Annotated in this window: 48 protein-coding genes and 1 pseudogene (1 of these 49 running past the window's edge); 28 read left to right on the forward strand and 21 right to left on the reverse strand. The window is 37.4% G+C overall.

The window, feature by feature from the left end:
• Window positions 1-354 precede the first annotated feature (354 nt).
• A complete protein-coding gene (locus FPG59_RS00005) occupies window positions 355-681 on the reverse strand; it encodes a helix-turn-helix transcriptional regulator (RefSeq protein ID WP_086452575.1) in 327 nt (108 codons plus the stop codon).
• Window positions 682-1,534: 853 nt separating this feature from the next.
• Between FPG59_RS00005 and FPG59_RS00010 the strand changes: the two genes are divergently transcribed.
• From FPG59_RS00010 to FPG59_RS00020, 3 genes are all read left to right on the forward strand, one after another.
• Complete coding sequence (locus FPG59_RS00010) at window positions 1,535-4,528, forward strand: SusC/RagA family TonB-linked outer membrane protein (RefSeq protein WP_086452576.1); 2,994 nt, start codon at window positions 1,535-1,537, stop codon at window positions 4,526-4,528.
• Between the two features lie 19 nt (window positions 4,529-4,547).
• Window positions 4,548-5,957, forward strand: coding sequence for a RagB/SusD family nutrient uptake outer membrane protein (locus FPG59_RS00015; RefSeq protein ID WP_086452577.1), 1,410 nt, complete (start codon window positions 4,548-4,550; stop codon window positions 5,955-5,957).
• A gap of 64 nt (window positions 5,958-6,021) precedes the next feature.
• Window positions 6,022-8,544: a prolyl oligopeptidase family serine peptidase gene (locus FPG59_RS00020; RefSeq protein WP_165425750.1), complete on the forward strand. Its 2,523-nt coding sequence runs from the start codon at window positions 6,022-6,024 to the stop codon at window positions 8,542-8,544.
• Between the two features lie 43 nt (window positions 8,545-8,587).
• On the opposite strand, the gene FPG59_RS00025 is transcribed toward FPG59_RS00020, so the two are convergent.
• The 4 genes from FPG59_RS00025 to FPG59_RS00040 all read right to left on the reverse strand — a co-directional run bounded on the left by FPG59_RS00025 (window position 8,588) and on the right by FPG59_RS00040 (window position 11,869).
• Window positions 8,588-8,866, reverse strand: a complete 279-nt coding sequence (locus FPG59_RS00025; protein ID WP_086452579.1) for a DUF6520 family protein — start codon at window positions 8,864-8,866, stop codon at window positions 8,588-8,590.
• Window positions 8,867-8,955: 89 nt separating this feature from the next.
• The gene (locus tag FPG59_RS00030) at window positions 8,956-10,440 is read right to left on the reverse strand and encodes a MauE/DoxX family redox-associated membrane protein (protein WP_086452580.1); all 1,485 of its coding nucleotides are present in this window, start codon (window positions 10,438-10,440) and stop codon (window positions 8,956-8,958) included.
• Between the two features lie 87 nt (window positions 10,441-10,527).
• Entirely contained in the window at window positions 10,528-11,448 is a 921-nt protein-coding gene (locus FPG59_RS00035; protein ID WP_086452581.1) for an AraC family transcriptional regulator, read from the reverse strand.
• Window positions 11,449-11,485: 37 nt separating this feature from the next.
• Window positions 11,486-11,869, reverse strand: a complete 384-nt coding sequence (locus FPG59_RS00040; protein ID WP_086452582.1) for a hypothetical protein — start codon at window positions 11,867-11,869, stop codon at window positions 11,486-11,488.
• Window positions 11,870-12,091: 222 nt separating this feature from the next.
• On the opposite strand from FPG59_RS00040, the gene FPG59_RS00045 reads away from it, so the two are divergent.
• The 8 genes from FPG59_RS00045 (at window position 12,092) to FPG59_RS00085 (ending at window position 26,027) form a co-directional block, all read left to right on the forward strand.
• On the forward strand, window positions 12,092-14,521 hold the full coding sequence (locus FPG59_RS00045) for a bifunctional aminotransferase class I/II-fold pyridoxal phosphate-dependent enzyme/GNAT family N-acetyltransferase (protein WP_086452583.1): 2,430 nt from the start codon (window positions 12,092-12,094) through the stop codon (window positions 14,519-14,521).
• A gap of 31 nt (window positions 14,522-14,552) precedes the next feature.
• Complete coding sequence (locus tag FPG59_RS00050) at window positions 14,553-15,386, forward strand: RteC domain-containing protein (protein WP_086452584.1); 834 nt, start codon at window positions 14,553-14,555, stop codon at window positions 15,384-15,386.
• 483 nt (window positions 15,387-15,869) lie between these two features.
• The gene (locus tag FPG59_RS00055) at window positions 15,870-16,178 is read left to right on the forward strand and encodes a helix-turn-helix domain-containing protein (protein ID WP_086452585.1); all 309 of its coding nucleotides are present in this window, start codon (window positions 15,870-15,872) and stop codon (window positions 16,176-16,178) included.
• Window positions 16,179-16,261: 83 nt separating this feature from the next.
• The gene (locus tag FPG59_RS00060; protein ID WP_086452586.1) at window positions 16,262-17,716 is read left to right on the forward strand and encodes a DUF3945 domain-containing protein; all 1,455 of its coding nucleotides are present in this window, start codon (window positions 16,262-16,264) and stop codon (window positions 17,714-17,716) included.
• A 21-nt stretch (window positions 17,717-17,737) separates the two neighbouring features.
• A complete protein-coding gene (locus FPG59_RS00065) occupies window positions 17,738-19,828 on the forward strand; it encodes a type IA DNA topoisomerase (protein ID WP_086452587.1) in 2,091 nt (696 codons plus the stop codon).
• Window positions 19,770-20,048 (forward strand): ORF6N domain-containing protein, encoded by a 279-nt coding sequence (locus FPG59_RS00070; protein ID WP_086452588.1) that lies wholly within the window; start codon window positions 19,770-19,772, stop codon window positions 20,046-20,048. Before FPG59_RS00065 ends, FPG59_RS00070 begins: the two co-directional genes overlap by 59 nt.
• Before the next feature lie 161 nt (window positions 20,049-20,209).
• The gene (locus tag FPG59_RS00080) at window positions 20,210-20,647 is read left to right on the forward strand and encodes a DUF1896 domain-containing protein (RefSeq protein WP_086452589.1); all 438 of its coding nucleotides are present in this window, start codon (window positions 20,210-20,212) and stop codon (window positions 20,645-20,647) included.
• Window positions 20,634-26,027, forward strand: a complete 5,394-nt coding sequence (locus FPG59_RS00085; RefSeq protein ID WP_086452590.1) for an N-6 DNA methylase — start codon at window positions 20,634-20,636, stop codon at window positions 26,025-26,027. Before FPG59_RS00080 ends, FPG59_RS00085 begins: the two co-directional genes overlap by 14 nt.
• A 26-nt stretch (window positions 26,028-26,053) precedes the next feature.
• On the opposite strand, the gene mobC is transcribed toward FPG59_RS00085, so the two are convergent.
• Window positions 26,054-28,075, reverse strand: coding sequence for a conjugal transfer protein MobC (mobC, locus tag FPG59_RS00090; RefSeq protein ID WP_086452591.1), 2,022 nt, complete (start codon window positions 28,073-28,075; stop codon window positions 26,054-26,056).
• A gap of 210 nt (window positions 28,076-28,285) precedes the next feature.
• Between mobC and FPG59_RS00095 the strand changes: the two genes are divergently transcribed.
• Window positions 28,286-28,843, forward strand: a complete 558-nt coding sequence (locus tag FPG59_RS00095) for a hypothetical protein (protein ID WP_086452592.1) — start codon at window positions 28,286-28,288, stop codon at window positions 28,841-28,843.
• Between the two features lie 27 nt (window positions 28,844-28,870).
• On the opposite strand, the gene mobB is transcribed toward FPG59_RS00095, so the two are convergent.
• On the reverse strand, window positions 28,871-30,172 hold the full coding sequence (gene mobB / locus FPG59_RS00100) for a conjugal transfer protein MobB (protein WP_086452593.1): 1,302 nt from the start codon (window positions 30,170-30,172) through the stop codon (window positions 28,871-28,873).
• 7 nt (window positions 30,173-30,179) lie between these two features.
• The gene (mobA, locus tag FPG59_RS00105; RefSeq protein WP_086452594.1) at window positions 30,180-30,611 is read right to left on the reverse strand and encodes a conjugal transfer protein MobA; all 432 of its coding nucleotides are present in this window, start codon (window positions 30,609-30,611) and stop codon (window positions 30,180-30,182) included.
• Window positions 30,612-31,334: 723 nt separating this feature from the next.
• On the opposite strand from mobA, the gene FPG59_RS00110 reads away from it, so the two are divergent.
• From FPG59_RS00110 to FPG59_RS00120, 3 genes are read left to right on the forward strand one after another with little or no spacing between them, the layout of a single operon-like run.
• Window positions 31,335-32,102 carry a ParA family protein gene (locus FPG59_RS00110; RefSeq protein WP_086452595.1) on the forward strand — a complete coding sequence of 256 codons (768 nt, stop codon included), beginning with the start codon at window positions 31,335-31,337 and terminating at the stop codon, window positions 32,100-32,102.
• Between the two features lie 4 nt (window positions 32,103-32,106).
• Complete coding sequence (locus FPG59_RS00115) at window positions 32,107-32,523, forward strand: DUF3408 domain-containing protein (RefSeq protein WP_086452596.1); 417 nt, start codon at window positions 32,107-32,109, stop codon at window positions 32,521-32,523.
• Between the two features lie 2 nt (window positions 32,524-32,525).
• Complete coding sequence (locus FPG59_RS00120) at window positions 32,526-33,158, forward strand: conjugal transfer protein TraD (protein WP_086452597.1); 633 nt, start codon at window positions 32,526-32,528, stop codon at window positions 33,156-33,158.
• A gap of 67 nt (window positions 33,159-33,225) precedes the next feature.
• Here FPG59_RS00120 and FPG59_RS00125 read toward each other — a convergent pair whose 3' ends face one another.
• Both FPG59_RS00125 and FPG59_RS00130 read right to left on the reverse strand, forming a co-directional pair.
• Window positions 33,226-36,933, reverse strand: a complete 3,708-nt coding sequence (locus tag FPG59_RS00125; protein WP_086452598.1) for a restriction endonuclease subunit S — start codon at window positions 36,931-36,933, stop codon at window positions 33,226-33,228.
• Between the two features lie 5 nt (window positions 36,934-36,938).
• Window positions 36,939-37,262, reverse strand: a complete 324-nt coding sequence (locus FPG59_RS00130; RefSeq protein WP_086452599.1) for a helix-turn-helix domain-containing protein — start codon at window positions 37,260-37,262, stop codon at window positions 36,939-36,941.
• A 312-nt stretch (window positions 37,263-37,574) separates the two neighbouring features.
• Between FPG59_RS00130 and FPG59_RS00135 the strand changes: the two genes are divergently transcribed.
• From FPG59_RS00135 to FPG59_RS00195, 13 genes and pseudogenes are all read left to right on the forward strand, one after another.
• The gene (locus FPG59_RS00135) at window positions 37,575-37,880 is read left to right on the forward strand and encodes a DUF4134 domain-containing protein (protein ID WP_086452600.1); all 306 of its coding nucleotides are present in this window, start codon (window positions 37,575-37,577) and stop codon (window positions 37,878-37,880) included.
• An 11-nt stretch (window positions 37,881-37,891) separates the two neighbouring features.
• Window positions 37,892-38,221 carry a DUF4133 domain-containing protein gene (locus tag FPG59_RS00140; RefSeq protein WP_086452601.1) on the forward strand — a complete coding sequence of 110 codons (330 nt, stop codon included), beginning with the start codon at window positions 37,892-37,894 and terminating at the stop codon, window positions 38,219-38,221.
• Window positions 38,218-40,713 carry a TraG family conjugative transposon ATPase gene (locus FPG59_RS00145; protein ID WP_086452602.1) on the forward strand — a complete coding sequence of 832 codons (2,496 nt, stop codon included), beginning with the start codon at window positions 38,218-38,220 and terminating at the stop codon, window positions 40,711-40,713. The genes FPG59_RS00140 and FPG59_RS00145 overlap by 4 nt, the downstream gene beginning before the upstream one ends.
• A 35-nt stretch (window positions 40,714-40,748) precedes the next feature.
• Complete coding sequence (locus FPG59_RS00150; RefSeq protein WP_086452603.1) at window positions 40,749-41,381, forward strand: DUF4141 domain-containing protein; 633 nt, start codon at window positions 40,749-40,751, stop codon at window positions 41,379-41,381.
• Window positions 41,382-41,384: 3 nt separating this feature from the next.
• On the forward strand, window positions 41,385-42,377 hold the full coding sequence (gene traJ, locus FPG59_RS00155) for a conjugative transposon protein TraJ (protein ID WP_086452604.1): 993 nt from the start codon (window positions 41,385-41,387) through the stop codon (window positions 42,375-42,377).
• A gap of 24 nt (window positions 42,378-42,401) precedes the next feature.
• A complete protein-coding gene (gene traK, locus FPG59_RS00160) occupies window positions 42,402-43,025 on the forward strand; it encodes a conjugative transposon protein TraK (RefSeq protein WP_086452605.1) in 624 nt (207 codons plus the stop codon).
• A gap of 11 nt (window positions 43,026-43,036) precedes the next feature.
• Window positions 43,037-43,324, forward strand: a pseudogene (locus FPG59_RS00165) (nitrogen regulatory IIA protein).
• Entirely contained in the window at window positions 43,311-44,639 is a 1,329-nt protein-coding gene (traM, locus tag FPG59_RS00170; protein WP_086452606.1) for a conjugative transposon protein TraM, read from the forward strand. Before FPG59_RS00165 ends, traM begins: the two are co-directional and overlap by 14 nt.
• A gap of 25 nt (window positions 44,640-44,664) precedes the next feature.
• The gene (traN, locus tag FPG59_RS00175) at window positions 44,665-45,558 is read left to right on the forward strand and encodes a conjugative transposon protein TraN (RefSeq protein WP_086452607.1); all 894 of its coding nucleotides are present in this window, start codon (window positions 44,665-44,667) and stop codon (window positions 45,556-45,558) included.
• Between the two features lie 27 nt (window positions 45,559-45,585).
• Entirely contained in the window at window positions 45,586-46,146 is a 561-nt protein-coding gene (locus tag FPG59_RS00180; protein ID WP_086452608.1) for a conjugal transfer protein TraO, read from the forward strand.
• Window positions 46,147-46,157: 11 nt separating this feature from the next.
• Entirely contained in the window at window positions 46,158-46,598 is a 441-nt protein-coding gene (locus FPG59_RS00185; protein WP_086452609.1) for a DUF3872 domain-containing protein, read from the forward strand.
• 202 nt (window positions 46,599-46,800) lie between these two features.
• Entirely contained in the window at window positions 46,801-47,373 is a 573-nt protein-coding gene (locus tag FPG59_RS00190; protein ID WP_086452610.1) for a sigma factor-like helix-turn-helix DNA-binding protein, read from the forward strand.
• Window positions 47,374-47,754: 381 nt separating this feature from the next.
• Window positions 47,755-48,795 (forward strand): IS110 family transposase, encoded by a 1,041-nt coding sequence (locus tag FPG59_RS00195; RefSeq protein ID WP_045752355.1) that lies wholly within the window; start codon window positions 47,755-47,757, stop codon window positions 48,793-48,795.
• 129 nt (window positions 48,796-48,924) lie between these two features.
• On the opposite strand, the gene FPG59_RS00200 is transcribed toward FPG59_RS00195, so the two are convergent.
• The 11 genes from FPG59_RS00200 to FPG59_RS00250 form a co-directional block, all read right to left on the reverse strand.
• The gene (locus FPG59_RS00200) at window positions 48,925-49,719 is read right to left on the reverse strand and encodes a cation transporter (protein WP_045752356.1); all 795 of its coding nucleotides are present in this window, start codon (window positions 49,717-49,719) and stop codon (window positions 48,925-48,927) included.
• Between the two features lie 5 nt (window positions 49,720-49,724).
• Window positions 49,725-51,896, reverse strand: coding sequence for a TonB-dependent receptor (locus FPG59_RS00205; RefSeq protein ID WP_086452611.1), 2,172 nt, complete (start codon window positions 51,894-51,896; stop codon window positions 49,725-49,727).
• Window positions 51,897-51,983: 87 nt separating this feature from the next.
• Window positions 51,984-52,295: a hypothetical protein gene (locus FPG59_RS00210; protein ID WP_045752358.1), complete on the reverse strand. Its 312-nt coding sequence runs from the start codon at window positions 52,293-52,295 to the stop codon at window positions 51,984-51,986.
• 373 nt (window positions 52,296-52,668) lie between these two features.
• Window positions 52,669-53,475 carry a PRTRC system ThiF family protein gene (locus tag FPG59_RS00215; RefSeq protein ID WP_086452612.1) on the reverse strand — a complete coding sequence of 269 codons (807 nt, stop codon included), beginning with the start codon at window positions 53,473-53,475 and terminating at the stop codon, window positions 52,669-52,671.
• Window positions 53,475-54,197, reverse strand: coding sequence for a PRTRC system protein B (locus FPG59_RS00220; protein WP_086452613.1), 723 nt, complete (start codon window positions 54,195-54,197; stop codon window positions 53,475-53,477). Before FPG59_RS00220 ends, FPG59_RS00215 begins: the two co-directional genes overlap by 1 nt.
• Complete coding sequence (locus FPG59_RS00225; protein WP_369596799.1) at window positions 54,194-55,273, reverse strand: hypothetical protein; 1,080 nt, start codon at window positions 55,271-55,273, stop codon at window positions 54,194-54,196. The genes FPG59_RS00220 and FPG59_RS00225 overlap by 4 nt, the downstream gene beginning before the upstream one ends.
• Window positions 55,274-55,386: 113 nt before the next feature.
• The gene (locus FPG59_RS00230) at window positions 55,387-55,605 is read right to left on the reverse strand and encodes a PRTRC system protein C (protein ID WP_086452615.1); all 219 of its coding nucleotides are present in this window, start codon (window positions 55,603-55,605) and stop codon (window positions 55,387-55,389) included.
• Between the two features lie 17 nt (window positions 55,606-55,622).
• The gene (locus tag FPG59_RS00235; RefSeq protein WP_086452616.1) at window positions 55,623-56,159 is read right to left on the reverse strand and encodes a PRTRC system protein E; all 537 of its coding nucleotides are present in this window, start codon (window positions 56,157-56,159) and stop codon (window positions 55,623-55,625) included.
• Window positions 56,160-56,171: 12 nt separating this feature from the next.
• Window positions 56,172-56,366, reverse strand: a complete 195-nt coding sequence (locus tag FPG59_RS00240; RefSeq protein ID WP_086452617.1) for a hypothetical protein — start codon at window positions 56,364-56,366, stop codon at window positions 56,172-56,174.
• Window positions 56,367-56,423: 57 nt separating this feature from the next.
• Window positions 56,424-57,497 carry a DUF932 domain-containing protein gene (locus FPG59_RS00245; protein WP_086452618.1) on the reverse strand — a complete coding sequence of 358 codons (1,074 nt, stop codon included), beginning with the start codon at window positions 57,495-57,497 and terminating at the stop codon, window positions 56,424-56,426.
• A gap of 45 nt (window positions 57,498-57,542) precedes the next feature.
• Window positions 57,543-57,671: the final stretch of a single-stranded DNA-binding protein gene (locus tag FPG59_RS00250; RefSeq protein WP_086452619.1), read on the reverse strand. 249 nt of this gene lie beyond the right edge of the window; 129 of the gene's 378 nt are visible here — the last part of the coding sequence; the start codon falls outside the window, past its right edge — the gene reads right to left on this strand; its stop codon occupies window positions 57,543-57,545.

Genomic DNA, 57,671 nt, shown 5'->3' on the forward strand with positions numbered 1-57,671 from the left:
CAGTAAAGGAGGTAGAGGAGAGAGAGAATTCTATTCACGATGAGAAATAAAATCGATTTATTCAATTTTTTTTTTAACCGTTAGACTGAAATGAGTTAAAGGATATTTTGCGGTTTTACCATTCTTGCCCATATTCATAAAAATTTACTTTTCATTTATAGGCTGAAATCTAATAACTTTTTGTAATTTGTAGTACTTTTACTTTCTTTAGGAAGTTTTGCAAATTAATATTTTAAAGCTTACAATATGTTTAGAGAGTTACACTTATAGCATGAAATCAATTCTTCAGTTTCTGATAAGTTTAAATGCCAAATTGATAAGTTTTTCATACCGCCATAAAACAGAAAAAGATGCTTAAGCATCTTTTTTTGTGTTCGTTTTTAAAACAAAATCGTCATTAATCTTAGAACCATATTGTTTTTCAATCAATTTGAAAAATTCAGATAATTCAATTTTTTTGTAAAAGCAGATAATTGCCAGTGTTGATAAAGGTATTCGGTAGCCATCATCATTTTTAATCTTAGTTAGAACATGAGGATGTATTCCGAGTTCTTGACTTTGAGATAGATTTGATTTTTCATCTGAAATCCATTCTTTTTTAATGTAGTTACAAACAAATCTATCGAGCAAAAATATTTTTGCTTCATTACTTTTGTTGCTATTACTTTTATTATTAACCATTACGGCAAAAGAAAATATTTTTCATGAATTTTATTGGCACGATAGTGCTAGTTTTGAATAACTTTGTTATATTTGTAACATAATTAATATATTTGCGATTCTTCATATAAAATATTTGAAGCATTCGCTTAGAATCTCGTATCAGAAAATTGGCGTTTTATAACCACGAGATGATAAGTAAGATGCTCACGTCCCATGGCGTGGGCTCACTTATTTGTGGTTAAGGTATGCCAATGCCTCTGATGCAATAAGCTGAGTTCCATGCCATTTTTTATGCGCAAAAGTTACTCCCTTTTATTCTTAGCTAATCTTCTTTTTTACAGTATCGTAAATCAATCAATTAATTGAATTAGTTTGTTTGGAAACGCACTGCCTGCGTTGGGCTGCAACTGGCAACGGCAGTGTACTTTCCTAAATAAACAATATAAATTCAAAAGCCTTTGCATCCAAAAAAGAGTGCTCTCAAGATCTGTGGTAATAGCAATAGTGCAAATCGAAATAATAAATTGAAAAACAGCAAACAACAACGAAAAGATGAAATACTATAAAACTATAAAAGTTACTTTAATTCTAGCTTTCATTACGCTGATAATTTGTTGGCTTTATGGTTCCGATGCTTTTATATAAATAGCAATAACTAAGAAAAATAACTATTTATTTTCACATCACACAGCGTGCTTAGATGTAATAACACCTAATAATATTCAGATAACGCCTATGACTTAAAAAATAAAAATCTATGCCTTAGCGCTTTCGAGGCTAATCACAAAAAAAGGCCCTCTAACTCTTCTTGGCGGACGAATAGAGGACCAAAGCAAACTAAACCGAAGTCTCATTTAACCAATTCAAAAGTATGAAAAAAAAATCATTTTTGAAGTTTTGGACAACAACACAACTGTCCAAACTGTACTGCATCCTTTTCCTGTGCTTCTTTGCAGGATTAAATGCTCAAACACGATCTATTAAAGGCAAAATCACCGATGATACCAGCACAGTTCCTGGCGTAACCATAAAGGTTAACAATAAGCCAACAACAGCATTTTCTGATGAAAATGGAAATTACACAATACTAGCAGCTGAGAATGATGTTTTGGTTTTTTCCTATCTAGGCTATAAAACGATTCAAATTGTAGTTGCAAATCAAGCAACTATTAATGTAAAATTGACTGAAGATGCAACGACTTTAAAAGAAATCGTAATAAATGCTGGATATTATTCTATTAAAGAAAAAGAGCAAACCGGTAGCATTGCAAGAATGACTGCGAAAGACATCGACAAGCAACCTGTCACAAATGTATTAGCCGCAATGCAAGGAAGAATGGCAGGTGTCAATATCATTCAAGATGGGGGAACTCCCGGCGGTGGTTTCCAAATTAAAATTAGAGGTCGTAACAGTATTCGCCTTGATGGAAATGAACCATTATACATTATTGATGGAGTTCCCTATTCAAACGAGTCCATAGGAAGTGCGAACACATCAACGGCATTACCAAGCCAAGCCAGCCCGCTCAACAGTATTAATCCCAATGATATAGAAAATATCGAAGTATTAAAAGATGCCGATGCGACTGCAATTTACGGCTCAAGGGGAGCAAACGGTGTGGTCTTAATTACTCGAAAAAAAGGAAAGTCAGGTAAAACAAACATTTCAGTAACTGCCTCAACAGCCGTTGGTACAGCGACTAAATTTGTAGATCTGATGAATACGGAGCAGTATCTGTCGATGCGTAAACAAGCATTTATCAATGATGGAATTCCAATATCGGATACTGATTATGATGTAAATGGAGCTTGGGATCAAACTCGATATACCAATTGGCAAAAGGAATTATTAGGCGGTTCAGCAACAATTAATGACTTTAGAACCAGTATCTCTGGTGGTAGTGAAACAACACAATTCTTGATGAGTGGGAACTACAGAACCGAGGGAACAGTCCTTCCGGGAGATTTCAGGTACATTAAAGGAGGGATTCTTAGCTCAATAAACCACACTTCTTTAGATAAGAAATTCAAAATCTCTTTTTCGGGAAATTACACGGCACAAGACAATCTACAAGCAGCGACAGATTTGACATTAACAGCGCGTTATTTGGCACCAAACGCTCCCGCACTCTACGATTCAAATGGAAATTTAAACTGGGAAAATGATACCTTCGAAAATCCTTTGGCACCTCTAAAAAGCACCTACCGTGCGAACACCAATGACTTGGTGGCCAACAGTGTGTTGTCATATGAACTAATTCCAGGTTTAGAAATAAAATCAAACTTTGGTTTTACCGATTTAAAAACCAAAGAAGTGCGAACGATACCATCCACCATTTACAATCCCGTTTACGAAGTTGGGAGTGACAATTCCTTAATGTACTTAAACCTTACCAGCAGACAATCATGGATTATAGAGCCACAACTAAGAGGTTTCAAAAATTTTGGAAACCACAAATTTGATGTGCTACTGGGGATGACTAGCCAACAGCAACGTACAGAACGCCTATTTCAATCGGGTATTGGTTTTGCAAACAACAATCTGATTAACAACTTAGCTTCTGCAATTACAAAAAACACAACCAATAGCGATACTTTTTTATACCGTTATCAAGCTTTTTTTGGTCGCATCAATTACAGTTACGACGAAAAATACTTTTTAAACTTTACAGGTCGTCGGGATGGCTCCAGCCGATTTGGGCCAGGCAAACAATATGCTAATTTTGGTGCTATTGGTGCTGCATGGATTTTTAGCAAAGAAAAATTCAATCCAGAAAACAGTAAAATGAGTTTTGGAAAACTCCGTTTTAGTTATGGAACTACGGGCAATGATCAAATTGGAGATTATCAGTTTTATGATACCTACGGTACAACTGGTGCTAATTATCAGGGCATAATTGGGTTACAACCTACACGACTTTATAATGCCGATTTTGGATGGGAAACCAATCGTAAACTAGAATTAGCTTTAGAAACTGGTTTTTTTAAAGACAGAATTTTTAGCACGCTAGCGTTGTATAGGAATCGCTCGTCGGATCAATTGGTGGGTATTCCTATGCCAGCTACAACAGGTTTCTTGTCATTGAATGCGAATCTTGATGCTACCGTTGAAAATTCAGGTTTTGAATTTTCCGTAAGAACCCTAAATATTGATTCAAACTCTTTTAAATGGTCAACGAACTTCAATGTGGCCGTTGCAAAAAATAAACTACTTTCTTTCCCGAATCTTTCAGGTTCCACTTTTGCAAATCGGTATGTGATTGGACAATCAATTGATATTGTAAAATTATACCAAAGCAAAGGTGTTAATCCACAAACAGGATTATACGATTTTGAAGATTTAAATGGGGATGGAAGCATAACAGCAGGAGACAAGCAAATTATCAAGGACTTATCTCCTAAATATTTTGGAGGCATCCAAAACCAATTGGACTATAAAAATTGGCAATTGGATTTTTTATTGCAGTTCGTAAAAAGAGACAATTACGATTACATATCAAATGTTCCGGGCGGTGGTCAAGTAAACCAAAGTAACAATAGTGGTGATGCTTGGCAGCAAATTGGAGATCAAAGCAGTTCGCAACTGCACACTACAGGACTAAATGGTGCAGCGGTAAGCACCTATTATAGGTACATAGAAAGCGATGCTGTAATTACAGACGGCTCTTTTATCAGACTAAAAAATATTTCACTTTCCTATGATATTCCGTTACAAGCGACCACTAATGTAAAATGCAAACTTTTTATTCAAGGTCAAAACCTACTGACATTTACATCTTACAAAGCAGGTGATCCCGAGTTTAAGTTCTCAGGATTCCTCCCTCCGCTAAAAGTGATCAGTGGTGGAATGACTTTAAACTTTTAATCCTCAAAAAAATAGTAATATGAAAAATTTACAATTTATAACGGTACAAACAAAGCCATTTCAGGTGTATCGCATTCTTTTGGTTTTGGCACTGATACTGTCTTCAAGTTCTTGTAGCGATTTTGTCGAGGTTCCATTACCTAATTCTCAGCTTACAGGAACTACAGTTTTTGAAAGTGAATTGACAGCAAATGCAGCAATGGCACAAATCTATGCACAACTTCGTGACGGCGGCATCCTATCTGGATTACCTACTGGTGCATCTGTTAGAATGGGATTGTACGCTGATGAATTACAAGATTATACCAACTCTACAATTGCCCTACCTATTTACAACAATGCGCTTACGGCTGACAATGCTACAGTGGCATCACTTTGGACTTCAAGCTATAGTCAAATATATAACGCAAATTCGGTTATTCACGGTGTTGAAAATTCGACTAGGTTACCTATTGCGGTTAAAAACAGAGTGTCGGGCGAAGCACTATTCGTTCGTGCTCTAGTGCATTTTTATCTGTTGCAAATTTATGGTAGCATCCCCTATATTACAGGAACCAATTATGAAATTAATAGAAAAGTTACTCGCAGTTCTGCTGATGAAGTATATACAGAAATCGCGAAGGATTTGGAAAGTGCCAGTACTAGATTGCCTGAAAACTATAGTTCTTCGGATCGTGCCAAACCCAATAAAATGGTGGCCAAAGCTATGTTGGCCAGAGTATATTTATACATGAATAAAAATACAGAAGCAGCAAATGAAGCAACTACTGTTATTAATAGTCCGCTTTATGCTTGGGAAACGGATTTAAACAAAATTTTTCTAAGAAATAGTAAAACTACTATTTGGCAATTAGCATCAGCAACAGCGGTACGAAATAGTAATGAAGGTACAACTTTTATTTTCGTATCTGGACCTCCACCAGTTTGTGCGCTTCGTGCCGATTTTATGAATGCATTTGAAACAGGCGACCAACGCAAAGTGAATTGGACAAAGTCAGTTACCACCGGACTAAATACTTGGAATCATCCCAATAAATACAAACTACGTACCGCAACAACAAGTTCGCAGGAATATTCTATTGTGTTGCGTTTAGCAGAACAATATTTAATTAGAGCCGAGGCAAGAGCAAAACTAGGCGATTTAGCGGGTGCAAAAGAAGATTTAAATAAGATAAGAACAACCGCAGGCTTACCAATAATTACCTCAACTATTGCAACTGAAATTTTAACTGAAATTCAAAAACAACGAAGATTTGAGTTTTTTACTGAACACGGCCATCGCTTTTTTGATTTAAAGCGCAGTGGAACAGCCGATGGAATACTATCTGTTTCAAAACCAGGCTGGAACAGTTCAGATGTTTTGTGGCCTATTCCAGAGCTAGAATTGAATGCAAATCCAAATTTACAACCACAAAATACAGGTTATTAAAGTTATGAAGCTATTAAAAAACCATAGTAATCACAATTTAGGTTATTCTTGTAAAAAAACAATTTTGAAATTTTGGATAGTAATATCCTGCTCTATTTACGGGCAGGATAATTCCAAAAGGAATATTGCTGAATCAGAGTATGAAAGGTGGGGCAAATTAGAAAACAGAGCTATTTCCCAAAAGGGAAACTGGATATCATTTGATATGCAGTACAGCAATGGTTCAGATACATTATTTGTAAAACATACGCAGAAAAATATTGGATTTAGTTTTCCACTAGGAACACAGGGCAAATTTGGCGGTGAAATTGCATTTGGTGCCTTTCAAGGAGATAAAGTAATAGTAACCAATTTAGAAAATAGTGAAAGTACTGTTATATCGAATAGTGCTGCTTTTGAATTTGCCAACAGCGGAAAAATTATTGTGAGCTATTCCAATGATGGGGAATTAATACTAAGGAATATCAAAAATGAAGAAATCATTCAACTTCCAAATGTAACGGAATACCAATTGGACCAGCCTAATAATATCCTGTTTTATCTCACTAGCCATGAAGGGAAAAGTAGTTTCGGAACAATAAATCTTGGGACAAACCAAAAAACAGAATATTACACAACGCAAAACAAATTATCTGGTCTAACATTAGCAGAATATGGCAAAGGTGTTTTTTGGCTGGAAGAGGGCATCAACGGGAAATACACAAAACTGAATTTCTACAAAACCCAAGATAAAAGTATTCAAACCTTTGAACCAAAATCATTCTTAAATTTTCCAGAAAAGCATGAAATTGTTACCACAAAATCTTTCAAAATTTCAAGTGATGGTAAAAGAGTGTTTTTTGGAATCGCGAAAGTCAAAGAAGAGGCAACACCAAAAAAAGACGATGTCGAGGTTTGGGATACAGAAGATTTATGGATTTATCCAAAAGCAAGCAGAGAAAATCTTGAGGGGTACGCCACTTTATCGGTTTGGTTTATTGAAGAAAAGCGGTGGAATACGATTACAAATAAAGAACTTCCTTTTGTACAGCTTAACGGCAGTAAATCAGTTGCAATACTTTACAATCCAACTGCATATGCACCTCATTTTAAGCGCTATGGAGAGGTTGACTATTTCTTGTACAATCTGGCTGATGGCACCAAAAAGTTATTTTTAGAAAAGCAACCTGGTGAAAATTACTTATTGTCTTTTTCTCCAAATGGAGCATACATATGCTATTTTAAAGATAAAAATTGGTGGCTGTACAATATAAAAACACAATCTACGGTGTCAATTGTTCCACCTGCAGGTTCCGAATGGGTTTCAAATGATTTAAAGTACATAACAAGACCACATGTTTTTGGAATGAAAGGATGGAGTGATAATGGAGAATACCTTTTGCTACAAGACGAATTCGACGTCTATCAATTTAACATCAAAACAAATAAACTAAAACGCATTACTAATGGACGAGAAAGCGGTACCTACTTCACTGTAGATGGTTCAAATATCAAGCAAATAGGAAATGACAATTACAATGGTTGGGCTCTTACTGAAATTAATTCAGCTAATAATTTAATCGTTTCATCAAGAAATGCGGCCACCAAGTCACAACAATTTAAATTAGTTTCTACATCCAACACTTTAATTCCAGTAGCAAATAATGCTACAAAATCAGATGAACTGCGTAGAGCCAATAATGAAGTCTATGTCTATCGAGAACAATCACATAATGAGTCTCCCAGAATTGTATCTTTTAAAAACGGTGTAAATAAGGTTCTGTTTGAAAGCAATAATCATGATAAAAACTTTAATCAAGGAAAGGTAGAACTAATTTCATTTTCGAATTCAAAAGGAGACAAACTGCAAGGATTATTATATTATCCGGTAAATTATGAAGTAGGCAAAAAATATCCGATGATAACCAATGTGTATTCGCAAATTACAAACTCATTGCACGAATATAGCATTCCGACTTTATACAACGATACCGGTTTTAATGTAAAGCATTTTGTGCAACAAAATTATTTTGTATTATTACCAGATGTGAAATATTATGAAGGAGAAACCGGAAATAGTGCACTGGATTGTGTTGTTGCTGCAAACAATGCCGTTGTAAAAACAGGAATGATTGACTTAAAGCATATTGGCTTAATAGGGCATTCTTTCGGAGGTTATGAAACAAATTACATTATTACAAAATCGAATATTTTTGCAGCGGCAGTATCGGGTGCAGCAATTTCTGATATGGTAAGTTGGTATTTTAGTAACTCAAAAAGTCTCAATATCCCAGAATTATGGCGAAGTGAATCGCAACAATGGAGAATAGGAAAATCTATTTTTGAAGACAAAGAGTTGTACCTAAAAAATTCACCAATACTTTATGCAGATAATATTACTACACCATTACTGTCTTGGGTGGGTAAAATGGAGACTAATTTACCCTACGAACAGAGTTTACTTTTTTATAATGCATTGAGAAGAGCCAAGAAGAAGAATGTTTTATTGGTATATCCAAAAGACCAGCATGTAATTGTAATCAAGGAGAATAAAATGGACCTTACAAAACGAATTACCGATTGGTTTGACCGATATTTAAAGGAATAAAATAAATAAGTGCAGTTTGAAAAAACTGCACTTATTCGTTAATCTACGGATTAACAGTTCTAAAAAGCGGCGTAGAACAGGTCGTTTCACTATCTTTATCGAATACTTGTGAAGAACCACTCATACAAAAAGCATTTCCAGTAACATCGCAATCTACGTTTACCAGTTTACAACTGGAAGGGAGTGGTGAATGGATATAACCATTAATAATTGCAGTAGCCGTTTGGCTTTCTTTAGCCGTACTAGTGGTTACAGCAGCAGCACTAGCCAATGAGAATGCTACCATTGGAAGCACCATCAATTTTAAAAAATCTGTTTTCATAATAAAAAAATTAATAATTATTATTTCGATCTACTCTTTTCTACAGGTTTTCGATCTTACCCCTGATACCGGCCAGTATATCTTTCATTTTATTTTTTTAGTTGCGTTAACATTGGGGTCCCAAAAGTATATTTTACAATTTGATGTCCTACTATTGCATACAAGGCCTTTTCAGTTATCAATAAATCACTCATTTTCATTTTATTTTCGTGGTAGATGTAGAAACTGAATAAATAGATTTTATTCGTAATATCATAAACATCAATTATAGAAGCATGGTCCCAGTTTTTTTTACTTTCGTAACGACCACGAAGCCCTGATTGATTAAACAAAAGTTCATTAAAGGCAGCACTTCTTAAATTAACAGTATAAGGCGGAGCTGCAAGTTTACTATCCCCTGATTTTTTGACTCTGACTACTTTTAATTTAGCTCTGGTAGTGGTATCTATAGTCGTAACGTGATGGACAAGTTGCAAAGCTGTATCGGCTACAATAAATTGATTCCGATAGAAATACGTATAAACGATTTTCTTTAAACCCTCACTGTAAGTCAGGGTTCCGTCCGTGTCAAAAATACCGTCTATTTGTTTTTGTAATAAGTGCTTTTGCTTTCTAATTTTTAAAGAATCATCTAAAGCTATTGTACCCAATATATTTTCGTAAGTACCTAATTGTTGCCCTCTAAATACACAAAGAGTAGAATCAATTGGCTGTAATGTAGTAAAGTAAGGTTTTTTGGTAACCCAAATGGTAGCTTTCCAATCAGAAACTAAACCCCGATAAATGATAGGAATAGAACCATCATAAAGAAAAAAATGAGCACCCAAAATTTTTGTTTTAACGGCTCTAAAAGGTAAAGTATCCGGAGTAAGTTGAATAGAATATTGTTTTTTATGTTGCAATGTGCTGTCAAACTCAATGATAGTTAAAGGAGAAATGGTATTTCCTAAATAGATATTTCCTTTAGAGTGGCCGGCAAAGTAAAATCCATAATTATTTAAGTTTTTTGTTAAAGTCCTTGATGCAACGTTAGGAGTAAATCGACGAATAAATGGATTTTGCTTCTTCATAGTATCCTCTGATGATAGAAATAAAAAAACAACGAAAAGCACACTTGATACTACTATTAATAACAGTGAGATAATCCCTTTTTTATCATATTGATGAAGCAACAGACTACAACTACCTATGAAAATGAAAAAAAGGTTGAAAATCAAGTGTTCATTCCATCCTAACTTTTCTAAAATTCCACCACAAGAGCATGGAATAAACGAACTAAAATTCAAAATCAAAATAATATATGTAGTAAAAACAGTCATTAAGCCCACTGATAAATAAAGGGCCTTTATTCGACTTACTCGCAGAGATAAAGCAACTACTAGTCCCAATTCCGCAAAAATTACAAGAAACGAGATAGAAGCAGCATAAGCACTTAAAAGTGGAGACTGGCCTAATTGTGTTTGAAAGTTTTCAAAATCAATTAGTTTACTGATTGCAGCATACGTAAACAAAATGATATACAGGAAGCAGACCATCTCTAAAAATACATTTTGTAATTTAATATTCAGTTTCATAGTACTTTTTATTTAAAGCAAAATTCTGAATTATAAAATGACTATAGTTGTCTTTTTGGGAGTAAGAGATGACTAAAACGGATAACTTTAATCCTCAACTGACGAAATAAAACCAACTTCATTTCGCTTTAATTCGTTGGGAGAAAAACCAAATTGTTTTTTAAATGATTTTGAAAAATTTGGATAATTATTAAAACCATTCATGACAGAAATATTTTTTAACGGTATTCCAGTATGTTCAATCATAAAGAAAGCTCTTTTGAGACGCTCTTGATTATAAAACTGATAAATACTAGTCTTAAAAAAATGGCGAAAACCATCTTTTAATTTATGTTCATTAGTACCAAATTTAGAAGAAAGCACCTTTAAGGAGAGAAGGGGTTCTTCAAGGTGTGCTAAAATATAATCATAAAGTTTTTGAATCAATAACGCATCTGCCTTTCGAGTTTTATTATGTTTCTCGTTTTCATTCCCATACAGTAAAGGACTATAAGTATCTTGACGTGCAGGAGTAACCAGATTTATTATAATTTCCGAACCATTAACCAACCTTACAATGTTACTGGCAACCGAAATAGGTAAATGTTCTTTAGGTGTAAAATCTAATGTAATAGTTGTAGGCAAAGTACTATTTGCATCAACTACTTCTTGAAGTTGTTCAAAAGAAGCTGTAGTAATAATGTCCGCCAAAGATAGGTTGATCAACTCAGATTCGGAATGACCCAAAAAGGAAGTAACTTCAGGAGTAAAGCTCTTGATTAAAAAAGACGAATCTAAAACAAATGTGCTTAGAGCTGTAACTTGAAGGGTCTTATGTGTATTAATGTAACCAATTTGAAAAACCGACTCCTGCATTTCTTCCGCTACCATATTAATTAAAACAACTAGCGTTTCCAATTGTTCATCATTTGAACTTAAAGGAATGCGCGTGTTGAAATTGCCACGTGCCATCTCAAATAACATTTGATGAATTGTAACAATACGCTCTTCGTTGTATGTTTTATTCATAAGATTCAACTTTTAATTTTTTATCTTATAGTAAACGCTAAACAAACCCTTTTAGATAAATTAAAGCGTCATCTTCTTTCGTGAAAATTTGAGTAGGTACAGAGGGCTTACTAATCTCTACATAAAAAGTACTAATAATCAAGGAAAGTTTTTCATTTACAATAAGTGCTACTGCTTGCGTCAAAATAGAGCCCGACTGTGCTAAATGATCTCTTCCAGCTTTCTCAGTAGCAACAACACCCCTAATATCACATAAAATAGGATAAGTACATTCGTTTTGAAAATGAATTCTATCGGTTACAACGCACTGGGCTACCCTTAAATCAATAGTAGTATTAGGCTTGTATTCAAAAAAGAGAATGCCCCCAGAGATCCAAAACCTGGCAAAATCATTCTCATAAAAATCATGTGCTGCAATCATGTTTTACGAATTTAATTTTTCTAATTTAACAAAAATATAAACATCTATTAATAAGACACTTGCCAATTTGGGATTATTTGTTGCAATTTGGAAGTTTTAGTTGTCAATTCGGGACTTTGACTTGTTATATCGGGAGTATTGAGGTATTGGATGAAATAACTTTCAATTTTTATGATGAATTTTAGATATCTAAATTTTTAAAACAACTTAAACAATTTAAAAATGGCAAAAATTAAGCACAATAATTTCATAGACACAGTTGATGAGGTTTTATCAGGAGCAAAAAAAGAAGGATTACTACATCTATATGCAGAAGACAAAAAATTGACAGGTAGGACAATCCAAGTTAAGGGAAAGGAAATGTTTCATTTTGGTACAACAGGTTACTTGGGACTCGAACAAGACATTCGGTTGAAAGAGGCTGCAATAGCAGCCATAAACAATTATGGTACACAATTCCCACTTTCAAAGTCATATATTTCGCATCCGCTTTACAGTGAACTAGAGCAAAAAATTGAATTAATGTATGGTATACCACCCATTATAACAAAGAACAGTACATTAGGACATTTAGCTGTTATCCCGACATTGATAAGAGATGAAGATGCCGTAATAATGGATCATCAAGTACATTGGAGTGTACAAAATGCGTGTCAGCTTTTAAAGCTACGGGGAATTCCAGTGGAGATGATCAGACATAGTAATTTGGAAATGTTAGAAGATAAAATCAAACAATTAACTACCAAATGCAATAAAATCTGGTATATGGCTGATGGTGTATATTCCATGTTTGGTGATTATGCACCTATCCCAGAATTATTGGCTTTGACTCAAAAATATTCTCAGCTTAATCTCTATTTTGACGATGTTCATGGTATGAGTTGGCGAGGTAAAAATGGAACTGGTTTTATTTTTGATATGATAGAAGAACTTCCAGAAAATTGTATTGTGGTGAGTACATTAAGCAAAACCTTTGGAGCCAGTGGTGCGACGGTATTTTGCAGGAATCAGAAACTAAGAGATAAAATCAAAAATTTCGGCGGTCCATTAACTTTTTCCGCTCAGTTAGAACCTGCATCTGTAGCAGCAGCAATCGCTTCGGCAGACATTCATTTATCTCCTGAAATAGAATTGAAACAAAAAGTGCTAGCGGATAAAATCGATTATTTTAACCAGTTATTATCAAACGGAAACCTCCCCATAATTTCAAAAAATGATTCGCCAGTGTTCTTTTTGGGTATGGGTACGCCTGCAACAGCTTATAAGTTTGTGCATCGCCTATTTGAAGAAGGATTTTTTCTGAACTTGGGAATTTATCCAGCAGTTCCAATAAAGAATACAGGAATCAGAATAACATTATCGAGCCACAATAAGCTAGAAGATATTACAGCCTTAGCTGATGCAATGGAATACCATTTTCCCAAAGCTTTGGAAGAAACAAATAGTAGTGAAATCAAAATCAGACGGGCTTTTGGAATGGACAATAAAAAAGCAGAAAATATTTCACAATCAAAAGAGCAGGAGCTTTTTATCGAAGAAAAAAATACCATTCAAGATATTGAAAAATCAGCATGGAATCAATACATGGGAAAACAAAATATTTTCGATTGGGATGGTATTGTTTATTTAGAAAAAACATTTAGTCAGCATCCAGACCCGACTAACCAATGGGATTTTTACTATTATATCATTAAAGACAACAAAGGTATCATAGTATTAATGACCTTTGTTACCTACGGTCTTTGGAAAGACGACATGCTGGCTACTGAGTCGGTTTCTATCCATTTGGAAGAAATAAGAAAGACTAATCCTTTATACCTCACCTCAAGAGTATTGGGTATGGGCTCTCTATTTACCGAAGGAGAACACTGCTTTATCAATCAGGAACATCCTTTGGCAGAAAAAGCATTGAAACTATTATTGGATAAGCTAGAAGAAAAATTCAATGACTTAAATGCAGACATGTTAGTTTTAAGAGATTTCGAAAAAGACAACAGCTACAACAAAATAATAGTAGATCAAGGTTATTTCAAAATAGACATGCCGGAATCCTGTGTAATTGAAAATCAAGTTTGGCATTCACACGAAGAGTTTACAAAAACATTATCGTTGCGTTCCCGTAAACATTTCAATAAAGAGATAGAACCTTATGAGAAGTACTATGATGTTGTAATAAAAGATAAATTGAGCAAATCAGAAATAGGAAGAGCATATCAACTCTACAACAATGTAAAAGACAATAATTACGCTATCAATACATTCCGATATACCCAAAAAATTTTCGAAAACATGAATGAAAGTCCCAACTGGGAATTTATAGTATTAGCCCTGAAAGTAGAGCCTGAAAATCCATTTGTAGGAGTTATGTTTTGCTACAAAAATGACAATCATACCTATGTACCGGAATTAATAGGTATGGATTATAAATGGGCGAAAGAATACCAACTGTACAGGCAATTGTTATTTCAAACCATAAAAAGAGCTAATGAGTTGCAACTTCAAAAGATAGATTTTGGAGTGTCAGCCTCATTTGAAAAAAGAAAATTAGGAGCTAGGATAATTCCAAAAGTAGCCTATGTTCAGGCAAGAGACAATTACGCAATGGAACTTATGAATACTTTGCAAAATGATTACAAATCAATTGCAAAATGACGAAAGATATTGACAACTAATATTTAAAAAGATGTTTGAAAAAGCGATTGAATCATTTAATGCTGTCTGCAATGAAATTTTAGAGGCAAACGATACAATGCAAAATAAGGCTTGCAATGGAATTGTATTGTGTAATAAAACATTAACGAACTTAAAAGAGATAGTTGATAAAAATGATTTCAACACCGTTCCGGAGGAGATCGATTTTTTCAAAAATATCAAACCCGTTCCTATGAGTTTATTGATCTATTTTACAGAAGTGCGTTCCTGCGAGCTAAGAATGCCAAAAGCGGGAAACACTTATAAAGTCGAATTCCTCCAAAAAGAATTGCGGAAAATTAATAAGTTCTTTTACAGAAATGCCGATTTTGTGCATTATATGGAACAAGGATACAGTTATCTGGATCATCAATTCTTTACCAGAAACCATCGGGATAATTTTCCTTTTACACCTATGACTGATTATTACCAATTTCCGGAATTTTCAACATCGCAAGACATGCTTTGGGCAAAAGTAAAAGCGATGTATCGATTTATTCATTACATCCGACAAGCACTAAAAAGACTAAAAGTGGATGATTCTGATATTTTTGAAGATAAAAAGCACAAAGTATTGGTATGGACAGGGCCAAAAACAGCTTTGACAGAATTGATCTACGCCTTGTTTTCCAATGGAACAATCAATCATGGTGCGGCAGACATTAATACGATAACAGCATCTTTTGAAGATTTTTTCAACATCAAACTAGATAACATCTATAAAACCTACAGCGAAATCAAAGCCCGTAAAAGCAGTAAGACAAAATTTCTGGAAGAACTAACGCTAAACCTACAGCAAAAAATGTACAGAGAAGACCAAGAATAAAGCCTTAACCACCATGCCCACAAGCAGTAAATCCTGATTTAAAAGGATATACTGCTTTTTTTTATGTTTGAATCAATCAAAGAACAATTTCCAATAAAATTAAGGCTTTTGCTTTTTTCGTACTACGAAAGCCATTGGGATAAAATCCAATAAAAGCTGCTGTATTGTATAAAAACAGGCTAAACAAGTCCTCTTCTAAAACAGAATTCATGGTTGCACTCATTTTTCATGAGAAGATCACTCAAATAATTGGAGTCTAAAAAGAGAATATTTTAAATCGAATAAGAAATCATCATTTTATAGAGAATTATTTTCCAGTAAAACCAAGGCTTTAAGAATTTTAAATGTTAAAGTTTTTCAGTATTACGAAAGCCATTGGGATAAAATCTAACAAAAGCAACTGAATTTTGTAAAAGCATTTTAAACAGTACCTCTATCTGGAAGAATTGCTACATACTGCGTATTGAACCTAAATTTTTGATTATGAATATCGACAGAATAGAATTTATGGCTTGGATGGAGCGAATAATGGAGCGATTTGACATCCTTATGGAATTGGCAAGTGGGACTAAAAATCAACATGCGATTATTGATGGAGAAGAGCTGTTGGACAATCAGGATATTTTACAAATACTGAAGATAAGCCCACGATCCTTGCAGCGTTACCGCTCTTCCGGTAAGTTACCCTATTATACTATTAGTGGAAAAATTTATTATAAGCTCTCAGATGTGCACCAGTTCATCAGAGAAAGCTTTACCTCTCCCTTGTCCAAAGCAAAAGTCAACGGCTGACAAATGATGTCAATTAAAGCCAACCAAAGAGAAACAGTGGCAGCTTCTTTACTTTCGGCATAGAAATAGAAAATATTCAGATTATGAGCGAACAAACTTTAGATACACCAAAATCTCCCGAACAATTATCTGAGATATTATTGGTACTGGATAAAGAGAAAAAGAAAATTCAGGCTGTAAAGGGCATTGATAAAAATGGCAAGCTGGAAACCGTTGAACCTATAAAGAAAAACCAGAACCAGTTTATGCGGGTGGATAAGAATGGCGATTTATTTTCTAACTTTTTTTCTAATTTTTTCAGCCAATTAAAGGATCCTACTCGTTTTTCCTTTTTCAAAGTTACTGAACCTGTCGCTATTGATATGGCAAATGAAATGCAAAAACAGATGGATAGACCAACTCCCGAAGTAGAACAGCTGATGAAGCAACACGAAGTGAAAGCAGAACCTGATAAAAATAATAATAAACAAGAAAATAGAAATAGTATGGAAACAACACAGACAACATCGGAAACAGGTGGATACCGTTACAAACCAGAACAGATTGACTGGGAAACAATGAACAATCTAGGATTGAATAAAGAAAAACTTGAAAAGATGAACCTCCTTGATCCTTTATTGAGAGGTTTTAAAACCAATGAGCTTGTACCAGTAAGCCTTAATCTCGGCACTGCCGTTACTCGGATGGATGCACGACTGTCTTTACAACAAAATGATGAAGGAGCGGTTGTGGTTGCTATTCATGGTATCCGCAAAGAACCTAATCTGAATTTTGCTTTTTTCGGTCATGAGTTCAGTAAGGAAGATAAAGAGAACCTGCTCCAAACAGGCAATATGGGGCGTGTGGTCAATCTGATCAATCCTAAAACTAATGAGACCATTCTCTCTATTGTCAGCGTGGATAGGCTGACTAATGAGCTTATTGCTCTGCGAACAGACAAAATCAAAATCCCTGATGAGATCAAAGGCGTGAAACTGGATGATGTACAAAAGCAAACCCTTATGGAGGGTAAGCCGCTTCATATAGAGGGTATGACTTCCAAAAAAGGAACTTCGTTTGATGCAGATGTACAATTCAATGCTGATAAACGTTTTGTAGAGTTTCTGTTTGACAGGAATAACTCCAATAAGCAATCGCAAAACAATGAGCAAAGCCAGTCGAAGGAAACTCCGAAAATTTTTAGAGGTAAAGAACTAGATGATGAGCAGTATCAAAAGTTCAAAGACGGTCAGACTGTCTATGTTAGTGGATTGGTGGATAAGAAAGGTAAAGAATACAATGGTTACATCACTTTCAACAAGGGGACAAACAAAACAGATTTTTCTTTTCAAAACCCGAACAAAATCAAAGAAGAGGCAAAACCTACCGAAGCTCATAAAACACAGACGGCAGTCAATTCTGAAGGGAAAACTAATGAAGCGACCAAGAATATCAAAGAGCCTTTAAAATCAGGACAAAAAAATCCCGACAGCAAGGAACAGCTGGAGGAACAAGAAGCAGCCAAAGCACCGGCCAAATCTAAAGGCATAAAAAGGTAATTACTAAAAATGTATTGAATTATGAAAGTAGTGATTGCAGAAAAACCAAGCGTAGCCCGTGAAATAGCAGCCCTGTTAGGAGCCACCGAAAAGAAAGATGGCTACCTAATGGGCAATGGCTATTATGTTACGTGGGCTTTTGGACATTTGGTAGGATTGGGTATGCCGGAAGATTACGGAATTTCAGGATTTCAGAAATCATACCTGCCGATACTTCCAAATCCTTTTTTATTGACCGTCCGAAAAGTCAAAAAAGACAAAATCTATGTAGCAGATACAGGAGCGTTAAAGCAGTTAAAGGTAATTGAACATGTTATCAACCTTAGTGAAGAGATTATTGTCGCAACCGATTCTGGGCGTGAGGGTGAACTGATATTCCGCTATATCTATGAATACCTCAAAAGCTACAAACCCTTTGAACGTCTTTGGATTAGTTCGCTGACCGAAAAGGCAATCAAGCAGGGCTTTGACAACCTAAAACCTGGTAGCGATTTTGACGGATTATATCAGGCAGCGCAGGGCAGGAGCCGAGCTGATTGGCTTTTGGGCATAAATGCTTCTCAGGCATTAAGCATTGCCGCAGGCAACGGGATTTATTCGCTTGGAAGAGTACAGACACCTACACTTGCTTTAATATGCAGGCGTTATCTGGAAAATAGAAATTTTTCGGTGCAGCAATACTGGCAAATACAGTTGTCTCATACAAAAGAGTTCATAGACTTTAAAAGCCTTTCCAAAACCAAATGGCAAGATAAGAAGCTGGTGGAAAATATATTAAAGTCCATCGTAAGAAATGGCAATGCAGTTACGGTTACCACTGTAGAAACCAAAAATGTGACGGAACAACCGCCTTTGCTGTTTGATCTGACTGGCTTGCAAAAAGAAGCCAATAAAAAGTTGAATCTGACGGCTGAAGAAACCTTGAACATTGCCCAAAGCCTGTATGAAAAGAAATTTATTACTTACCCGCGTACTGGGAGTAAATATATTCCTGAAGATATGTGGGCAGAGATTCCAAATCTTATCAGGGCTTTACAGGATATGGGAGCCTTCAAGCAAGCAGTAACCAAAGTGAAATGGGGGAATTTCAATAAACGTATTGTAAATGACCTTCGTGTTACAGATCATCACGGTCTGCTGATTACGGACAAAATCCCATCAGCATTACAGGCTAAGGAAAATGCCGTTTACCATATGATTGCCTTTCGACTACTGGAAGCAATTTCACAAGCCTGTAAAAAAGAGATAACCGATATTACTTTACAGGCATTGCATTATGATTTTGCCCTGAAAGGCTTCAAGATATTAGAACTAGGTTGGCGTTCCATCAAAGGCAGTTTTTCCGATAATGATACTGAACCTGTGCAGGAATTACCCGAACTGAAAAAAGGTGATGAACTCAAAATCAAAGATGCTTCGGTTTTGGAAAAGAAAACCAGAGCACCTGTGCTTTATACTGAGGCCGGACTTTTATCAGCTATGGAAACGTCAGGAAAGGAGATTGAAAATGAAGAGGAGCGCAAAGCAATGCAAAACTTAGGTATTGGTACACCAGCCACAAGAGCCGCCATTATTGAAACCCTGTTTAGCCGTAACTATATCCAAAGGGGAAATAAATCCCTGTTACCTACCGATAAAGGATTGCAAGTCTATGAACTGGTCAAAGACAAGAAAATTGCCGATGTAGCAATGACCGCAGAGTGGGAGCTAGCTTTGCAGAAAATTGAAAACAACGAAAGTAATGCGGAAGTTTTTCAAAAAGAAATGGAAATCTATGCCACATCTATTACCAATGAATTGCTGCAAACGGCTATTGTACAAGAAAACCTATCTAGCCTTGTTTGTCCTAAATGTAAAAAGCAGCAACTGATTATTAGAGATAAAATTGTTAAATGTTCTAATGAGGTCTGCAACTGGGTACAGTTCCGAAATGTATGTGGTGTGCATGTAAGCATAACTGATATAGAAAGTCTTGTCAATACTGGCAAAACTTCTCTTATCAGAGGAATGAAAAGTAAAGCTGGAAAGAAATTCGAGGCCTATATTGTATTGAATGAAAAAGGGGAAAGCTCCTTTGAATTTGAAAAATCTAATTTATCAGGTAGAAACTAAAGTCTTTAATCAGGCTGTAAAGCGGAATATAGACCGCTTTCCTGAAAACTTCCGTTTCCAGTTGACCCAAGATGAATTTGATACTATAACCTTGAGGTCACAATTTGTGAACTCAAGTTTGAATTATGCGGGAAGGCGTTATCTGCCTTATGCTTTTACCGAACAAGGTATCGCTATGCTCTTATCTGTGCTCCGCAGCTATACTGCCGTAAAAGGATGACCACGACCGTTTTCTCATAATTATAATACCGAACTCTATCATATTGGAGTATCATTTAAAGATCTGGTTAAAAAATGGTTTGCCTTTTCAAGAATGGATATTGAGATTGGCAGAATGCTTCAAATTTTATCCGTTTAGCAAAATTATAAACAAAATATAGTATGGAAACACATCAAAAAGACCTGTCTTATTTCAGGTTACGACTACAAGAATTATTGACTACAAGCTTTCCCGAAAAAACGTATGATGTTAAATTTATTGACCAGCGTTCAAGTTGGGCTTCCAATGCTTATGAAGGAGCATTTCGGGCAGGAAACCCCGTCAGTCAATGCAATCATATTGCTGATTATGTTTTATTTGAAGGATTGTACTTCTCCAGATTTGATACCGTTTTTCAGGTGGTTTGCAATGAGTTTGATACTACAATGGCAGACGAAGAACTACGACCGTTTGCCTTCAAGATGTTGCCTGTTTGCGACCCTGTTTTTACAAACTACAAATTGGAGGATGACTTTGCCTATTCTTCGGAGTTTGAACTGCTCTATACCGAACTGACTGGAACTATAGCCATTTGGATAGAAGAAAATGGGCTTCAGTAAACGTCAACATCTCCAAAGGAATATTGATGCCTTACGAATTGCTTTTGAACTGGAAAGGGAGAAACGGAAAGCCACGATAGGCGAAAGACTGCTAATGATGCAATACAGCGGATTTGGCGGTCTTAAATTCGTGTTGAACCCTGCCAAAAAACCGATAGACATTAACCATTGGAGGAAAACTGAACACGAACTCTTTTCACTTACACAAGAACTCCATCAACTTCTAAAAGAAAATGCAACTGACGAGAAGCAATACCAAAGGTATGTGGACAGTATGCGGAGTTCTGTACTGACTGCATTTTATACTCCGCCTTTGGTTATTGATGCTATTTCTGCTCCCTTAAAAGAAAACGGTATAAACATCCGAAAATTTCTAGAACCTTCTGCCGGTATCGGCTCTTTTATAAAATCTTTTGCCGATAGAGACTCACCTCAGGTTACCGCTTATGAAAAGGATCTGCTTACAGGAAAAATTTTAAAGCAGCTCTATCCCGACAGTTCTGTCAGAATAAACGGTTTTGAAGAAGTACCAGAAAGAGAACAAAATAGCTATGATGTGGTTGCTAGTAATATCCCTTTCGGTGATACTTCCGTTTTTGATCTTTCCTATTCTAGAAGCAGGGATACTGCAAAAGTACAGGCTGCTCGAAGCATACACAATTACTTTTTCCTGAAGGGAGCCGATATGCTCCGTGAGGGCGGTATACTGGCTTTTATAACTTCACAGGGTGTACTGAATAGCCCTAAAAATGAAACCATTCGTAGGGCATTGATGAAGGATAATAATCTGGTTTCAGCAGTTCGATTGCCAAACAACCTGTTTACTGACTATGCCGGTACGGAAGTCGGTAGCGATTTGATAATCCTGCAAAAAAATTCTACAAAGAAAAGTGTGACCCAAGCGGAAGAACTGTTTTGTCAAAGCAAAATAGCGGAATACAATAAACCAAACAATGCCTTGTTTCAGGATAACGTAAGGATTGTCCATACTACGCGTGTGCTTGGTACTGATCCGTACGGACAACCTGCATTTATCTATACGCACACGAATGGTGTGGAGGGAATTGCCAAAGACCTGAAACAAATGGTAACGGAGGATTTTAGAAAACATCTTGATATTGGCTTGTATAAAGGTGAACGGAACGATTCGTCTGTCGTACAAATTCCGATAAAACCAACGGTTACACCTCCCGTTTCCGGACCTGTATCAATTACATTGGAAACACAGATTTTATCTGCTTCAACAACAAATAAGGACATTGTAAAAGAGGAAAGGCAACTGAGCATTTTTGATCTCTTTGAAAATTCAGAAGAACTGGCTGCTGTTGCCACTCCTGTTAAAGCAATTGCAACAACAAAACAACCAGCCAAAAGAAAAAGAACTGTGAGCGGATATCAGGGAAACCTGTTCAGCGGTTTGATGCAGCAACCTCCTGTTCCTATTTCTCCAGTAAATAATACTCCAAGTGAAAGAAATGCGCAGGAAGTCATTGGCGATTTGTTTTCAGTAGTGAACAGAAATGGTGTGATCGAAAAGATTACCTCAGAGAACACTATTCCCGAACCTGCAATTTATACCAAGGGAATACAGTCTTTTCATCGTAACGATAGCCTTGCAGTGGATAACGGCTGGGTAGGTTATCTCAAAAATTTTGAAAGTGATAAGAAGCAGGCAATGTTTCATCCTCTGCAATTATCATCCTTGCAGAAAGTAAGGGCTGAAGCCTATATTTCTGTACGGGATAGCTATCTCGATTTATATCAGAAGGAAGCCGAACTGCAAATTGAACATAAAGAAGAGAGAGAAAAATTTGATAAGGCTTACGATGCCTTTGTAAAAAGGTACGGCAACCTAAACAGTGCTGATAATATCAAGCTTATCAAAACAGACAGTTCAGGTAAGGAAATCCCTTATCTGGAACGTGTGGTGGGTGGTGTGGTACATAAGGCAGATATCTTCCACCGTCCGGTAAGCTTCTCCATTATCACATTGACTGCTGATAATCCTGATGAGGCTTTGGCCGCATCGCTGAACAAATACGGCAGGGTTGATTTGGGGTATATGTCCAAAATCAGTGGTATGCCATCCGACAATTTGAAAGAGGCATTACAAGGACGTATTTTTTACAATCCTTTGGAAAAGGAATATGAAATAGCTGAAAGATGGATAGCAGGCAATGTGGTGGAGAAAGCCACAGCTGTAAAAACATATCTCGAAAACAATCCCTATGATAGGCAGGCCAAACAAAGCCTTACCTCTTTAGAAGAAGCTCGTCCAAGACGAATTGAATTTGAAGAGCTGGATTTCAATCTTGGTGAACGCTGGATACCGACAGGGATCTATGCTCGCTTCGCTTCTCATCTTTTCGACACAGAGGTGCGTATTCAATATTCTGAAACTTCCGATGACTTTTCTATAAAATGCGACCAGAAAAATGTACATATATGGGATAAATATGCTGTCAAGTCTGAAAGTCGAACATTTGACGGGATTGCTCTGCTGAAAAATGCATTAGTTAACACCACTCCTGATATTACCAAAAAGGTCATGATTGATGATAAGGAGATCAAGGTACGGGATATGGAAGCCATACAAATGGCAAATACCAAGATTGATGAAATACGTACAGCATTTAGTGAATGGCTTCACGCCCAAAATGATGAGTTTAAAAAAAGACTAACCAACCAATATAATGATACCTTTAACTGTTTTGTACGACCGCTATACGACGGAAGTCATCAGGAATTTCCCGGACTTGACAGAAAAGGCTTAGGTATTAATGACCTGTATTCAAGCCAAAAGGATACTGTGTGGATGATCAAGCTGAACAATGGTGCCATTTGTGACCACGAAGTTGGAGCAGGAAAGACATTGGTGATGTGTACGGCAGCACAGGAAATGAAACGTTTGGGAATGGTACACAAACCTATGATAATAGGATTGAAAGCCAATGTTCATGAGATTGCAGAAACGTACCGTGAAGCCTACCCACACGCTAAAATTATGTATCCTGGTAAAGAAGATTTTACCCCACAGAAAAGGCAACGGATTTTCGGAGATATTAAAAACAACGATTGGGATTGCGTGATATTGACCCATGATCAGTTTGGCATGATACCCCAGTCACCAGAAATGCAAAAGGAAATCCTACAAGTCGAACTCAACAGCGTGGGAGATAATCTTGCCGCTTTAGAAGCACAGGGCAAGGAGATTTCAAGGGGAATGCTCAAAGGTGTAATCATTAGGAAGCAGAACCTTGAAGTTAGGTTGAAAACATTGGAACACGACATCGAAAACCGAAAAGATGATGCAGTGGACTTTAAGATGATGGGTATCGACCATTTATTTGTTGATGAAAGCCACCAGTTCAAAAATCTGATGTTCAATACCCGCCATGACCGGGTTGCAGGTTTGGGCAATATGATGGGAAGTCAAAAGGCTATGAATCTGCTTTTTGCCATCCGCACCATTCAGGATCGCATACAAGTAGATATGGGCGCTACGTTTCTTTCGGGAACAACTATCAGCAATTCTTTAACCGAGCTATATCTATTGTTCAAATATCTGCGTCCAAGAGCATTGGAAAAACAGGGTATCAATTGCTTTGATGCTTGGGCGGCTATCTATGCAAGGAAAACGACTGATTATGAGTTTTCGGTAGCGAATAATATCGTGTCAAAAGAACGCTTTCGTTACTTCATCAAAGTGCCAGAATTGGCACAATTCTATTCGGAAATCACAGATTACAGAACCGCTAAGGATATTGGTATAGATCGTCCGGAAAAGAACGAGGTGCTTTATAATATACCGCCTACACCAGATCAGGAAGTATTCATCCAGAAATTGATGGAGTTTGCAAAATCAGGTAATGCTATCTTATTAGGGAGACCTCCGCTGACAGATAGGGAAGGAAAAGCAAAGATGCTGATTGCTACGGATTATGCCCGTAAGATGTCGCTGGATATGCGAATGGTAAGCGGTAAATATGATGACCACCCCGATAACAAAGCTTCTCATTGTGCAGCCAATATTGCAAAGTATTACCAAAAGTTTCATGCGCAGAAAGGAACACAGTTTGTCTTTTCAGATTTAGGCACTTACAAGCCAGGAGAATGGAATGTATATGGGGAGATCAAGCGAAAGCTTGTAGAGGACTACCGCATACCACCACATGAAGTACGTTTTATACAGGAAGCTAAAAATGATAAGCAGCGTAAGGAACTTATCAATGGTATGAATGAGGGAAAAATCCGTGTGCTGTTCGGTTCTACCGGCATGTTGGGAACTGGTGTAAATGCACAGAAAAGAGCCGTTGTCGTTCATCATTTGGATACCCCGTGGCGACCAAGCGATCTTGCCCAACGTGACGGAAGGGCTGTCCGAAAAGGCAATGAAATCGCCAAATTTTTCGCCGATAACAAGGTTGATGTAATTATCTATGCAGTCGAAAAATCGCTGGACAGCTACAAGTTTAATCTTCTATACAATAAACAGCTTTTTATTGACCAGCTTAAAACCAACAATCTCGGAAAGCGGACCATTGACGAGGGAAGCATGGATGAAAAATCGGGTATGAACTTTTCGGAATATGTAGCTATTCTTTCGGGCAATACCGATCTTTTGGAAAAAGCGAAGCTGGAAAAACAGGTTGCCGGATTGGAAAGTGAGAAGCAGGCATTCAACCGTTCCAAGTTCAGCTCCAAATACAAACTGGAGGATATTTCCGCTACTCTGGAGTCTGCCGAGTCACGATTGGAACGAATGAGCCTTGATAGGGAAAACCTGGAACAACGCTTACAAAAACGACAGGACGGTACGATACTGAATACTGTCCAACTTGATGGATTATCGCCTAATGCAGATATGAAACAGATTGGAACCAAGCTTAACCAGATTGCCGATAAAGCTCGTACTGGTGGTCAATATGAAGAAATAGGCAGCCTATATGGGTTTGCATTGTTGGTTAAAACCGAAATGTCCGAAAAAGAGGGTGTTGATATTAGGGTCAATCGTTTCTTGGTACAGGGTGAAGGCAACATAAAATACACCTACAATAATGGCTTGATTGCTAATGATGAAAAGCTTGCGTCAATGAACTTCCTTAATGCTTTGGAAAAAATACCCGGCTATATCGAACAGGAACAAAAGAAAATTGCTGAATTGCAAAAAGATCTCCCTGTACTTCAGGAAATGGTCAATGGGACGTGGACAAAAGAAAGCAGGCTGAGCGAACTAAAAACCGAACTGGCGGTCATCGATAGGAAGATACAATTATCAATTGCTCCAGAACCGAAAGATGAGGTGACTGAAGGGCAAGAAAGAACAATTAAAATAGATGATGTTCAGGGAAAATCTTCTGTGCGTTTAAAAGCAATGTAAATCTGGAACAAAACAAGAAGCTACATTTATTGGCTGATTCTTTTTGTATTATCCTTTTGTACCAAATGCTGTAAATCAGGATCATTTTTAATACGCTCCAATTCAGTTTCAATAACCTGAATAATATCCAGTTTTATCTGTCTGTAATTAGCTTCGATTTCCTGCTTCATCATATCTTCTCCTTCCTCGTTTACGAAAGATAGTATTTCCGGTATTTTTTGATAGTCTTTGGTTTCAGCAGCTACTTTATCATTGTCCACAACAATTTCAGCATGGAAGATTTTCTGTTCGATACGTTCATCAAAATTGTCTGATACAGCCCCTACAAAAACACCTTGGGTCAATGTAGAAATTTTAGATGCAGGAATGAGGCTGTCCAATTGTGTGGAAATGGATGTCGACGTATCATTACGGTTGATTGACAAACTCTGCCTTTTCTGCAACACCTTACCAAAACGTTCCGAAAGGTTTTTGGCAGTTTCTCCTACCACCTGACCACTGAATATATTACCCACGGTATTTTGTATAACCTTACTTTCTTTGTCTCCATAATCACGGGTTAATTGTGAATAATCCTGAAAGCCCAAACAAACGGCCACCTTATTACTTCTAGCAGTGGCTATAAGATTGTCTAATCCACGAAAGTAGATGGTAGGCAATTCATCAATGATGACTGAACTTTTAAGCTGTCCCTTTTTATTAATAAGTTTCACAATTCTTGAATTGTATAAACCCAACGCTGCGGAATAGATATTTTGACGGTCAGGATTATTACCTACACATAGTATCTTCGGCTCTTTCGGGTTGTTGATGTCCAGTGAAAAATCATCTCCTGTCATAACCCAATACAATTGCGGTGAGATCATTCTTGACAAAGGAATTTTCGCAGATGCTATTTGTCCCTGCAACTGGTCTTGCGCGCCACCTTGCCAGGCATCCATAAAGGGTGATAGATAATTTTCCAATTCCGAATAGGTGGTTAGGATTGTAAAGACGTCGGCGTATTTTTTGTTGAGCAGTTCAATGGCGTGTGGAAATGTGCAGTATTTTCCGTTTTCATAGATTTTCAGATACCAGATGATAGCAGCCAATAAGATGATTGGAGACTCGACGAAGAAATCTCCCTGCTTTTGTATCCAACTCCTGTTAAGATTAAGCATAATGGTGTAGGCCGATTCGTAAGCATCGGATATATCGGTCATAAAATCAGGATTTATAGGATTGCAACGATGACTTTTTCTAGGGTCATCAAAATTAATGACGTAGAATTTCGGTTTTACCTTGTACTTATCAGTGTGTTTTAGTAAATGATTATAGGCAATTGTAGATAGGTCGTCAAACTTAAAATCATAGATATACATTGAAAAACCTTTTTCAATATGTTGCTTGATATAGTTGTTTACTACAGCATACGATTTACCCGAACCGGGTGTGCCCAATACAATGGTCGCCCTAAAAGGGTTTACAATATTGATCCAACCATTATGCTGTTTTTTGTTGTACCAGAATTTGGTGGGTAAGTTCACGGAATATTCATTTTGCATTAGCTTAGTTTCCTGCATAAAACTTTCATTCTCATTGTTGAAAACATCCTCCATCAGGTTGGTACGGAGCAGACGGCTAATCCAAACTCCTGCTACCATCAGGGAGATATAGCCCAAACCTGTGGTAAGGATATAAAGAAATGCAGCGATGTTTAATGACAGTTTTAACAATGATGTGTTCAGAAAGAATAGCACAAAACCAATTCCTAAAACCACATAAATTTTTGTCCAGGTTATTTTTTCATTCTTTACGCCTTTTGTTCCCAAACAGCTTAAAGCTAGAAGAACTATGGCAAATACTTTGGTGTATAGCGAGTGTGAAAACAAACCAGTAGTTCTATGGAAATTGCGCAATATCTTATTGATGACTTCCAGTGTCCAGCCCTTTTCTAAAAAGAACCCATAACAGAACCAGTAAAAGTGCATCAGCACAATCAATATACTTACCGCTCTCATGAATGCCATTATCTTGGCTAAACCTCTTAAATCGTCTTCTCCTTGCATTTTCTCATTATTAAATGTTCGGGTGTTAATTTAAAGACAGTGTAGCGTGGCTATAAAAAAGTGGCAGGCATTAGCGGTGCGTGACAGTGTTTGGCGTTAAGTGGCTCCAACCAGGTTCAGATTTTATAATGATTTTTTATTAAATTTGTACTCTTGAAAAATTTTTGGGTTATCTCATCAATTTGATAATCAATATTAAAGGGGAATAATATGAATAGGAATAATCCTTATGCTGATCCGGGAGAAAGTGAAGATGAATATATAGCTAAGAAAAGAGAAGAAAGTGATTCTGCTACTGGACTAATGTTTGTTGTCGTTGGGGGTATTATTCTCGCCTTAAAAATAGCTGCTATTTTCGGTATGTTTTTTTATGCCGGATTTTTACTGTCTCAAAAGTTCTGGGGAGAAGAAACCGACAAATTTAAAATTTGGGGTATCTCCTTATTATTCACCTACCTCATTTTCTGCATTATTTATTTCTTTAAAGGAACTATCATTGGCTTGCAGGCTAAGAACAGGAAGTTATGGATATTACCTTGGGTAATATGTGTGTTAATATGCTGTATTATTCCAGCACTCATAGTAAAATCATTCGTTGCAGGTATGTTCAATCTGACAGAACGACAAAGTATACTGTGTATTGGATTGAGTTGGGGAGCATTTATACTTTTTTCATTATATGTCTATGGTATTTATCAGTTCAAGAAACCAACTGTTCCGAAGATTTTGTACTGGAGCTATGCATTGGGATTGAAAGTGTCTTTTTAATCAGGAGTTCATAATAAACTACAAAAGCTACTGACCTCTCTTGCGTCTTCTTTTCTTCTTCATTTTATTGGTAAAGTCCTGTTCTTCGTAATCTTCTCCTTGTGCTTCAGGCAACAGTCCCCCAAAACTTTCCATGATACTAGTTTCATTTGTGCTGGAAGCGGGGAATTCTTTGTTTAGGAAATCGAATAATTCATGGGGCTTTTCGGCTGGTAGATCTTCTATAACGTTGTGCTGGGATATTTTTGGATGAGGTTCGTTTTGCCTTTTTATTTTCGGTTTGATATTATGGTTCCAATAATCATTAAAGGTATTGGACGAAAGCTCTTTCCCCAATCTGGAGCCATTCCAAACGGTTCTGGAATTGTTGTCGATAAACGTAATACCATAAATACGTCCTGTATAATTTCCACGAACAATTACATTAACTCCCTGTTCCGCTAATTGCTTCTTAAAGTTCTTTTCATCATTTGTAGATTGAAAGGCAATTGTAACCGCAGCTTTGATTGTTAGTTTTGCTGTATGGTTTTTTAAGACTTCTTTTGATTCTTCAAAATGTAATTCCAAAGCCGGAAGCCCAGCATTTTTACCGAATAGGGAAGCCTTGAGTGGATGCCCAGCTTTTTCTCCTTTTTCATTTAAAGAAAAGTATAATAAGCCTTGCTTGATTTTTCCTTGCAGTTCGCCTTCTATTTTTTCAGTCGTAATATTGAACAGGGAAAGCAAAGCATTATATTCCCCCAACGTCTGGAACCGATAATACTCAGGCAGATAACGGACAACCGAAGCAATCTGGCTTTTTATATCTCCTGTTTGGTAATTAACGGGACGAAAAATCTTGTTATTCTGCCGATGTCCTTTCTCCGTAGCCGGTAGTAATCCATATTTGTTTTCGAGTTCACGGCATACCTTCATAGACCGTCTTTTTTCAAACTTATCCGAAATCTTTTTGCCTTCTTCATCCACACAAACCGATACGATATGGATATGTGTGCGGTCAATATCCGTGTGCTTGAATACTACAAAAGGTTGTTCCCCGTAACCCAGCTCCTGCATATACTCCTGAGCCATCAGTTTGAATTTTTCATCACTTACATTATCCTTCGGGTCAGGATTGAGTGAAATATGCAAAATTGGTTTTTCAGTATTGCGGTTGGCTATCAGATAAGGTTCAAAAGATCGGACCAATTGAGCAACGGAATACTGCGCATTAGGTGTTTCAATTATTCTATTGGTAAACAGAATTTGCCCGTTTTCCTTCTCGACTTTGAGCTGATTGTATGCCAAAGCTCCGTGTAAATTGCTCCCTCTTCCGATTTTCGCTATCATTTCAATGCTATTTTTTCAAATGATTTGCTTCAAATTCTTCTGTGAGTTGAATAATTTTTTGACATAATACTGCCATTTCAGCTGTCTGCTTTTCTAATTTGTAGAGATAAGCTGCCGCTTTTTTCTCCGAAAAATTGCGGTACAACAGCTTTACGACCTGATTATAATTAACGCCAATGGAACGGAACTGACTGTGAAAAGAGGTTAACCTCATATAAAAATCCAACAGAGCTTTGTCTATTTTGACCGTTTTAATCTCTCTTTCAAACAGTACGGAAATGATAAATTTTGCTTTATTGACCATTCCCGATGCTTCAAAAAGCGATAATAATTTCGCGTTTTCTTCGTCCGTAAGGCGAAAAACGTGGCGGTGAATACTCGGATTGCTCTTGGGCGTCCGTCCGCCTTTATTCTGTTTTCTGTTACTGTTTTCGTTCATCACTAATCCATTTTTAACTTTAGCAAAAAGCCTGACTTCGGAAGGCTTTTCAGCCCCCAGCAGGGCAAGTTGTTTTGAGGCACGAACTCAGTTTCGAGTGCCTCAAAACACAACTTGCCGTGTTCTGGTGAACACAAAAATCCGCCCTTCGGGACGGATTAAATAAAGCAGGGAAAAACGGCTTCGGGCCGTTCACTTTCTTACTTGATATTTCATAATATTTTTGCATAAGGCCGTTAATAAAAATCACTTTACAAAGTAAACTCCTCTTCAGTAGAGCATTGAGCTGTGTTGCAGTGCCAAATAGTGCCAATGGACGCCAATTCGTTCCACCTTAGAATAAGGACGTATATATCTGCATTTCTTTGTACCTGCAAGCGGATGTAAACAGATAACTATGTTGGTATGTAGTTCCTTAATTATGTATGTAGTCACTTGTGTATGTACAAGCGTACGGATGTGGATAGATGCAGTTGAGGATATGAAATCATATAGTTGGATATGTGCATATTTACAGACTTGGGTTTGCATATAACTAAGTCTGATGATACAAACCTATATGTATAGGTGCCTAAAAATAGAGGTACATATGTTAGTATTCAAGCAGAGCAATACCTGTTTAAATGACCACATAGCTTTCTACAAAACTGCATACGTATAGGCAATAGCAGATAAGTATCTACCAACGCAACGATATAAGTAAATAATTAAATACAGTTAAAAATGAAAACAGAACACAAAACAGTATTCATTGCTTTTTCTTCCCAAAAGGGAGGTGTAGGCAAAACCACCTTTACGGCACTTGTGGCCAGTACGCTACATTATCGGCTGGGCTACAATGTAGCCGTATTCGATGCCGATTTTCCACAACATAGTTTAATGAAAATGAAGACCCGTGATTTGGCTATGGTGATGGAAAATGAGTTTTTAAAAAGGGTGGCATTCAAACAATTTACAACCATTAACAAAAAAGCTTATCCTATCATCCAACATAAAGCTGAAGGGGTATTGGAGGCTGCGCATGATTTTTTGGAATCCGCTTCCGTTCCGGTTGATTTTATCTTTTTTGATCTTCCAGGAACAGTAAACACTCCCGGCATTTTGAAAGCTCTGGCGGGGATGCATCATATTTTTACACCTATCACGGCAGATCGTGTAGTTATGGAAAGTACGCTCATTTTTACCCAGCTGATGAAGGATGTTATTATGAAAAAAGGAGAAACCTCCATTGAAACTATTAACCTGTTTTGGAATCAGGTAGATGGTCGTGAACGCTCGCCCTTATACGATGTTTATAATAAATTGATTGATGAGTTGGGATTAAGTCTGATGCAATGTCAGATTATGAACAGCACACGTTTTCGCAAGGAGAGCGAAGCGGGTGCCAAAACTGTTTTCCGGTCAACTTTAATGCCACCTGATGAGCGTTTGATGAAAGCTTGCCGCTTAGACCAGTTTATGACGGAATTTTTAAGAATCGTTCAATTATAGTAGTATGGAAAAAGACAATAAGAAAAAAGCTACTCCTGAAATCAACGAAGAGCTAATGATGAATTTAATGGTAGATGGAGTAAAAAAGGAAGGATTGCGACTTCCGCCGGAAGAACCCGAAGCTCCTATGAAACCGTTACAGGAAAAACCTTTACTGAAGGAACGTAATAGAACCAAAAAAGTAAATGAACAGGATTACGAAAGTATATTTTTTAAGAAGCCTAGTACCAATGCCCGTGATGGCAAAACAGTATATATCCGACCTGATTTTCATGAGAAACTGTCGCGTATAGTACAGGTAATAGGTGAAGATAAGATAACCATTTACGCCTACTTAGACAATCTTCTCGAATATCATTTTCAGGAGTTCGGCGAGCAGATTACCACAAGTTTCAACGATAAATACAAACCTATTTTATAATTATGGAAACAGTAATCGTTATATGCCTGGTTATCGTTATTGCACTACTTCTAGAGGATAAGATTGTCATCAGGAAAGGGGAGGAGCAAAAACCAACGCAGGAAAAAACCAATCCGAAGCTACTCAATATTATGGGGCAGCCCAAACCGATGAGAAGCCTTCCAGTGCCAAAGAGTGCAACTGAAAGCCAGATTAAAGAGCAGGAACAGGAAACGAATAATTTTGATATTGAAATCGACGAAGAAGATGTCAATATGCAAATTCCGCAGGAAGAACTGGACGAAGTTTTTGGGAATATGCCTGATTTGGAGGAAGAGGAAGAAGAATGGAACAGGTATGGAATATCCGGTGGGAATGACGGTTTTGCCCAAGGGGTTACCTTTGAAGAACTAAGCTCCGTGGGGATGCTGCTGCAAAAAGAAAAATTGGAGCCATCTCAAAAGGAAACAGCAGTTGCTATAGTTCAGAAAATACAAGGAACCGAATTATTCACCTTACTGGAGAATTCTATGGAAAGTGCTTCCCGTAAAATAGCTGAGCTATTAGACGGGAGCTTTTCTTATGAAACGGATGCTAGTTCTTCCTCTTTGCGGAAAAATGATTTGGAGGATTTTGATATTGGAGAGTTTGTGTGAGATTCGTTTGTTTTTGAAAAAAAAATAAAAGCCAGATATGATCAAACACATTTGGCTTTTATTTTTACTACAAATACTTTTTTAATATAGCTTCTTTCTGTTTTGGGATGTTGGCAATCAGAGTTTCCAATTCAGATATTTTGGTTTCTATCTTTCCTATTGCTGTAACAATCTTATTTTGCTCTGAAATTGTTGGTACAGGAATTTCTATGGGATTTAAATTCATCACAGAAAGTCCTGGTTGAGCAGTCCCCGTTGCATGTTGATTCAAATTCATAAAAACTAATTGATAATGTAACCAAATAGTATCTACTTCATCTTTTGGGTAAGCAACCAGTGCGTGTTCTGTTGCATGGAATTTCCCTGAGACTAAATGAACATTGCCACATAAGGCTCCTTGTCTGCCAACTAAAGAATATTTACCTTCATTTGTAAATGTTTTTGTATATCCTCTTAATCCATTACCACCATAGCAAGGAAATAAATTCGGATTAAAATCTTTACTAATGTTATCAGCCTTTACAAAAAATCCTGCTTTTAATTCGCAGACTTCATCTAATCTTTTTAGCTTTCCTATTATGCTTTTGAAATTGGTTTCGATTTCAGTTTCCAATTTTTCAACCTCCTCAATTGCTTTTTGCTCTTGCTTTTCCAATACTTCAATTTCAGAAACTATTTTTTTCTGAATGTCAAACGGAGGTAATGGGATTTTAATTTCGTTGATAACTCCTGACAGGTTATTGATATTTGAACCACTTCCTATATCACGAATAGCTTGTCTAAGCAGTGTGTTTAGGAGTTGATAGAAATATTTCGGTTCATTATTGTTTTTAACTCTAATGATTCCCATAAATCCACCTGCATAATAAATAGTGTCCTCTCTTATAAATGCAACTTTACCTAAGTGTTGTTTACTACCGCTTGAAAAACAAATGAATATATCATTTTTCCTTAGTTTCTTTTCATCAGAAATTTGATAATCATCATATAAATAAACTGTTTTATTTATCTCGAAATTTCCATTTAGTGTAATATTATCCGCTGTTAAAATAATTTTGTTGGTTGTATTGTTAGATTGGTCACCTTTGGAATATGTTACTCCTCTGATGATATCAGCGATTTCGTCAAATCTTTTACTTTCCCATTTACTCTCAATTTTTACTTTTTTTTTAGCAGAGAGAGAAATGTTTTTTTCAAAGTCTACACGGTCAAAGGTGAACATATCTACCAAGTTGTGGTAGCTTATGTTTTGCTGTAAATTTTCAGGAAGTTCTAAATCAAACTCGCCCAAAAATGCTTTGTAAATATAGGTGCTCGCTTTTTCGGGATTTGTAAAACTATCGGCATCATACAATTGAGTACATTCATCTATGCTTTTACTTCGTTGTATGGCATGAATGCCTTCGCTACCTCTACGGTTGCTAAATTCATAACCCAAAAAGCGTTTTTCTTCATTCTTTTCACCTGTTTTTAATAACACCAATTTTTGAGGATAAGCCAAAATAAAATGAAGCAATTTATCTTGTTCAATGGCTAAAATATTAGTCCAAAGTTCAGCTTCATTTTTGGCTTTTAACTTCTTGGTATATTCTTTATAAATTTCATGTTGTTCAATGGTTGCATTAGGTGATTTCTGCAACAATGTTTTATAATCGTCAAAAGAAATGCTATCCCAAACGTGAGCAACATACTTTTTAAGCGGTTTTTCAATACCGTTGATCGTTACATCTTGTAGGTTAACAAAACATTTTTTAATAGCTTCTTCTGTATTGTAAGCATCTGCATTGTTTCTGCGTCTTAAAAATAAGGTAACAGTATTTGTTCCTGTTGCCATAAAGGTATTAGAGCCTAATTCTGCAATACCTAAAATTTCAAAATGCTTTAAAAGAATTTCTCTTGTTTGGGTATAAATACCTGTATTACTCAAAATACTACTTGGTAAAATAATACCAGCTACTCCGCCATCTTTTAATAACTGTTTTGTTCGTTCAATAAACAAACATTCTATTTCAGAACTTTGGTCGGTTAATCTACTATATAAATCAAATGCAAGTTTAGATTTTTCTTCATCCATCAATCCCTTGAAAGCCGAAACTGAATAAGGTGGATTTGATATAATGACATCAAATTGCTTGTTGTCTTGTGGATAGGTTTTGTCGGTTTCTTTTAATAAATCTTTGAATTCTTTTGAAGTAGCAAAATCGCCCAAACCATCACCGTGAATGACTTTTGCCAAACCGTCACCATGAAGATAGCAACTTACTTTAGCAGTTTTTACAAGTCTGTAATCTTTTTCAATACCATATACATAGGATTCCGCCCAATCAAATTGGTCTTCTTTCCATTTTTTTATTGCTCTTTGAGTTGTTGGATTAAATTTACTTTCGTCTAGTATATCTATGTAATTTTGAACTACTTCCATTGATTCCGTAATAAAATGTCCACTTCCCGCAGCATAATCAATTATAGTAGGTAGCAAGTCATTTTTATTTCCAACCTCAATTTTTTGTGATGTAATTTCCTGAAACGGCAAGCTTTTAATAATAAATCGAGCAATGGGAACAGGTGTGAAAAACTGTCCAGATTCTTGTTTCAATCCTGTCGTTAAAAGCAATTCAAAAAAGTCACTTAAGAACTGTTGACGGTAATTATAACGTATTTGATATACTTGAAGTAGTTCCACCACTTCTTTTACCACTTTTGCATTTTCCTCAAAAGAAGCATCATCATATACTTCTTTTATAGCAAATTCATTGTTCTTTTTAAGTCGAATTTCAGTTAAAATTTCTTTGAATTTGTCTTTGTATTGAGATTCAACTTGTAAAAATTGTTTGTCAAATTCACTATCGCTTACGTCTGTAACTTTCTTTTCTAAAAGTTCAAGCATTCCTCTATTATAAAGATCTGTCAATCTTTTTTGAAATGAAATATGAGTATCTTCTCCTTCAAGCCATTGGAAATGTAATTGCTCGTCTTTATTTCTGTTTTCGTCAACAATTTTGCAAAGAAAAAGCGTAAAAATTTTATTGAAGGCGTTTGGTTTATCTGAAACCACATTATGCCTTAATATTTCCAAAAAACGATTAAAAATAAAACTACTGTCTTCTTGCCTTAATACTTTTAAATCATTTTTAGTTAATGCCTTACTTTGGAATTCATAAGGTGTTACCCAACTATCAAAAACTCCGTTTGACTTAGGTAATTTATTCCAACGCTCAAAGAAATCTTTAACATTTCCAGCTTGTCGGTAATCTTCTTCAATTTTTACAATTGTATTTTTATATTCAACTTTTTTACCCTCTAATTTTGATGCATATAGCATTACAACATCAGCATTTTTGTCTTGCTGAAAATAAGTAAAGAGTTGTCCTCCGTTTTTTTCTAAATTTTTAAGTTCTTTTTCGAACTCGGTTCCCCAAGTCTTACACTCAATCATTAAATAGGCAGAATCATCGTCTTTGGAAACTAAAATATCTAGTCTTCCACTTGTGCCGTGTCCAGTTTTCCAAGTTTTTTCTAAAGTTATATTCTGTGGTTGATATCCTTTTTCAAGCAATCTATCCACACATTCTAAGACAACCCAGTTTTCAGCTTGAGAAAAATTTTGAGTGGTTTTACTTTCTCCTTTTATTTTATTACCAAAATTGATAATTTCCTTTTCAAAATCAATTTCAATACCGTAATTGTTTGACTTAGAATATTTCTTTTGAAAAATTCCTGAAGTATTTTCTTTAGGTAAAAACCCTAATGCTTGTATGAGTTTTTTGTTATTCATTGTGATTAGAAAGTTAGTTTACCTTGTGTAATGTTTATTTCTTTCAAATATTTGGTTTGTGCTTCTGCAACAGAGAAAACACTTTCAGAACATTTGTATTTATATGCGTCTTTTGCAAATTTGTCTGCAAAATATAGATCTTTCACTTTTTCGTAATCTATTTCAAATATTTCAGCTAGTAATTTTACTTTTTCTAAAGCAAGCGGTTTCTTGTCGTTTTCGATACGACTAACAAGAGGTGTATTTATCTTGATTAAAGCCCCAAATTCGGTTTGGCTCCAACCTTTTCTCTCTCGTTCTGCTTTTATAAATTTACCAAAACTTGCCATTTTTATGTTTTATCTCAATTAGTTTTATCCATTTTGGGTAAAAGTAAAAAACATTACCCAAATAGGCAATTTTTTCGACATATAAAAATTGTCCTCAACCTACTTTTTAAGAGAAACAGACAATAAAACTTTGTCTCTTTTATAAACATTGGGTTTATGTGAAGGGGCTATATTAATTCTTTCTATTGCCACTCACAGTCAAAAAATTCCTCTGACTGCCAATTTGTTATACCGTCCTGATTTCCATAACATCTTTGTCCCCGAAAGCCCGTAAGGTACGGGAAGACAATAACAATTTAATTTTTTCAAATCATGGAAAAACAAAGAAAAAAAGTTTTGCTGTCAGCAATGGTAATGGTGACAGGTTTGGGTGCGATGGCACAGGGAGACGGTTCAGCTGGTATCACCGAAGCCACTCAAATGGTTACGTCCTATTTCGATCCTGCCACACAACTCATCTATGCTATTGGAGCCGTGGTAGGTCTCATTGGAGGGGTTAAAGTGTACGGCAAGTTCAGTAGCGGAGATCCCGACACAAGCAAGACTGCAGCTAGCTGGTTCGGTGCCTGTATCTTCTTGATTGTTGCGGCTACCATTTTGCGTTCATTCTTCCTTTAATCCCTAGTCTTATGAATTACAATATCAACAAAGGCATCGGAAGAACGGTAGAGTTTAAAGGGTTGAAAGCACAATACCTGTTCATTTTCGCAGGCGGACTTCTAGGAACGCTTATTCTGGTCATGATACTTTACATGGCCGGGATCAATTCCTACATCTGCCTGTTTCTTGGAGCTGGTGGTGCTTCGCTGATAGTATGGCAGACCTTTTCACTGAACAAAAAGTATGGAGAACATGGGCTGATGAAAATCGGTGCAAGAAAAAGGCATCCTCGTTACATCATCTGTCGCAAGCCTGTACATCGCTATTTAAAGTTCACCCCTAAATCGAATGCCGTATGAGGAATGTAGCCAAGACCACAACGTTGGAAAATAAGTTTCCCTTACTAGCGGTGGAAAACAATTGTATCCTGTCAAAGGATGCGGACATTACTGCCTGTTTTGAAGTGCGTTTGCCGGAACTGTTTACGGTAGCTTCTGCGGAATATGAAGCCATTCATTCTGCTTGGCACAAAGCCATCAAGACGTTGCCCGATTATACCGTTATCCATAAACAGGACTGGTATATCAAGGAAAATTATGCACCCGATATTGCGGATGATGGTTTGAGCTTTTTGGGCAAATCCTACCAACAGCATTTTAACGAACGTCCTTTTCTTAATCATTATTGCTACCTGTTCCTGACCAAAACCACTAAGGAACGAATGCGTACACAGAGTAATTTTTCATCGCTTTGTAAAGGTGCTCTCATACCAAAAGAAATCAGGGATAAGGAAGCGATCCATCGTTTTATGGAAGCGGTTGCACAGTTTGAACGTATTGCAAATGACAGCGGATTTATCGGGTTACGACGCTTAACGGAAGAAGACATCATAGGTACGGATGAAAAACAAGGATTATTGGAACAATATCTGACGCTGTCAAGGGAAGCCGGAACACCAATGAAGGACATAGCACTCGGAGCCGAAGAAGTACGCGTTGGGAACAAAAGATTGTGCCTGCACACTTTATCCGATACGGACGATCTGCCTTCAACTGTATCAGCAGATACGCGTTATGAAAAACTATCTACCGACCGGAGTGACTGCCGTTTGTCGTTCGCTGCTCCAGTGGGGTTGCTGCTAAACTGCAATCATATCTACAACCAATACCTGTTTTTGGATAACAGTGAAGACAACCTGCAAAAGTTTGAGAAGTCAGCAAGGAATATGCACTCACTGGCTCGTTACAGCCGTGCCAACCAAATCAATAAAGAATGGATAGAGCGGTACCTGAACGAAGCACACAGTTTTGGACTGTCGTCAATAAGGGCACACTTTAACGTTATGGCTTGGTCGGATGACCCTAGCGAATTCAAACAGCTAAAGAATGATAGCGGTAGTGCTTTGGCACTGATGGAATGCAAACCCCGCCATAATACCACCGATGTGGCTACGCTCTACTGGGCAGGAATGCCTGGAAATGCTGGAGATTTCCCAAGTGAAGAAAGCTTCTATACGTTCATTGAACCCGCATTGTGCTTCTTTACTGAGGAAACCAATTATCATAATTCGCCATCACCATTTGGTATCAAGATGGCAGACCGTCTGACTGGAAAACCTATCCATCTTGACATTTCCGACCTGCCGATGAAGCGAGGTATTATCACGAACCGAAACAAGTTTATATTGGGTCCTTCGGGAAGCGGTAAATCTTTCTTTACCAACCACATGGTTAGGCAATACTACGAGCAAGGCGCACACGTTCTGCTGGTAGATACGGGTAACTCGTATCAGGGATTATGTGAACTTATCAAAGGAAAAACCAAAGGCGAAGACGGGGTTTACTTCACTTACACAGAAGACAATCCCATTGCCTTCAATCCATTCTATACCGATGATGGAGTGTTTGACATAGAGAAAAGAGAAAGTGTCAAAACCCTGATACTTACACTTTGGAAACGTGACGATGAACCACCGACACGTTCCGAAGAAGTGGCATTATCCAATGCGGTAAGTGGCTATATCGAGCGTATCAAACAGGATGATGTATATGCTTCTTTCAATGGTTTTTATGAATATGTTCAGGGTGATTACCGTAAGGTATTGGGAGAAAAGCAGGTTCGGGAAAAAGACTTTGACATCGCTAATTTTTTGAACGTACTGGAACCTTACTACAAAGGAGGTGAATACGATTATCTGCTCAATTCCGATAAACAGCTAGACCTGCTTTCCAAACGCTTCATTGTGTTTGAAATTGATGCAATCAAAGACCATAAAATCCTATTCCCAATAGTGACCATCATCATCATGGAGGTGTTCATTAACAAGATGAGAAGATTGAAAGGTATCCGCAAGCTTATCCTGATAGAAGAGGCTTGGAAAGCCATTGCCAAAGAGGGAATGGCAGAATATATAAAGTATCTCTTCAAAACGGTGAGGAAGTTTTTCGGCGAGGCTATCGTAGTAACACAGGAAGTCGATGACATCATTCAATCGCCCATTGTCAAGGAAAGTATCATCAACAATTCCGATTGTAAAATCCTGCTCGACCAGCGCAAGTACATGAACAAGTTTGATGACATACAGGCAATGCTTGGCTTGACTGAAAAAGAAAAGGCACAGGTACTTTCCATCAATATGAATAATGACCCGTCACGGCTCTACAAGGAAGTTTGGATTGGTTTGGGGGGAACCCATTCTGCGGTATATGCCACAGAGGTTTCGGTTGAAGAGTATCTTGCCTATACCACCGAGGAAACGGAGAAGATGGAAGTAATGAAGCTTGCCGGTGAACTTGGTGGAAATGTAGAACAGGCTATCAAGCGGATAGCCCTGCAAAGAAGAGAAAAGTAAATACAAATTATTAATCATTAAAAAATCGAATAACAATGAAAAAAATACTATTCATGGTGTGTGCAGCACTTATGTTTGCTGTAGCACCGTCCGCAAAAGCCCAATGGGTGGTTACAGACCCCACTAATCTGGCTCAGGGAATTGTTAACAGTGCCAATGAAATGGTACAGACTTCATCCACGGTATCCAATGTTATTAAAAATTTCAAGGAAGTCGAAAAGGTATATAAACAGGGCAAAGAATACTATGATAAGTTGCAAGCTGTAAACAATTTGGTGAAAGATGCCCGTAAGGTGCAGCAGACAGTACTATTGGTTGGCGATGTGTCGGAAATGTACGTTCAGAATTTTGGCAAAATGATGAACGATCCCAATTTTTCTCCCCAGGAATTAATAGCTATCGCCAATGGTTATGCAGAACTGCTCAACGAAAGTACCGAACTGCTGAAAGAACTCAAACAGATCGTAAGCTCTTCCAGTTTGTCATTGAATGACAAAGAACGTATGGATATTATTGACAGAGTGTACAAAGAAGTGAAGGAATACCACAGCCTTGTACGCTATTACACGAACAAAAATATCTCTGTAAGCTTGCTAAGGGCAAAAAAGCAGAACAATACTAAAAGAGTACTTGAACTCTACGGAACAGCTAACCAAAAATACTGGTAAGTTATGGAATTTAATAATCTTCACGAGGTTCTGCGCTCCTTGTACGATGAGATGATGCCACTGTCCGCAGATATGGCGGCAGTGGCTAAAGGAGTGGCTGGTTTGGGAGCCCTATTCTATGTAGCTATTAAAGTATGGGAGGCACTAAGCAGGGCAGAGCCTATTGATATGTACCCTTTGCTCCGTCCTTTTGCATTGGGTCTTTGTATTATGTTCTTCCCGACCATGGTACTTGGAACTATCAATGCTGTGTTAAGCCCGGTGGTACAGGGGACACATGCCATTCTAGAAAATCAGGTGCTTGACCTGAACGACCTGCAGACAAAAAAAGACCTGTTGGAACGAGAAGCCATGCTTCGAAATCCTGAAAACGCTTATTTGGTATCGGATGAAGAGTTCGATAAAAAACTGGAAGAACTGGGCTGGTCACCATCCGATCTGGTTACGATGTCGGGGATGTATATGGAAAGAGGGATGTACAACATTGAGCAGTCTGTAAAAAACTGGTTCAGGGAATTGCTGGAAATTTTATTTCAGGCAGCTGCTCTGGTAATTGACACCATACGTACTTTCTTTTTGATTGTGTTGTCCATTTTGGGTCCGATAGCTTTTGCTATATCGGTTTGGGATGGTTTTCAATCCACACTTACGCAATGGCTTACCCGATACGTTAGTGTATATCTATGGCTACCAGTTGCCGACCTGTTCAGCTCCATGCTTGCCAAGATACAATCCCTGATTATAGAAAGGGATATCGAGATGCTTGCTGACCCGACTTTCATTCCCGATACGTCAAATACCGTGTATGTGATTTTTATGATCATTGGCATTGTGGGATATTTTACTATCCCAACCGTGACAGGCTGGATTATTCAGGCTGGTGGGGCAGGGAATTTTACTCGTAATGTAAACCAAACCGCAATGAAAGCCGGAAATATTGCTGGAGCCGGAGCCGGCTCGGCAGCAGGAAATATCGGCGGGCAATTACTCAAATAATGTAGAACGATTAATCAGTAAAAAATGGAATTTAAAACGCTAAGAAATATCGAAAACAGTTTTCGCCAAATCAGGTTTTACGCTCTTGTATTTGCTGTTCTCTGCATCAGTGTTGCAGGATATGCAGTATGGCAATCCTACCGCTTTGCAGAAGAACAACGCCAGAAGATCTATGTACTGGACAATGGCAAATCACTGATGCTGGCACTTGCACAGGATGCGTCCATCAACCGACCGGTCGAAGCAAGGGAACATGTAAGACGTTTTCACGAACTGTTCTTTACGCTGGCTCCCGATAAGAATGCTATCGAAAGTAATATGAGCCGGGCGTTTAACCTTGCCGATAAAAGTGCTTTTGATTATTATAAAGACCTTTCGGAAAAGGGATATTACAATCGTATTATATCGGGTAACGTACAGCAACGTATCGAAGTGGATAGTGTGGTCTGCAATTTCGACACCTATCCCTATTCGGTACGTACCTATGCCAGACAGTTCATCATCCGTTCCAGTAATGTGACCAAACGTAATCTGGTTACTTCCTGTTTTCTTGTGAATTCTGTCCGTTCGGACAATAACCCGCAGGGCTTCAATATCGAAAAGTTTGCTGTTGTGGAAAACAAAGACATCGAAGTCATTGAACGCTAAAAACGCAGGATATGAAAAAATTACGAACTGATATGGACAAGTGGTTTGAGAAACTAGATGAACGTTGGCGAACACTGCCTTTAAGAAAACAGCACAAGTACACGCTTTACTTTTTTGCGGGGTATATGTTGCTTAGCGCAGGGGTTATTTTCAAAGTATGGTATGATACCAGCAAGTCCAATAACGATATGGTCATCGAGCATATCGAAAATCCTGTTCTCAAAAAGAAATGAAGTCCTGCACTCTTGCAGGATACAGTATCAACAATTTTAAAAAATAAGATTTATGAAAGAAAATGAGAATAAAAAAACGGTTGTTCGGGTAACGGAAGGTAACCCAGCAGCAACCGAAGATGTACTGCAAGACTGTACACAGAGCAAAGCCCAAAAGCTTAAAAAACCGCTCATCTTCGGTTTGATGGGTGTTGTGTTCCTCGGCTTTATGTATCTGATCTTTAAACCGTCTTCCGAGAAAAAGGAAATCGAGAAAATCGGACTAAATGATGTCGTACCTCAGGCTACGGGTGCAGGAATGCCTGACGATAAGGGTAAGGCATATGAGGAGGAAATGCTGGAACGTAAGAATCAGGAAAAACGAAACACTCTCATATCTCTTTCTGATTACTGGAATGCAGACGAAAAAGGAGAAGCGGGAGAGGAGCTGCCTGACGAGGAAGAAAGCTACAGTAGTTCCAACGGATCTGGAAAACACAGTAATCCCGCTTTGAACAGTTACCGCAACGTGCAGAGCACATTGGGCTCTTTCTATAAGGATGATAATTCTGAAACGCTGGAGCTCCGTAAGCAATTGGAGGAATTAAAGGAAACACTGGCTGAGAAAGACGTTCCAGCCAGAGTAACAGTAGATGACCAATTGGCATTGATGGAGAAATCCTATCAGATGGCTGCAAAATATCTTCCTTCAGGTGCAAATACGGGAGAAGTTGTACCTGCCAATGGTGCTGTTTCTAAGTCTTCTTCGTCTACACAAAAAGAGCAGTTTGTGGTATTCACTTCTACAAGAAAGAATACCGTATCCTCCTTGTACCGTGAGCCTAGCGATAGTGTCTTTTTAGCAGATTGGAGTCAAAACAAAAACAGCCGTTTTTATACTGCCAGTGCTTTAGAACAAGTGGTACAACCCAAGAACAGTATCAAAGCCTGTGTACAGGAAACCCAGACCATTATTGGTGAAACTGGAGTACGCTTACGGTTACTGGAACCTGCTAAAACGCCTAATCGTACCATTCCCAAAGGAACAATTTTAACGGCTAATGCCAAACTTGAGGGAGGACGTTTACAGATGAAGGTTACTTCCATAGAATTGGACGGAAACATCATCCCGGTTGATATTACGATTTATGATCTGGACGGTCAGCAGGGTTTGTATGTGCCTTATTCGCATGAAATAAATGCCCTTACTGAAATGGCTGGCAATATGAGCCAGCAATCCGGGACGAGCCTGATGCTTACCCAATCGGCAGGACAACAGGTCGCCGCTGATTTGAGCCGTGGTGTAGTACAGGGCATTTCGGGCTATTTCTCCAAAAAAGTGAAGACACCGAAAGTTACCTTAAAGGCAGGGCATCAACTGTTCCTAGTTTCCAAAAAATAATGTTAAACATAAATAGAATTAAACAATGAAAAATCACTTAAAAAACTTTTGGGCATTTGCCCTAATGATCGGCTTTACAGTATCTTCTTTTGCACAGGATAGCGAAAAAACGCCTCTTGCTTTAGGCAAGATAGAACCGTACCTTATGGAAGTTACTTATGACAAGACTTCACATCTGATTTTTCCAACCGCTATCCGCTATGTGGATCTGGGCAGTGAATACCTGATTGCAGGAAAAGCAGAAGATGCGGAAAATGTACTTCGTGTAAAAGCATCGGTAAAAGAGTTTGGAACCGAAACCAATTTTTCGGTGATTACCGATGACGGTCGCTTTTACAGTTTCAATGTGCATTACAGCTCATCCCCGGAGGTGTTGAGTTATGACCTGCTGACGATGCAAAAGGCAGTGGATAAAGCGGATGGAAACGATGTGCTTTTTGAAGAATTGGGTAATAACTCACCATCACTGGCAGGCTTATTACTGGAAACAATTTACAAAAACGATAAGCGCATTGTAAAGCATATTGGGGCGAAAAGTTTCGGCATACAGTTTATTCTGAAAGGAATTTATATCCATAATGGTAAATACTATTTCCATACGGAACTCGCAAACCGTACCAATGTTCCTTTCCAGATTGATTTTATGAATTTCAAGGTAGTGGACAAAAAAATCGCAAAGCGTACTGTGGTACAGGAAAGACCCATGATACCACTACGTACTTACAAGCTACTCAGTGAGATTGGCGGAAAAACAACCCAACAAAATGTATTCCTGTTGGATCAGTTTACCATTGCCGATGACAAGGTGTTATTGATTGAGATTTTCGAGAAGAACGGGGGCAGACATCAGACATTTCAGGTAGAAAATTCCGATTTGATTAAGGCTAGTTTGATTAACGATATGCACCTTAAATTTTAGTAATCCATTAAACGTAATAACAGAAAAATGAAAAAGTATATTTATATAATGATGTTCTTCCTTATAGGCATCACTATCTCACAGGCACAACGAATGCTGCCTAAACAGAAAGGACTGGAGGTAAACGCAGGAATCTTATCCGATGTCTATCCCGACAGGAACTACTACCTCAATATTGGAATGACCTTAAACGGTAAAAATGGTAATTATCAGCTTTGGGCATTGGAATATACGTACCAGTATGATGAGTATAAAAACCTCCGCTTACCACAGGAAACCTACACATCAGAAGGTGGTTATAGTTTCTTCATGTTGGGTGATACCCGTAAGAACATTACCCTGAATGCAGCAATAACTGGTGTACTGGGTTATGAAAGCATTAACCGTGGCGAAGCTTTGTTGTATGACGGGGCAAAAATACTGACTGAGGACAATTTCATTTACGGCGCAGGCGGACGGCTGTCTTTTGAAACATACCTGTCCGACCGTTTTGTGTTGATTCTTCAGGGTCGCACAAAAGTTTTGTGGGGTACGGACCTGGAACAGTTCCGACCTTCAGCCGGTCTGGGATTGAGGATTAACTTTTAAAATATAAAACAATGATAACATTTTTTAATAAATTCAGAATAGGATTACTGTCAATGTATGTATTGCTGGGAATCCTGATAAGTTCCGTTTCATCCTGTAGCAAAGACGAACTGGAAATACAAAATGATTTCCCTTTTGAGGTAAAGGTGATGCCCATACCCAAAGAAATTGCTAATGGCAATACCGTGGAGATTAGGCTGACGATACAGCCAACCGGCAATTATAACAACACGCAATACTATCTTCGCTACTTTCAGTTTGACGGACAAGGAACTTTGCAGTATAACGATACGTCACCTTATCTGCCCAACGATTTGTACCCGTTGCAGGCTAAGCAATTCAGATTGTATTATACTTCGAACTCCACCGTCTCCCAATCCTTTGATGTATGGATTTCGGATAATTTCGGGAACGAAAGGCAGTTGAGTTTTGAGTTTAACAGCAGTAATTAGCCGTCAGATATAGGTTTTTATGCTCTCACTATAAAGTTCGTATTTAATCACAACCCGAAGATCATCTTCGGGTTGTTTTATTTGCTATTACCCTATGGATCTCTATTAAGCTCATTGTATAACTGAATAAACATTATTATCTTGGTTCTAATTTGTGGCATCCAAAGACTATTTTTAATAATGAGATTTTAACAACATTCCTATGAAAGATGTAATAGCACTTACCAATAGATTTTATATCGAAATGTCCCGAAAAGTACTCTCTGAAAAGGAATATGATGTATTGCAAAAGCTCCTGATAGAAAAAATGACGCTTCAGGAAGTGGCCGCCATTTATGGGGTCACCGGTGAACGTGTTCGCCAAATTTACGCGAAAACGTATAAAAAAGTAAAGAGCGTAACCCAGTTACTTGCTGAAATTGATGACTATAAGCACAAATTGGAACAGTTAAAATACGACTTTAAATGCGAGACTCAACAAATTAAAAAAGGTGAGACTCAACAAATTAAAAAAAGAAAAAATAAAATCGAAACTGACCTGCAAAAAAAGCTTTATAAAAGCCATTTTCCTTTTAGTAAGAGAATGAATAGTATGATGGAGGTTTTAGATATTCACACCATAGGTCAGCTTTGCGAGATACCTTTGACAGATTTTCATCGTTTCAAGGGATTCCAAAAACAGTGCAAAAAAGAACTAATCGCATTTATAGAGTTTGAAAGCATTGAAAATCTTTTTGAAGGATTTTCTGTGTGGAAAACACAGCCAATTCAGTAATTTGGAATGACAGAAAATCCAGTTATAGTAAGGCGACGTTCTTTTGCTTCTCCTATGTTTGTATAATATAATCTAAGTGAGGAAAAGTGAGATAGATTTTGCTTTAAAGAGCTTAATAGTATTTTCAAGCGAAGAAACTGCCTCTTCTTCTTTTACCTCCTATGTTTGTATAATATAATCTAAGTGAGGAAGAGTGAGAGCAGATTTTGCTTTAAATAGCTTAATAGTATATTCAAGAAAAGAAACTGCCTCCTCTTCTTTTACCTTTTAGAATCTGAACAGAATGTAAGGAATTCACCCACAAACATTGGGTTGTATAGCCAGTATATCCATTCAGGAGAAAAGATGTAGAAAGGTTATCACTTACCTAAACCAGATAAGATGAAGGTATTATTAAAACAGACAGTAGGAATTGATGTCGCACAAAATGAATTAGTTGTATCGCTTGGTCGAATGGATCAACAGATAAGCATAGAAGTTTATGCCTATAAAGTATTTCCCAACACACAAAAAGGATTTTCCAGTCTTGTATCATGGGTAAATAAGCAAACATTAACTAATGTAGAGGTACGGTATGTGATGGAAGCTACCGGAGTTTACCATGAATCCTTAGCTTATTACCTTTGCACTAATCAAAAACAAGTTAGTATCGTTTTACCAAACAAAATCAGTAATTATGTAAGGACACTTGACATAAAAACTATTACCGACAAGAGTGCTTCACAAGCCATTGCAAGATTTGGCTTGGAAAGGCAATTAGAAGTATGGCAACCTCCATTAAAAATATTCAATGATTTGAGACAGCTTTGTCGAGAACGAGAACAACTGGTACAGGAACGGACTATGTTAAAAAATCAGCTACATGCTGAGCGTACTTCTGCAACATCTAGCGAAAAATCAATAAAACGTACCAAGAAAAGAATTGCCATGATTGATAAGCAGGAAAAGGAAATAATGGAGGAAATTGCTGCACTTATCAAAGGAGATGAAGCTATAGCTAAAAAGATGAAAGTAATAACTTCTATACCAGGAATAGGAAATCTGACTGCTGTCACCATTATCGCTGAAACCAACGGATTTGAATTAATAAAAAATAAAAGACAGTTGGTAAGCTATGCTGGATTGGATGTAAGGGAAAAAACATCTGGAACTTCTGTGAAATCTAAACCCCGAATATCCAAGCGGGGTAATCGGAATTTAAGGAAAGTAATGCACTTCCCCGCATTGGCTGCAATCAGAACCGATGAAAACTTCAAATGTATTTTCTTAAGATTGGCTTCAAGGCATGGCATTAAAATGAAAGCAATTGTTGCCATTCAAAGAAAGCTTCTGGAGCTAACGTATATCCTATGGAAATCAAATACGTCTTATTGCCCAAATTATCACAATCAGAGTACTACAACAGAAACAATAACCATGTAATAAAATGAAAAAAGGGTAGCTGTTTTATATGCTACCCAATAATAAATATGCAAAACAAGATGAATTCTCAGTAAGAAATTCATCCGCAGTGTTATGCTTTCTCACGAACAATTCTGTTAACCTTCATTATTATTTTGCAAGTTTTAGAATGCGATACGCACCTTTTGCCACAATTAGGAATACAAGCGCTCCAATAATAAGATCGGGATAACTTGAATTGAGCCAATTAACTAAAAGACCAGCAACAATAACTCCCGAATTGATAATGACATCATTTGATGTGAATATCATCGAAGCCTGCATATGCGCTTCTTTACTTTTGTTCTTTTGTAAGAGATAAAGGCAAAATACGTTTGCAATCAATGCTAAAACTGAAACGACAATCATTGTTTTGAAATCGGGCATAGCTTCAATTCCCATAAAACGTCTGATCACTTCAACGAAACCTACAATAGCAAGTAAGACTTGGAAGTATCCTGCAAATCTGGCGATGTTGTTTTTTAGGGCGATTGTTCCACCAACAGCGATTAATGCCAATGCGTAAACGACACTGTCTGCAAGCATATCCAAGCTATCGGCTATCAATCCCATTGAACCTGAAAAAATACCGAACAACATTTCCAGTCCAAAAAACAGGAAATTGATAATCAACACGATCCAAAGTAATTTCCGTTGCTTGTTGCTTGTATCTGTTTCAACAACAAAATTGCTTTTTTCAGTTGAAACCAATGTCGTATTTAGGTTCAGTGTTCCCAAAGCCAAAAAAATTGGCTCTGGGTTTCCATTGTGATAAACGTCCAATTTTCTATTGGCTATATCAAATTCCAATCCTTTTACCGTATCAAAGTCTTGCAGTTTCATACGGATTAATTGCTCCTCGCTTGGGCAATCCATTTTAGTTATATTGAATATGGTTTTTTCCATTTGTTTTAAAGCTTGAATTTTATTCCTCCGTTAATCACAAATCCGTCCAAAGGTGCATAAATGTCTTTAAAAACCGGATTGGTTATTGTTCCTGTATAAATGCTACCAAAGCGTGTTTGTCGGGTGTCAAGGAAGTTTTCAAAGTTGATGTACAGAGAAAATCTTTCCCAAATCTTTTCAGCCATAAACCCGGTAATAAAGTAACCTTTGCCCGTAGTTCCATTATTCAGTTTTTGAGGACTGAAATAATAGGCTTCCAGACCAACTTTCCATTTGTCTTCTATTTCATACATCAGGATGGAATTAATGCGGTGCTTTGGCGTTAACGGGCTTTCTACAGTCATTCCATTTTGGTTTAATCGAGCATCTGTATAAGTGTATCCCAAAAATAATTTCAGGTCATCGTAACCAATTTTAATATTGGTTTCTGTTCCTTTAGTATGAATATAACCTGGAGAATTAACGAACTGATACAGATTTGCAGAGGGGTTTTCAAGTAACAAGGGATTATCCAGATAGGTGTAAAAGAACAATTGGTTTATGCTAAATGACCAATCTTCCCCAATGTAGGTGCGGTAATTGATGTCTGCATTTGCTCCATAACTTTTTTCCAATTTATTGATTTTGTTGTCAATAGGCATTACATTTTGATATTGTAGGCGTTCGCTTTCTTCTGTAAAAATGGTTGGTGTTTTATACCCAAATCCACCTCCAATACGTGAAGTCAATCCGTTTGCAATCTTAAACAATGCAGATACTCTTGGCAAAAATACAGCTCCGTAATCTATCACGTAATCCGTTCTTAAACCCGCTTCTAATTGAAGCCAATCAGTAGCCTTAAAAGAATTTTGAACGAAAGCTCCGAATGTGTTTTGGCTGTAATCCCTCAACGGAAATGCAGTAATCTGCTTTTCTTTAAAATTGTCTGTCCAAATATTGACCCCTGCTACCCATTCCGATTTTTCTGTACTGTTGGTATAATTTGCTTCTGTAAAAGTTGCGGTTTGTGTTCCCTCAAACTGATAGTTGGGAATTGTTGTATTTCGGTTAAAATAACTCACGCTATTTTTAATTTGAAAAGAACTTTTTTCATCAATTAAGTGGTCGAAAACAAATTGTGTGGAATAGCGTTGTGTTTTATTTTTCTCGAAATATTGATGTGTGTTATCTCCTTTACCTTTGATGTAAAGCATATCACCTCCCAAACGGTTTTCGATAGTTGTATTGACACCGAAATTCATTTTTGTTTTATCATTGAAATAAACAAACAATTTAGGGTTCAGTACAAAACGTTCAAATTTTGGAATGGCAGAAAAACCAATTTTTGCAGGGTCGTAAGCTCCGTTTCTATTATGCGAAGCAAATATGGTTGTTCCGATTTTCTTAAACTTCTGTCCGTAAAAACCGTTGATGTCTAAACCTCCACCTGATGTTCCGTTTAAATGAAAACGCAAATCCCTTTCTTCCGTTGGTGTCTTGGAAATCAGGTTTACCAAACCTGCTATTGCTCCACCACCATACAGCGTAGATGTAGAACCTTTGATAACTTCAACCTGCTTTAAGTCAAGCGGTGGAATTTGCAACAAACCTAATCCGCTTGAAGCACCCGAAAAAATAGGAAAGCCGTCTTTCAAGATTTGCGTATATCTTCCGTCAAGTCCTTGAATACGGATACTTGCATTGGCACTTGTGGGCGAAGTGGTTTGTACGTGAATACCTGTACTTTCCGCCAAGAGCATACGAATATCCCCAGGTTTCATATTGCCTTTTTCGCCCAATTCTTCACTTCCGATAAATTCAATGCGGGTAGGAATATTTTGTATGCTCCTTGTACTTCTTGTAGAAGATATAACCACTTCCTCTAACTCCTCTGAACTTTCTTTGAGTAAGATTTCAATAACGCTGGTGTCCTTTAATGGAAATTCCAATGTATCAATACGTTCATTAAAGCCTACGTAACTAAAATGTATTTCCTGTACACCGTCAGGAACATTTACTATTATGATTTGACCATTTTCGTTGGATGTCGCTGCAAGCGAGGTTCCTTTTATAGATGCCGTCACACCAATCAAAGGATCTTTGTTTTCACTGTTTCTAATAACAGCATTTAAATTGTTTTGTGCAAATACACAGAGATTTAGTGTCATAAAAAATGACATAAAGAGTATTTTTTTCATTATATGAAAAATTATTAATGTTTGAAAAATAAGAATTGACGGTTTGTAGCACCGCAATTTGTTATTGTGCCGAAGACACTAAAAACATTAATTAATCTTAGGCGGTTGCCAAATGGAAGAGAAGAAGTCTGAAACAGCTGACGCAGTTATTACACCTAATTTCTTTTTAGGTTGTTGGACATAATTGGATGTTAAAGCATAAAAAGAAGTAATTACAAATCCAGTACAGGTATTGCATTTAGAAAAAGGCGAGCAACATTCCATACCGCAACCGTCGCTATCTTCTTCCTGACTATTTGTTGTTTGATGTATGACGTCAAAGCATTTATCTTCCATAAAGCCTGGCAAGATCGATAAGACCAAGACCATTAATGCTAATATGAATGATAAATTTTTCATTTGGCAAATGTATAAATTTATGCTCAATTTCACACAGTAATAAAGAATTAGAACATCAACTGTTATTTTTAAATAATATATAGCGAGAATTAGAGAAGAGATAGTATTAAATTTCTATCATTTTTAAAAAATATATTTGGTTTATAACACAGAATCTTTTCTTTGGTGGCTGATGTGGAAAGAAAAGAAGTCGGCTGAAACAACGAAAGGGATAATGAATATCCCTTAGAAATAAGATTCCAACCTGTTTGGTAAAATGCGGAGTTAGGAAGTGCGAAAGGTGCATTTTGGTAAAGTGGTTGCACCGATTTGGCGCAAAAAGACTGTCCCGACCATCGGAAGGGAGTGTCTTTTTGCCGCCCGATTTTGACTATCAGGCGACTTTTATGGGGTGGGTACGAAAGTCTTTCAGATTGTGGAAAAAGCCTCTGTACGGAGTCATACCATACCGAAATAAGCTCCATAAAAGCGAACAGCCCATTTGTGTTAAAGAGGAATTGATAAACAAATCCTGTTTCTCCAAAGCTTCCGCTAAACTGCAACTCGGTGTTTCATCGTGTTGTTCGGACTGCTTCAATAATTCTCCAAATTCTTCCGTAATCATTGGCAGGCTTGCCACCGTTTCGTATTTCTCCGAATTGGGTTGATGAATGTTTCCTATGGTAGACAGTAACACTTGCCCTGTATGCTGGCTGTTGCCAAAATCCAACCAATATTTCGGTTCATCCCTGTGGTGTCTGCGTTTACAAATTTCTTTCAGAATTTCGGCAACTCCAAACCTCGCCTTTATATTATCCACGCAGGTAATGTAAATAGTTGCCTGTGCTTCTTCGGGTATTCTGCCCAAACTGTCCTTTTCAAACTTTGTGGTTTCGGCTTTCCAATTTGTCCCTGAAAAGCGGTTTGCACGGTTAATTAGTGCAACGGATTTGTATAACCCTGTTTCAATTTCGGCAAAACGCTGTCTTCCTAAATTGGCATTGGTCACAATATCATCATCCCACAAACGCACCAGTAAGCCTGCGTGTCCCAATTCGATTAAGCTGTGGTTTATTTCCATTAAAGCGGTCAAAACCTTTGAGCCTGTACCACCTGCACCGATTAAGTTTACCGTAATGGGATTGGTGGGAGTTATCAAATAGTTATCTGTAAAATGTACTTTTAGTTTTTCGGTATTCATCACAAAAGATTTTTAAGGGTTTTGTTGTTCTTTTTCAATACATCTTTAGGAAAGGCTTCACCTGTTTCAATCAATTTTTTCCAAAGGCTTACGCAATTCCCTTTTATGGGATTTTGTTTTCCTAATAAATGGCTGAAATAGCTGTTAAAAAAGTAGTCTTCCCAAGCATCGGTAAATTCCTCTACAGAAGCAGAATTTTTAATGTCTATACTTACAGTTCCCATACATACTTTACCATCTTCATAAATGTTGAAGAAAGGAGCAAAATACAATGGTGTATTTTCTGTTGGTCTTCTGTCAGTAGTAAGAGCAAATACGGCAAGGCTGTTTTTACTAGCATACCAAAGCATTGACGGTACAGACGCTTTGCCGTTGGGCATGCCCAAGCCGTTTACAAAATACAATTGCTGTTCCTGTGCCTTGGTGTACCAAAGTACAGTGCCTTTTTCGCTCGGATTAATATGCAGTATATTGGTCGGCAAAATTCCTTTTGGTTTTAAAAAGGCTTTGTCCTTTTCTTTATCGGTGTGCAAAGCCTTTGCCAATATTTTGGCTTCATTTACGGTCAATGGATGGGCATTGATAGGATTTCCGTTTTTGTTCATATCAAAATGCTCCACATACATATAGGTATTTGTCCCTTTGGTTTGGTAAAAAACCAATGCAGATTTTGGATGGTAAAGCGTTCCAAAATTATCGGTTATGTCGTTTACGTTGCTCATTTTATTGTTGTTTTATAATCATATAGTAGTGTGCATAGTTCGTCCAAAAGGGCAAACAGGCGGTTCTCAAAATCAAGATTGGTTTGTGTAATGGTACTTCCGTCAAAGCGTTTGCAAATGGTCGGTTCTTCCATTACTCCATACTCGTTAAACTCATTATTGATGCTATCGGCAAGCCTTTCATACAACCAACCTGTGGTATCCGCTATAAAGGAGATGTATTTTTCCATTCCAACAGTTTCGGAGTCGTTTTCATCAGTATAGGGGTCTTCTTCGGGTCTTGGTGCGTTTCGGAAAATGCTCTCAAATGGATATTGCGCATAGAGGGCAAAGGCATCGCAAGCTACTTTTTGGCACTCCTGGTCGAATGTGTCACGGCTTTTAAAGTGGTTTAAACGCTGTTCAAATACCTGTAAATTGATACGGTTGAATAGCTTCTGTTCAACCCGTTCGCCTATCCATTCAGCTTTTGCAATCTCAGCAATACAGCTGTCCGTTTCTTCGGTATAATCATCCTGTTCTACCCAATCGTTCATAATTTCATACATCCAATACAGATAGCTGTTTTCCTGTCTATAATACGGTATATCGACAATATGATATAGATAACTGCAAATCGAAACAAGCAATTGAGCCGTCTTTTTACGCTTTGGGTCATGGAGCATTTGAAAGAGTGGCACGATTGGAATATAGTATAGGGTTGTACCTGTGCTGTATCGTTCTTCGCTCGTAAAAAATGTTTTCTTACTATCCTGTACCAAACGTAAATTATCCCAATTGACATTGTTTTGTTTTAACTTGCTTTCAGCATCCCACATAGCCAAAGCCATATTGTAGGGATAGCCGTATTCCTGCGTTTGTAACGGTTCAATGCCGTAATGCTCTGTAAGTTGGGAAAGGGACTTGTAAAAATCCCTTTGCGTTTTTGCTGTTTTCTTACAATCCTGTGTGGATTGTGTTGTTTTCAGTTTAGGCAGAAACCCACACTTTAGAAAACCATTGGAAGCATTGCTATCGGTACAGATTTCTGTTTGTCTTTCCGTACTTCGTTTGTGTCTTTGGCTCTTTGCATCCATTGTGCGAACTCGCCCAATTGTTGGTTCAGTTGCCGTTGTGTTTTCTGTTCGGGTATGCTTATAGTTCCCGATAGGATATTGCGTTGCATAGTTCATTGTTTTTTATTTTTGGTTTAACCTTTTGTTCCCATGACGCTCTCTAATTTGTATTCTATCTTATCATCACGGATGATGGGGGCAGATACTTTTGCGGTGGTTAGTATGGGATACGTATTGGCGTAAAAATTCAGTACCGCTTCCACACTCCAACGTGGTTCGGGGTCGGTCAGTCTGATCTCCTGTCCTTTATCTTTAAGTATAAATACTCGTTCTAACTGTGTTGTTACTAACATAACTATTGAATTTTTTGTTAAACACTAGGTTGTTCTGTTGCAAACAGACCTGTTGAAGAAAATTGGTTTGATAGTTCCGATTTGCGTTTTCGTATTTCGTCCGCTTTTTCGGGATAATCTGTAATTTCGGGTACTTTCATCCACGCTTCACGGAATTTGCCCTCTTTTTCCAATTCGTCTGCCTTTACCATACCGTCTTTAAACTTCTTGTCTTTGGCTTCCTGTTCTTTCTTTTGTGTGTCGGATTTTTCCTTTTCCATTGCCGATTGCTTTTTAGCTTCTTCCAACTGTTTCATAAAGGCTTCCATATTTACCATTAAACCTGAAGCGGTTTGCAAAGGAGTTGTTATCTGCTGAAAAAATCCCTCATCCAATTCTTCTGCCGTTCCCCTTAGATTAAGTGGTGGTATCAGTTGTTTTGCGTTATCTCCACATTGCTCATTTTGAAGTATTATAGAAACAATAAGGTTGTTTTCTATACCCTTTGATATAGTGAGTTGTAAATCTCCTGTAATGCCCATTTGCGCTATCTGATTGAAAAAATTTGTGTTCATCGTTCTAAAAATTTAATTGTTTTTACATGGCTCTTTTATTACTGTTAACTTCTCGTATATATCTGTCCAATAGGTGTTCTGCCTTTTATCAAAATCGGAGTAGCTTTTATCTTCGTGCATGTATTTTTTGTACTGTTTGGTTATACGGATTGCTTCTTTAAGGTCTGTTACTTCAATAGGGCAACCGTTTAAATCTGTTACTTTCATTTTTTGCTATTTAAAAGCAACCACCCGAAGGCGGTCGCCTGTGGTTATACATTCAGATTAATTGAAATTGAATACGTCTGCACCGATTTTCTCGAAAGAAGTACATAGTTCAAATGTTTTTTGCGATTTCATTTGTGCTGTTCCACCCATAACTATAGATTGCAGTTTGGCTTCATCATCCTTGTAACTGCGTACATTTTGGTAGTAGCCTGTCACAGCATTGTACGCCCCGAACAATGTACCTTTGGTGGTGTCCATTTGTTGAGTGTCGCTTGTCATAGCGTATGCAAAGGCATCTTGCACCACATTTTTAAACACGGTGGAAACTTCATCATCCGCACCCTTTTTAATCAAATCCAATGTTTCCTTATTCGGACAAAGAGCTAATTGGATTAGTTTTTTTACTTCTTGGTCAGTTACCTTTACTTTAGCCCATTCATTAAATATTCCCTCTAACTGTGTGCTTAAGGTATCCGCCAAGCCCATAAGTTTGTGGGCATTTTCCAAATGCTGTTTTGCTCCCGAAGTATGTTTGATGCGTACCACGTTGCTCATATTACGAAGCGAGGCGTTAAGGGTATTTTGGCAAACAATGCGGATAGGGGTGAAGGCTGCTGTTATGCTTCCGCTACCATCGTGCGAAGTGGTTAGGAAAATGTACTTTTCCGTAACATCATCGCCATTGCCCACTCGGATATAATCGGGCAGTTTGGCTGTGATAAATATGCGTTCGCCCTGTCCCAATGCCCCTGCGGTCTCGTACAATATTCCCTCGCCACCCCCTACAATAGCATCAAAGAAATTGAATGCCTCATGGTTTTGTACGATGTGGTAGTCCTTGCCAACCACACCCAATACTGCATTGTTATCGGTACGGATATTGGCGTAATAATTGGGTACTTCCAGTTCACTACTGCCTATTTCGATACCGTTTGCGGTTTCAATAATTCCGGATCCTTTGGTATATAGCGGTCTTTTAGCCACTTCATAGTCTAATCCTGCGTGTTTGATAGCTTCTTCGCTTGTTGGGTATTGCTCTACAATTTGCCCTAAGCTGTGCCACGCTTTTTCTTTTACGCTAAAGAATGAGTAATGTCCTGTGTTGCTGTTAAAATTGATATTATGTGCCATGATGAAATGATTTAAAAAGTTTAAAAATTGTTTGAAAACCTGCAGTTAAAATGGGAGGTCGTTCTCCGTTTTGTTATTATTGATTCCCGTGGTAGCCTGTACCGTTTCCGATTTTTTACCGCCTGCGTGCAATTTGATTTGCAAGGTGTTGAAGTTCAGACTTGCGTTTGCTTC

This window comes from Flavobacterium sp. FPG59 (assembly GCF_002150205.1).
Taxonomy (GTDB): domain Bacteria; phylum Bacteroidota; class Bacteroidia; order Flavobacteriales; family Flavobacteriaceae; genus Flavobacterium.

Bases quoted from the DNA above. Each gene is read 5' to 3' on its own strand.
- FPG59_RS00005 (WP_086452575.1), bottom strand. From the start codon at position 681: ATGGTTAATAATAAAAGTAATAGCAACAAAAGTAATGAAGCAAAAATA.
- FPG59_RS00010 (WP_086452576.1), top strand. From the start codon at position 1,535: ATGAAAAAAAAATCATTTTTGAAGTTTTGGACAACAACACAACTGTCC.
- FPG59_RS00015 (WP_086452577.1), top strand. From the start codon at position 4,548: ATGAAAAATTTACAATTTATAACGGTACAAACAAAGCCATTTCAGGTG.
- FPG59_RS00025 (WP_086452579.1), bottom strand. From the start codon at position 8,866: ATGAAAACAGATTTTTTAAAATTGATGGTGCTTCCAATGGTAGCATTC.
- FPG59_RS00030 (WP_086452580.1), bottom strand. From the start codon at position 10,440: ATGAAACTGAATATTAAATTACAAAATGTATTTTTAGAGATGGTCTGC.
- FPG59_RS00035 (WP_086452581.1), bottom strand. From the start codon at position 11,448: ATGAATAAAACATACAACGAAGAGCGTATTGTTACAATTCATCAAATG.
- FPG59_RS00040 (WP_086452582.1), bottom strand. From the start codon at position 11,869: ATGATTGCAGCACATGATTTTTATGAGAATGATTTTGCCAGGTTTTGG.
- FPG59_RS00045 (WP_086452583.1), top strand. From the start codon at position 12,092: ATGGCAAAAATTAAGCACAATAATTTCATAGACACAGTTGATGAGGTT.
- FPG59_RS00050 (WP_086452584.1), top strand. From the start codon at position 14,553: ATGTTTGAAAAAGCGATTGAATCATTTAATGCTGTCTGCAATGAAATT.
- FPG59_RS00055 (WP_086452585.1), top strand. From the start codon at position 15,870: ATGAATATCGACAGAATAGAATTTATGGCTTGGATGGAGCGAATAATG.
- FPG59_RS00060 (WP_086452586.1), top strand. From the start codon at position 16,262: ATGAGCGAACAAACTTTAGATACACCAAAATCTCCCGAACAATTATCT.
- FPG59_RS00065 (WP_086452587.1), top strand. From the start codon at position 17,738: ATGAAAGTAGTGATTGCAGAAAAACCAAGCGTAGCCCGTGAAATAGCA.
- FPG59_RS00070 (WP_086452588.1), top strand. From the start codon at position 19,770: ATGAAAAAGGGGAAAGCTCCTTTGAATTTGAAAAATCTAATTTATCAG.
- FPG59_RS00080 (WP_086452589.1), top strand. From the start codon at position 20,210: ATGGAAACACATCAAAAAGACCTGTCTTATTTCAGGTTACGACTACAA.
- FPG59_RS00085 (WP_086452590.1), top strand. From the start codon at position 20,634: ATGGGCTTCAGTAAACGTCAACATCTCCAAAGGAATATTGATGCCTTA.
- mobC (WP_086452591.1), bottom strand. From the start codon at position 28,075: ATGCAAGGAGAAGACGATTTAAGAGGTTTAGCCAAGATAATGGCATTC.
- FPG59_RS00095 (WP_086452592.1), top strand. From the start codon at position 28,286: ATGAATAGGAATAATCCTTATGCTGATCCGGGAGAAAGTGAAGATGAA.
- mobB (WP_086452593.1), bottom strand. From the start codon at position 30,172: ATGATAGCGAAAATCGGAAGAGGGAGCAATTTACACGGAGCTTTGGCA.
- mobA (WP_086452594.1), bottom strand. From the start codon at position 30,611: ATGAACGAAAACAGTAACAGAAAACAGAATAAAGGCGGACGGACGCCC.
- FPG59_RS00110 (WP_086452595.1), top strand. From the start codon at position 31,335: ATGAAAACAGAACACAAAACAGTATTCATTGCTTTTTCTTCCCAAAAG.
- FPG59_RS00115 (WP_086452596.1), top strand. From the start codon at position 32,107: ATGGAAAAAGACAATAAGAAAAAAGCTACTCCTGAAATCAACGAAGAG.
- FPG59_RS00120 (WP_086452597.1), top strand. From the start codon at position 32,526: ATGGAAACAGTAATCGTTATATGCCTGGTTATCGTTATTGCACTACTT.
- FPG59_RS00125 (WP_086452598.1), bottom strand. From the start codon at position 36,933: ATGAATAACAAAAAACTCATACAAGCATTAGGGTTTTTACCTAAAGAA.
- FPG59_RS00130 (WP_086452599.1), bottom strand. From the start codon at position 37,262: ATGGCAAGTTTTGGTAAATTTATAAAAGCAGAACGAGAGAGAAAAGGT.
- FPG59_RS00135 (WP_086452600.1), top strand. From the start codon at position 37,575: ATGGAAAAACAAAGAAAAAAAGTTTTGCTGTCAGCAATGGTAATGGTG.
- FPG59_RS00140 (WP_086452601.1), top strand. From the start codon at position 37,892: ATGAATTACAATATCAACAAAGGCATCGGAAGAACGGTAGAGTTTAAA.
- FPG59_RS00145 (WP_086452602.1), top strand. From the start codon at position 38,218: ATGAGGAATGTAGCCAAGACCACAACGTTGGAAAATAAGTTTCCCTTA.
- FPG59_RS00150 (WP_086452603.1), top strand. From the start codon at position 40,749: ATGAAAAAAATACTATTCATGGTGTGTGCAGCACTTATGTTTGCTGTA.
- traJ (WP_086452604.1), top strand. From the start codon at position 41,385: ATGGAATTTAATAATCTTCACGAGGTTCTGCGCTCCTTGTACGATGAG.
- traK (WP_086452605.1), top strand. From the start codon at position 42,402: ATGGAATTTAAAACGCTAAGAAATATCGAAAACAGTTTTCGCCAAATC.
- traM (WP_086452606.1), top strand. From the start codon at position 43,311: ATGAAAGAAAATGAGAATAAAAAAACGGTTGTTCGGGTAACGGAAGGT.
- traN (WP_086452607.1), top strand. From the start codon at position 44,665: ATGAAAAATCACTTAAAAAACTTTTGGGCATTTGCCCTAATGATCGGC.
- FPG59_RS00180 (WP_086452608.1), top strand. From the start codon at position 45,586: ATGAAAAAGTATATTTATATAATGATGTTCTTCCTTATAGGCATCACT.
- FPG59_RS00185 (WP_086452609.1), top strand. From the start codon at position 46,158: ATGATAACATTTTTTAATAAATTCAGAATAGGATTACTGTCAATGTAT.
- FPG59_RS00190 (WP_086452610.1), top strand. From the start codon at position 46,801: ATGAAAGATGTAATAGCACTTACCAATAGATTTTATATCGAAATGTCC.
- FPG59_RS00195 (WP_045752355.1), top strand. From the start codon at position 47,755: ATGAAGGTATTATTAAAACAGACAGTAGGAATTGATGTCGCACAAAAT.
- FPG59_RS00200 (WP_045752356.1), bottom strand. From the start codon at position 49,719: ATGGAAAAAACCATATTCAATATAACTAAAATGGATTGCCCAAGCGAG.
- FPG59_RS00205 (WP_086452611.1), bottom strand. From the start codon at position 51,896: ATGAAAAAAATACTCTTTATGTCATTTTTTATGACACTAAATCTCTGT.
- FPG59_RS00210 (WP_045752358.1), bottom strand. From the start codon at position 52,295: ATGAAAAATTTATCATTCATATTAGCATTAATGGTCTTGGTCTTATCG.
- FPG59_RS00215 (WP_086452612.1), bottom strand. From the start codon at position 53,475: ATGAATACCGAAAAACTAAAAGTACATTTTACAGATAACTATTTGATA.
- FPG59_RS00220 (WP_086452613.1), bottom strand. From the start codon at position 54,197: ATGAGCAACGTAAACGACATAACCGATAATTTTGGAACGCTTTACCAT.
- FPG59_RS00225 (WP_369596799.1), bottom strand. From the start codon at position 55,273: ATGGATGCAAAGAGCCAAAGACACAAACGAAGTACGGAAAGACAAACA.
- FPG59_RS00230 (WP_086452615.1), bottom strand. From the start codon at position 55,605: ATGTTAGTAACAACACAGTTAGAACGAGTATTTATACTTAAAGATAAA.
- FPG59_RS00235 (WP_086452616.1), bottom strand. From the start codon at position 56,159: ATGAACACAAATTTTTTCAATCAGATAGCGCAAATGGGCATTACAGGA.
- FPG59_RS00240 (WP_086452617.1), bottom strand. From the start codon at position 56,366: ATGAAAGTAACAGATTTAAACGGTTGCCCTATTGAAGTAACAGACCTT.
- FPG59_RS00245 (WP_086452618.1), bottom strand. From the start codon at position 57,497: ATGGCACATAATATCAATTTTAACAGCAACACAGGACATTACTCATTC.